Source organism: Shinella sp. NM-101 (genome assembly GCF_021401195.1).
Taxonomy (GTDB): Bacteria; Pseudomonadota; Alphaproteobacteria; order Rhizobiales; family Rhizobiaceae; genus Shinella.
Window position 1 is genome coordinate 1 of record NZ_JACBFT010000027.1, and the last position, 47,322, is coordinate 47,322.

Below are 47,322 nucleotides of genomic sequence, written 5' to 3' on the forward strand. Positions count from 1 at the left end.
CATCAGACAGCGCCGCTTGAACCATCACGCCAAAGCGGCTTAAATCAACCCGCAAACCGAGCCGGAAACTCCGCTCTTCCAAAGCCCGAAAAGTCTCAGTTCATTTGACGACGGACAGGCCCTGCGAGACGACAAGGGCCGCCGGCTTCAGGACACCGAATGGCACCGGATCACCTGCTTCAACGGCCTCGGCAAGACGGTCCAGCAGTATTGCGACACGGGCATGAAGGTTCTGGTTCGCGGTCGTATCCACTACACGAAGTGGAAGGACCAGCAGGGCAACGACCGCTACGGATGCGAAATCATCGCCGAGACGGTCGATTTCCTGAGCCGGGCCAGGCAGACCCAGAGCGAGAACGGCGACCGCTTCGAGGACGACGACATCCCGTTCTGAGCCAGGACCTCAGCCCCCGGCGGCTTCGGCCGCCGGGGGATTTTTCATGTCTGCGCGTTGCCTCCTTCCCATCCGACAGCATCCGCCGGCCGCACGCTTTGCGCATTAGTCCCGCCCGCGAGAGGGCCGGTCGTCGCAGGCGTTCGGATCGCGTCGCCCCAGAAGCAGGCAGCGGAGAGCGACAGGCGGCCTCTGCGGGAATGCCGTGACACTTTCGCAGAGGAGAGAGGCGAAGGCATAGGCGTCCGCAAGGTCGATCGGCTGTCAGACGGGGATGCCGACCCCGCTCTCAGGGCACAATTCCTTGGTTCCAATCCGGGCCTTCCACGATCAACCCGTAAAGGGTCGGCTACGCGAGCGTGCCGCCGCGTCGGGCTTTACCCGGCGCGGTGATCGCGGCCCTGACCGGAACGCATCGGGTGCCTGTCGAGCGGGGATCGTCCCCGCTCCGGAACAGGAGCCGATCATGTCCCTCACAGACGCCCACGCCTTCGCCTTCAGCCTTGCCGCGACCCTCATGGTCACAATCGTCATCTTCCGCGCCGGAGACGGAAGCCTCTCGGTCCTGCCCGCCGCCGATTATGACGGCAGCGACGCTGACCTTGTCGGCGAGATCGATCCGTTCGCCCCGTGAGGGGCGAAGCCGGCGCCTCCCCTTCGGAGACGCAGCCATGTTCATCGTCGTTACGCTGATCGCGCTCGCCGCGATCACCTTTCTCTGCTGGCTCCTGTTCACTCTCGCCAGCTATGTCCTGCCCTTCTATGTCGGGCTGACTATGACGGTCTGGGCATTCCACGGCGGGTCCGGTGTCATCGCCAGTCTCCTTGCCGGTATCCTCGCCGCCGGGCTGACGCTCGGGGTGGGGCAACTTCTTCTCGTTCTGCTGCCATGGGCCTGGGCTCGTCTGTCTGTCGCGGCGCTGTTGGTCGCGCCCGCCATCGTCGCCGGCTACTACGCCAGCCACGGCGTCGCAAAACACCTGATCCCTTCTGAGTTCTGGCAGATCGTGCTTTCGATCATGGGAGCGGTGGCAGTCGGTTTTGCTTCTTGGCTGCGCATCATCGCGAGCGCAGGGGCCGCCTTCGACAAGAGGTGAGGCAACCGAATCAGCGAGATGTCAGGATGCGCAACGGTGTGATAACTCTCGCTGTTTTGGCTGGAATTTTTGCGGAAGAACGACTATTATAGTCGTAGTTCTGGAATAACGTGCGCAGTGATGGGAGGTGGTCATGCATGATCACCGCCCGACAATCACGGGCTGCCCGCGCGTTGCTTGGATGGACACAGGAGACGCTCGCTGAGCAGGCTCGCATATCGCTGACCGCCATGAAGCGCCTCGAATCCGAGAACGGACTTGAGGTGTACGAGTCGACGCGCGATCTAGTTCGGCGGGCACTTCAGGCCAATGGGATCGTGCTTCTGAACACCGATCACGGCGAAGGCGTGCTGATCGTCAACAAGACGCGGTGAGCTGCTCCGGTTTGTGTGGTACGGGCAGTTGCTCCGCAGGGTGATGCACCATCGGTATAGCCCGATCCAGGACGCGGATCGCACATTCGCTCGTCTCAGGCGAGGCGAGGAGGGCTTATGTCGGAAGACTTTCTGGACAATGTCCCCGAAGGGGAGACGATCACCGAGTACGATCGCAGTCACATGAAGCTCTACATGCGCCTGTTCGATTCCAGCGCCAATGGCGCGGATTGGCGTGAGGCGGTCGAACTATCGTTTGAAATCGATCCATCCCTTCAAACCGAGCGCGCGCGGCGCGTCTATGACAACCATCTCGCGCGAGCGCGCTGGATGGTTTCCATCGGCTATCGACTGCTTGTCGATGGGCAGCCTTCGCCGGCATGATAGCTGTGCCGCATATCCCGCTGCCACCGGAAGGACTATGCCGCCCATAAGTCGAGCGTGATCCTGATTCGCAACCCTGTTGACGTGTAACGGGGTGTGCGGGGGGAATACGCCCATGAAGCCTGATCTGTCTCAGTGGCAATCGAACGCCGCTTATAGTTACGTCGATCACTTGGATGTCGCAGACGTTGCCTGGGAGTGGCTGCGCCGAAACCGGGAATACCAGCAGGACTTCGCGCTTTATCTTCGGACAAAAAATGACGAGGAGCGTTCGGTACGAGCTTCGGGCATGACCGAACGCTGGGGGTTGCGATTTCCCCGCCCGTCCAAGCCTCACGGCCCTGATCCAGTCTGTATTCTGGACGCCCGCAGCCGACGTCGGCATCCTTCTCCTTGCGAAATCGCCCGACTATCATAGTTCGCGTGAGCCTTATCGAGTCGATCCGCGAGTCGTCGTCCAGGCCGAGGAGGGGCGGTTCGCCAAGGTCGAGGTCAAAGGCCAGGTCGTCACGGTGTTGTTCATGCCGGGCGCCGACCTCGATCATCCGCTCGCCGCGCAGATCCCACTCGATCGCCATACGCTCGATCGGCTCGGTGCGCTGACCCGCTTTTGGCTGGCGCTGCGAGGGCGGCCCGTTCCTCGTGACGGAAGGCTCACGGCCCAGCAATGGCGCCGCATGAAGCTGATGCTTCAAGTTTCCGATGGTCGGTCGGACGGCGCGTCCTATCGCGATATTGCCGTCGCGATCTTCGGACATGCGCGGGTGGCGGCCGAAGCCTGGAAGACTTCCGCGCTGCGCGACATGGTGATCGACCTTGCCGCCGATGGCACGGCCATGATCGAGGGCGGCTATCGAAACATCCTGCGTCATCGCCGTCGATCGTAGGCGCGCGCGCCTGACGGGAGGGGTGGGAAATTTAGCCCCCTTAACTTCCCCATCCCACCACGCTGCCTTGCTCCGACACCATCGCCTCCGTTCGCCGCCCGTTTCCGGCGGCCACCGGTCAACCACGGAGGTCCGATCATGCCCGCGCCGCTTACCCATCTCCCCCCGAATTTTCTCCGAACGCCCGATGCCGGCCGCTATCTCGGCCTGTCGGGGCGCACCCTCGAAAAGCACCGCACCTACGGAACCGGGCCTGCCTATCGCAAGCTCGGCGTCGTCGTCGTCTATGCCGTCGGCGATCTCGACGCTTGGGCGGCGCTCGGATCTGTCAACTCGACGTCCGATCCGCGCGGCAGGGTGCAACCCGCCAAGCCCCAGACCGGCCGTTCGTTGGTGAACCAGCCGCGCTATGGTCGCTGAGGAGCGCGCCGATGAAACGTCGCCGCCTCATCGCCCCCAGCGAGCGCGCGCAGCTCGTGCCGTTCGTCATCGCTACCGGCGACGCTTCTCCCCGCGATCAGCGTGATCTCATGGAGCGTCCCTTCTTCTCACTCGCCAAGACCAGCCGCACCACGCCGATCCTGTACGAGGCCGGCGACGTCCGCGTCGAGGTGTTCGCCTCCGCCGAACACGGCATGGCGACCATTTGGGACGCCGATGTCCTGATTTGGGCCGGCAGCCAGATCGTCGAGGCGGAGACCCTTGGCCTCAAGACCTCGCGCTTCATCCGCTTCACGCCCTATCAGCTTCTGACCGCCATCGGCCGCCAGACCGGCCAGCGTGACTACAAGCTGCTCAAGGGCGCTCTCGCCCGCCTGCAATCGACCTCGATCCGCACCACCATCCGCCAGGGCGAACACTGGCGACGCCACCAGTTCTCGTGGATCAACGAATGGGAGGAATGCGCCACCCGCGATGGTCGGGTCGAGGGCATGGAATGCGTGCTCCCCGACTGGTTCTATCGAGGCGTCATCGACCGGTCGCTGGTGCTGACCATCGACCCGGCCTATTTCCGTCTGACTGGCGGGATCGAGCGCTGGCTCTATCGTGTCGCCCGCAAGCATGCGGGCCGCCAGCGCCATGGCTGGCTGTTCGACTTCCCCCATCTCCATGAAAAATCCGGCAGCCTCGTCCGCTTCTCGGACTTCGCGCTACAGCTCCGCCGCATCGTCGCCCGCCAGCCGATCCCCGGCTACCGCCTCGTTATCGAACGCGAGAGGCGTCTGGAGATGCTGCGCATCGTCCCCGTCGATCCACCTGTGGACAAGGGTGTGGATGCAATCGGGACTTCGCACGCATCCACCATCGGGATTTCGCACGCAGGCCGCTCGGGACTTCGCACGCACAAACCGCAGCTAAGCCTTTGGCCGGAAGAGGCGATTTCTGCCGCTAATATAGAGTCTAATAGAGATTCTAATTTTTCTTCTGCCCTGCCGCTTGTGGAGAAACGGCCGAAAGGCCAGCGCCAGGGCGCGGCTTTCGACGCCGGTGGCGACCCCGCATCTTCCTCCTTCCGGCCGATACGCCTGCCATCGCGAGGTGCGCGATGATCGTGGCGCTGCTTAACCAGAAGGGCGGAGCGGGAAAGACCACGCTCGCATTGCACCTCGCCGGTGCATGGGCGCGGCGCGGAAAGCGCGTGACGCTGATCGACGCCGACCCGCAGGGCTCGGCGCTGGACTGGTCGGAGCAGCGCGCGCGCGAATGCCTGCCGCGCCTCTTCGGCGTCGTCGGCCTTGCCCGCGACACGCTCCATCGCGAGGCCCCCGACATGGCGCGCGGCCTCGATCATCTCGTGATCGACGGGCCGCCGCGCATCGCCGGGCTCATGCGATCGGCGCTGCTATCCGCTGACCTGGTGCTGCTCCCCGTCCAGCCGTCGCCGCTCGACGGTTGGGCCGCGGCGGAAATGCTTCCGCTCGTCGCCGAGGCGCGCATCTATCGGCCCGATCTCATGGCGCGCTTCGTGCTCAACCGATGCGCAGCGCGCACCGTGCTCGCCCGCGAGACCGCCGAAACCCTCGCGGATCACGACCCGCCGGTGCTGTCTGCAACTATCGGCCAGCGCATTGCCTTCGCGGTCGCCGCACAGACCGGCCGCCTTGTCGATGAACTCGACGTCGACGCTCCCGCAGCACGCGAGATCGCCGCCTTCGCGATGGAAGTCGACGGTCTCGGCATCGGGGGCGTCGTGCCATGACGCTTCTCTCCGAAAAGATCATGGCCGGCGACTGTCGCGCGGTCATGCCGCAACGCGCCCCCTTCGACATGATCATCGCCGATCCGCCCTATGGCGACACGTCCCTCGTATGGGATCGCCGCGTCGTCGGCTGGCTTCCGCTCGCCTGTCGCGCGCTCCGCCCATCGGGCTCGCTCTGGCTGTTCGGCTCGTTGCGGTCGTTCATGGCCGTTGCCGCCGAGCTTCGCGAAGCCGGCCTTCGCTACGCCCAGGAAATCGTCTGGGAAAAGCAGAACGGTAGCGGTTTTCATGCCGATCGCTTCAAGCGGGTGCATGAGCTGGCTGTCCAGTTCTACCGCGCCGATACGCCGTGGAGCGCGGTCTACAATGATGTCCAGACGACGCCGGACGCGACCGCGCGCACTGTGCGCCGCAAACGCCGCCCGCCGCATACCGGGCATATCGAGGCCGGCCACTACGTCAGCGACGATGGCGGACCGCGCCTCATGCGTTCCGTCGTCTACCTGCGCAACGCGCATGGTCGCGCCATCCACCCCACCGAAAAGCCAGCACCGCTGCTTGAAATCCTCATCCGCACGAGCTGCCCGCAAGGTGGATTGGTCGGCGACTGGTTCGCCGGTTCGGGCGCGGCCGGAGAAGCCTGCCGGCTGACCGGCCGCCGCTATCTCGGCTGCGAGATCGATCCTGTCATGGCGGACAAGGCGCGCGCGCGCATCGCCGCCGTGCTGCCCCTCGGTGGAGGAGCGGCGTCATGACTGTGTCCGTCCCTCGCCGCGCTTTCGTCTCGCGCCCCGCCAGTCCCGAACGCTGGATCAAGACGTCCGAGACACCCAAGCCTGAAGCCAAGGCTGACATCTTCACGGCCCGGCTCACCATCGACGTCACCCCCGGCTTGCGCGGCCGCATCAAGATCGCGGCCTTCGCGCGCGGTATCACCATGTCGGACCTGCTGCGCGATCTGCTCGCCCGTGAGTTTCCCGAACGTGCCGGAGGCGAGCCATGACCCGCCTTCCGCCATTGCTCGCACAGCCCGCCGATGCGCTCACCCGCGTCGAGCTGATCCATGTCGAGAAGCAAACCGAATACTGGATCAGGTTCGGCGAAGCTGCGCGGCAGGACACTCTCGATCGCCGCCGCCGGCATTTGTTCTTCGCCCCGGACCACGTCTTCGCCTTCGTCCGCTGGGCAGCGAACGCGCATGGCACGATCATCTCACGTATCGACATCGTGCGTCCGGTCGCCTCCGGCGAACCGTTCCAGACGCTGCCGTTCGTCCGCCCCGGCGGCGACATCCTCCTCAAGATCGAAGGCTGGCCGAAGGTCGAGAAGGTGCTTCGTCACATCGACGCCATCGAAGCCGAAGGCATCGATCCCTGCGCCGTCTCCCCGGACCATTGGCGGCATGTCGCCAACCGTCTTCGCGCCGGTGACGCGCCGAGCCGCTACACGCTCGCCCGACATCGTGCCTGGCTTCGGCGTCGGGAGATCGCGCCATGAGCCGCCGCGCTATCCTCGCCGCGATGACGGGCGCAATCGCGACCATCGTCGCCACCACCGTCTTTTCCGTTCCGGCCCGGCTCGTCTGGAACGCATCGGCCAGCGTGCCGATCGGTCTCTACACGCTCGATCCGTCCCGCGCGCCGGCGCTCGGCGACCTCGTCGCCGTGCTGCCGGACCAGTCGCTCGCCCAGTTCCTGGTGCGCCGCGGCTATATCGGCGCCGGCGTGCCGCTGATCAAGCATGTCGCGGCGCTTCCCGGTCAACGTGTCTGCCGCGACGGCCTCTCCGTCTCGGTCGATGGCGTGCCACTCGGCGACGCGCTTGAGCGCGATCGCTTCGGCCGCCCGCTGCCAGCCTGGCGCGGCTGCATCGCCATCGCCGCCGGCCAGATCTTCCTCATGAACCCTGCCGTTCGAGACAGCCTCGACGGCCGTTACTTCGGGCCGATCCCGGCGCGCTTCATCTTCGGAGTCGTGACCGCGCTGCTCACAGATGAAGCGGGCACCGGCCGCTTCATCTGGCGGGCGCAGACAGCGCCCCCGCCGCCCAACAGCCTTTCCATTTCCAGCAGCCAACCCTCCAAACAGAAGGAATACGCCCATGCGCATCGGTGAATTCACCCGCTCGAAAGCCGGCTTTGTCGGACGCCTGCGCACGCTCTCGATCGACGCTAAACTCGCCATCGTCCCTTCGGACAATGCCGGCGTCGAAAACGCACCCGACTATCGTATTCATATCGGCGCGGTTGACGGTCCCGAGGCCGGTGCTGGCTGGAAACGAACCGGCGAACGCGCGGGCGAATACGTCTCGATCGCGCTCGACGACCCGCTGCTCTTGCAGCCTATCCGCGCAAACCTTTTCCGCGACGACGACGGCGGAGCCGTCTGGTCGCTGCATTGGAGCCGCTCGCCGAAACGCGACGGGAAGGAGTGACGCCGTGCGCCGCGTCGTTCTCCTTCTCCTTTCCGGCCTCGTCCTGGCCGTTGCGCCACCGCTTGCGGCCCTTGCCGAAAGTGCGCCGCTCGCGCGGCCCTCGGCTCGCGATCCACATGCCGTGTTCATCGCCGAGGCGTCCAAGCGTTTTCGCATCCCGGAACACTGGATACGCGCCGTCCGACAGGCCGAAAGCGGCGGTGAGCCGCGCGCCGTGTCGTCGGCGGGGGCGATGGGGCTGATGCAGATCATGCCCGACACATGGACGGAACTGCGCATCCGTTATCGTCTCGGGCGTGATCCGTTCGATCCGCGCGACAACATCCTGGCGGGGGCTGCCTATCTCGCCGAGCTGCACGCGCGCTACGGCTCGCCCGGCTTTCTCGCCGCCTATAATGCCGGCCCTGGGCGCTACGAGGAATATCTCTCCGGCCGTCCCCTTCCGGCCGAGACGCGCGCCTATCTCGACGCGCTTGCGCCGCAGATCGGCGGTCGCGGTCTCGCACCCGTCACACCAAAAAAAAACGCCGCAAATGACGCCGGTTCGAAGGACTCGCACGCTGCGCCGCTCTTCATATCGATTCCGGCGGACAATATCCCCGACACTTCGGGCGCGTCCGCCGTGCGCGACCTTTCCGCCATTGCGCCGCGGTCGGACGGCCTCTTCGTCGCGCGTGCGCGCAACGGAGACCGGCCATGAGCGGCCGCGTTTCAGATCGTGGCGCGGCGGGCTCCGGCGTCGGATCGGCGGGATTGCGGGGGTCGGCGCGAGCATCGACCGGGTCATGGCAGGATAAAAGGCCGCACATTGCGCGGCGTTCGGTCGGTTGTTTTTGCTGGCATTTTTGGGGCTTCGAGCACATTGCGACCACTTTGGGCAATGTGCGCTGTCAGCCTATCCTCTTCAAATATTTCGATTTTCGGCACATTGCGGGGATTGGCCATGGCCGATGACCGCGAATTCCGCATCCGTCCGGGCCGTATCCGCTCATCGCACGCGCAGCGCGCCAAGCCCTTCATCGCCCAGGCGCTCGCCGCCGCGAAGAAGGCCGGCGCCGGCGTCTCGCGTTCCGGCAGGATCACACCCGGCAACCGCTCCCGCTTCGGCAAGGGCCAGCGAGCCGCCATCCAGGCGAACCGTTTCATCACCGCACGCACGCGCGGCGCCGTGGTCAAGGCGCGCGTCGTGCGCCATTCGCCCCGCAGCGCGCCGCTGACCGCGCATCTCAGTTATCTCCGACGCGAGGGTGTGACCCGTGACGGGGAGAAGGCGAAGTTGTTCGGACCCGAGGGCGAGAATGCCGATCCCAAAGCCTTTGCCGAGCGCTGCAAGGACGACCGGCACCATTTCCGATTCATCGTCTCGCCCGACGACGCACTCGAAATGGCCGACCTGCGTTCCTTCGCCGGCGATCTCGTCGAGCAGATGCAAATGGATCTCGGCACGAAACTCGACTGGGTCGCCGTCGATCATTGGAACACCGAGCATCCACATGTTCATCTGATCGTGCGCGGCGTCCGCGACGACGGCCAGGACCTCGTCATCTCACGCGACTATATCAAGGAGGGCATGCGCGACCGGGCGCGCGATCTCATCACCCAGGAACTTGGGCTTCGCACCGATCACGACATTCGCCGCACGCTTGAGCGCCAGATCGAGGCGGAGCGCTGGACCGATCTCGACCGCCAGCTCATGCGTGACGGAGGCAGAACCGGCATCATCGACCTCGCGCCCGTCGCGGGACAACAGCCTGACGAGTTTCATGCGCTCAAGGTCGGGCGCTTGCGCACGCTCGAAAGACTGGGCTTCGCCGGCCAGATCGGCTTTGCCCGATGGTACATCAAGGAAGGCGCGGAATCCGGGCTGCGTGAACTCGGCGAGCGCGGCGACATCATCAAGCGCATGCACCACGCGCTCTCCGAACGCGGCATAGACCGCGGATCGGCCAGCTATGTGCTGGCCTCGGAGGATCTCGGCACGCCGATCGTCGGGCGGCTGGTCGAACGCGGTCTCGACGACGAGCTGAAGGGCTCGGCCTATGCCGTGGTCGATGGCGTCGACGGGCGCACCCATCATATCCGGCTCTCCGACCTGGATGCGGCCGGAGACAGCGCGCCGGGCTCGATCGTCGAACTCAGGCACTACGAGGATGCCAAAGGCCAACGCCGCGTCTCGCTCGCCGTCAGATCCGATCTCGACATCGCCAACCAGGTCACCGCATCAGGCGCGACCTGGCTCGACCGGCAGAACATCTCCCGTGAGTCGGTCGCGCTGTCCGATGGCGGATTCGGCGCCGAGGTCCACGCTGCTCGTGCCGCCCGCACCGAACATCTGATCGGCGAGGGACTGGCGGCGCGGCATGGCGATGGTGTCCGCTTCAGCCGCAATCTGATCGACACGCTGCGACGCCGCGAGCTGGAGGCGGTCGGCGAGAAACTCTCCGCCGGGACGGGCCAGCCCTTCAACCGCTCCGCCAGCGGCGAGTATGTCGCGGGCACCTATCGCGAACGCATCACGCTCGCCTCGGGCCGCTTCGCCATGATCGACGATGGCCTCGGCTTCCAGCTCGTCCCCTGGACGCCGTCCCTCGAAAAGCAAATCGGCAAGCATGTCTCCGGCGTCGCCCGCGACGACGGTGGCATCGACTGGAGCTTCGGCCGCAAGCGCGGCCTCGGCCTCTGACCGATCGGCAAAGTCCAATCACGAAAGGATCGCCATAATGACCGGCACGAAAATCCTCTGGGGCCAGATCGTCACCGTCTTTCTCATCGTGCTCGCCACGACCTGGGGCGCGACGGAGTGGGTAGCCTGGCGTCTCGCCTTCCAGCCGCAACTCGGTCCCGCCTGGTTCGTGCTGGTCGGTTTCCCGATCTATCCGCCGCCGTCCTTCTTCTGGTGGTGGTATTCCTACGACGCCTATGCGCCGGCGATCTTCGTCGAGGGCGCCTTCATCGCCGTCTCGGGCGGCTTCGCCTCCGTGGCGATCGCCATCCTCATGTCCGTCCGGCGAGCGGGGGAGGCGAAGAATGTCGTCACCTACGGCTCGGCGCGATGGGCCGAGAAGGAGGAGGTCAGGGCTGCGGGCCTGCTCGGCGCCGACGGCGTGGTGCTGGGGCGCCTGGACGGGAACTACCTGCGCCATGACGGACCGGAGCATGTGCTGTGCTTCGCGCCGACCCGATCGGGCAAGGGCGTCGGCCTCGTCGTGCCCTCGCTTTTGACCTGGCCCGGTTCGGCCATCGTCCACGACATCAAGGGAGAGAACTGGCACCTCACCGCCGGATTCCGCGCGCGGCACGGCCGCGTCCTGCTGTTCGATCCCACCAACGCAAAATCATCCGCCTATAATCCGCTGCTCGAGGTCCGGCGCGGCGAATGGGAAGTCCGCGACGTCCAGAACATCGCCGACATCCTGGTCGATCCGGAAGGTTCGCTGGAAAAACGCAACCATTGGGAAAAGACCAGCCACGCCCTGCTGGTCGGCGCGATCCTGCATGTCCTCTATGCCGGGACCGACAAGACGCTCGCCGGTGTCGCCGCCTTCCTTTCCGATCCGAAGCGGCCGATCGAATCGACGCTCGCCGCCATGATGAAGACAGCCCATCTCGGCAAACAGGGTGTCCATCCGGTCGTTGCTTCCGCCGCGCGAGAGCTCCTCAACAAGAGCGACAACGAGCGCTCGGGCGTGCTCTCGACCGCCATGTCGTTCCTCGGCCTCTACCGTGACCCCGTCGTCGCCGAGGTGACGCGCCGCTGCGACTGGCGCATCACCGACATCGTCGGCGACGAAAAGCCGACGACGCTCTATCTCGTCGTGCCGCCCAGCGACATCAACCGGACCAAGCCGCTGATCCGCCTGATCCTCAACCAGATCGGGCGGCGGCTGACCGAGGACCTTCAGGCCAAGGACGGCCGGCATCGCCTGCTCCTGATGCTGGACGAGTTTCCGGCTCTCGGAAGGCTCGACTTCTTTGAGTCGGCGCTGGCCTTCATGGCGGGCTATGGCCTGAAAAGCTTCCTGATCGCGCAGTCGTTGAATCAGATCGAGAAAGCCTACGGCCAGAACAATTCGATCCTCGACAACTGCCACGTTCGCGTCAGCTTCGCCACCAATGACGAGCGCACCGCCAAGCGCGTGTCGGATGCGTTGGGGACCGCCACCGAGCTGAAGGCCATGAAGAACTATGCCGGCCATCGCCTCTCGCCCTGGCTCGGCCATCTCATGGTCTCGCGCTCGGAAACGGCTCGGCCGCTGCTGACCCCCGGCGAGGTCATGCAGCTTCCGCCCGCCGACGAGATCGTCATGGTCGCGGGAACGCCGCCGATACGTGCGAAGAAGGCGCGCTATTACGAGGATGTCCGCTTCCGCGAGCGGGTCCTTCCACCCCCGGAATTGACGATGCCGAAGGATACCCGGCGCGACGACTGGACGTCGCTGCCATTGCCGCCCGCGCCGCAGATCCCGGCGTTGAAGTCGGGCGGGGCCGGAGACAAGGACGACCCTACCGAGTCCGAGCATCGACTCCAGCCCGAACTCAACCAGGCCAAGCCTGCCACCACGAGGAAGCGGATCGAAAACGAATTCGAGATCGACATCGACCGCGATGAGACCGATCAGCTCGTTGCCGATAGTCGCCGGTTGGCGCGGCTCGCGCAGGGCGTAGCGCGACAGGTCTCGCTCGATCCCGATGACGGCATGGATCTCTGATCGCCATGACGGACCGTGAACCCGCCGCCCGAAAAAAGAAGGCGCAGATTTCCGTCTATCTCGATCAGGATGTCATGGCGATGCTGGCCGAGCACGCCGCGCGCCGCCACCAGCCGCAGTCCTTGATCGTAGAGGCAGCGGTCGCCTCGTTCCTTTCGGCCGATGCGGCCGAGCGGCGAGAGGCGGTGACGGTGAAGCGTCTCGACCAGCTCGACCGGCGCATGACGCGGCTTGAGCGGGACATCGGCATCGCCGTTGAAAGCCTGGCCGTATTCATCAAGTTCTGGCTGGCGACCACGCCGACGCTTCCCGAACCGGCCGCCGAGGCCGCCCGCGCCAAGGCCGCGGAGCGCTATGATCAATTCGTCACCGCGCTCGGGCGGCGGCTGGCGAAGGGACCGAAGCTTCGCCAGGAGGTCCCGGAGGATGTAGGCGCGGCGGCGGACTTAGGCGCCAGCGGTGTGGTGCATTCCGGATTGGACTGACTGCCGGACATGGCCGGAACCGCTCCCGAATTTCGGGCTCAACGCGCCAGCGTCGCCATGCGATCGAGAGCGGCGCCGCAACGCGATCTATCGGCGATTTGGTCTTTCCGGCCGCAGTTTTGTTGGACCGAAGAATCGACGTTGCCGAGAAGAATTCGCGCGCCAAACGACCTGTTCGCCATGCCGCCTCCGGTCAACGTTTTCGCCTTCTGTTTCTACTTCTTCGACAGGCTTCTACTACGACCGAAACTTGTTGAACCCACCCAAAATCTGGCTCTCTTAATCATCCCCGCCGGGGAAAAACAGGTCTTGCCCCCGGAGGAACGGGGACAGGATGGCGGTTTCTCATCACGACAGGCAGGGGTTCGAGCGCGGCGCGAAGATGCTGCGCACGGCGCTCGGCCCCGCGATCGCCGAGCTGTTGCGGGACCCCTCAATCGTCGAGGTGATGCTGAACCCCGACGGGCGCATCTGGATCGACCGCCTCTCTGAAGGACTGTCCGAGACCGGCGAGCGACTGTCGCCCGCCGATGGCGAGCGCATCGTGCGCCTCGTCGCCCATCATGTCGGCGCCGAGGTCCATGCAGGCAGCCCGCGCGTCTCGGCGGAGCTGCCCGAGACGGGAGAGCGCTTCGAGGGATTGCTGCCGCCGGTGGTTGCGGCCCCCGTCTTCGCCATCCGCAAGCCCGCCGTCGCCGTGTTCACGCTCGATGACTATGTCGCGGCCGGGATCATGTCGGCCGCGCAGAGCGAGGCGCTGCGCACGGGCGTCGCCTCCCGCGCCAATATTCTCGTCGCCGGCGGCACCTCGACCGGCAAGACCACGCTGACCAACGCGCTGCTCGCCGAAGTCGCCAAGACATCCGATCGCGTTGTGCTCATCGAGGATACGCGCGAGCTGCAATGTGCGGCACCCAATCTCGTCGCCATGCGCACCAAGGATGGCGTCGCCACCTTGTCCGATCTCGTGCGCTCCAGCCTCCGCCTGCGCCCCGACCGCATTCCGGTCGGTGAGGTGCGCGGTGCCGAAGCATTGGAGCTGCTGAAAGCCTGGGGCACCGGCCATCCCGGCGGCATCGGCACCATCCATGCCGGCACGGCCATCGGTGCGATGCGCCGGATGGAGCAGCTCATCCAGGAAGCCGTCGTCACCGTACCGCGCGCCCTAATCGCCGAGACCATCGACCTTGTTGCTGTCCTCTCCGGCCGCGGCTCGGCCCGCCGGCTTTCCGAACTCGCCCGCGTCGAGGGCCTCGGCCCTGACGGGGACTATCGCATCGTCCCAGTCCTTCCAGCCTCATCAGGAGAATGCCCGTGATCCGCCGCCTTTCCGCGTGCCGGACGATCGGCTCGTTGCCGCTCGTCGCGCTCACCTTCCTCGCTACATCGCCCGCCTTCGCTTCCGGTTCCTCCATGCCCTGGGAGCAGCCGCTGGAAAAAATCCTCCAGTCGGTCGAAGGCCCCGTCACCAAGATCGTCGCGGTGATCATCATCATCGCCACCGGCCTGTCCGTGGCGTTCGGCGATATGTCCGGCGGCTTCCGCCGGTTGATCCAGATCGTCTTCGGCCTGTCAATCGCGTTTGCGGCCAGTTCGTTCTTCCTGTCGTTCTTCTCCTTCGGCGGCGGGGCGCTCGTCTGATGGCCGCCTTTGTCGAACAGGGGCAGGACGTGCCGGGCTTTGCCGTGCCGGTTCATCGGGCGCTGACCGAGCACATCCTGCTGGCCGGGGCGCCCCGTGCCATCGCCATCCTCAACGGTACGCTGGCCGGCGCGATCGGGCTCGGCCTTCGCCTCTGGCTGGTCGGCCTCGCGCTCTGGATCGTCGGGCACGCCGCGGCGGTCTGGGCCGCAAAGCGCGATCCGCTCTTCGTCGATGTGGTGCGCCGGCATCTGCGCATTCCCGCACATCTGACCGTGTGAGGGCATGAACATGATGAACCTTGCCGAATACCAAAACCGCAATCGCCGCCTTGCCGATTTCCTGCCCTGGGCAGCCCTCGTCGGCGAAGGCGTCATCCTCAACAAGGATGGCAGCCTCCAGCGCAGCGCATTGTTTCGCGGTCCCGATCTCGATTCCGCCGTGCCGGCCGAACTCATCGCCGTCGCAGGTCGCCTCAACAACGCCTTCCGCCGTCTCGGCTCGGGCTGGGCCGTCTTCGTCGAAGCTGTTCGGCTGCCGGCCGAACGCTATCCGGACGATGTATTTCCCGATGCAGCCTCCGCGCTGATCGACACCGAGCGCAAGGCCGATTTCGAGGAGGCCGGCGCGCATTTCGAATCCGGTTATTTCCTCACCTTTTGCTTCATGCCGCCAGCGGAGGAAGCTGCCCGCGCGGAAACCTGGCTCTATGAGGGCCGCGAACAGGCCGGCGTGGATGCACACGAGATCCTGCGCGGCTTTCTCGACCGCACCGACCGGCTCTTGCAGCTCCTCGAAGGCTTCATGCCCGAATGCCGCTGGCTCGATGATGCGGAGACCCTGACTTATCTCCACGGCTGCGTGTCGACCGTCGCCCATCGCGTCCGCGTCCCCGAGACGCCGATGTTTCTCGATGCGTTGCTTGCCGACCGGCCGCTGACCGGCGGGCTCGAACCCCGTCTCGGCGATCTGCACATCCGCGTGCTCACCATCACCGGCTTTCCGAGCGTGACCACGCCGGGCCTGCTCGATGAGTTGAACAGGCTCGCCTTTCCCTATCGGTGGTCGACCAGGGCCGTTCTCATGGACAAGACGGACGCGACCAAACTGCTGACCAAGATCAGGCGGCAATGGTTCGCCAAGCGCAAGTCGGTCGCCGCCATCCTCAAGGAGGTGCTGACCAACGAGCAATCCGTGCTGGTCGACACCGACGCCGCCAACAAGGCGAACGACGCAGACGCGGCGTTGCAGGAGCTCGGTGCGGACTATGCCGGCATGGCCTACATGACGGCCACCATCGTCGTATGGGACCTCGAAGCGCGCGCGGCCGACGAGAAGATAAGACACGTCGAGAAGGTCATCCAGGGCCGCAACTTCACCTCGATGATCGAAACCATCAATGCGGTGGATGCCTGGCTCGGCTCCTTGCCCGGCCATCTCTACGGCAATGTCCGGCAGCCGCCGGTATCCACGCTCAACCTTGCCCACATGATCCCCCTGAGCGCCGTGTGGGCAGGGCCGGAACGGGACGAGCACTTCGCAGCACCGCCTCTGCTGTTCGGCAAGACCGAGGGCTCGACCCCGTTCCGGCTTTCCCTTCATGTCGGCGATGTCGGCCATACGCTGATCGTCGGTCCGACCGGCGCGGGCAAGTCGGTGCTCCTGGCATTGATGGCCCTGCAATTCCGCCGCTATCCGAACGCGCAGGTCTTTGCCTTCGACTTCGGCGGCTCGATCCGGGCGGCCGCGCTCGCCATGGGCGGGGACTGGCACGACCTCGGCGGCGGTCTCACCGACGGGTCCGAAAGCTCCGTCTCGCTCCAGCCGCTGCGCTTCATCGACTATGTGCCCGAACGCGCCTGGGCGGCGGATTGGATCGTCTCGATCCTGACGCGCGAGAACGTCGAGATCACGCCCGACGTCAAAGAACACATCTGGACGGCCCTGACCTCGCTTGCCTCCGCGCCGATGGAGGAACGCACCATCACCGGCTTTTCGGTCCTCCTTCAGTCGAACGACCTGAAGCAGGCGCTGAAACCCTATTGCGTCGGCGGTCCCTGGGGCCGCCTGCTCGACGCAGAAACCGAGCATCTCGGCACAGCCACCGTCCAGGCATTCGAGACCGAGGGGCTGATCGGCGGCGATGCGGCGCCCGCCGCGCTGGCCTATCTCTTCCATCGCATCGAGGACCGGCTGGACGGCTCGCCGACGCTGCTCATCATCGACGAGGGCTGGCTGGCGCTGGACGATGAAGGCTTTGCTGGCCAGCTCCGGGAATGGCTGAAGACGCTGCGCAAGAAGAACGCCTCGGTCATCTTCGCCACGCAAAGCCTCTCGGACATCGGCGGCAGCGCGATCGCGCCCGCCATCATCGAAAGCTGCCATACGCGACTTCTCTTGCCGAATGAACGCGCGATCGAGCCGCAGATCACCGAGATCTATCGTCGTTTCGGCCTCAATGACCGACAGATCGAGATCCTCGCGCGAGCCGTACCGAAGCGCGACTATTACTGCCAATCCCGCCGCGGCAATCGTTTGTTCGAGCTTGGGCTGTCGGATGTGGCGCTCGCACTCTGCGCGGCGTCCTCAAGGACCGACCAGGCCGCCATCGCCCGCATCGTCGCCGAGCATGGGGCGGACGGGTTCCTCGACGCCTGGCTGCGCCATCGGGGCGTCGGCTGGGCGGCCGATCTTGTCGGCAATCTCACCAATGTCGCAGCCCTTCCAGCGCCCGACCCGGATGCGCCGGCGTCTTCCCATTCCGCTGTCATGCGTCCGGAGGTTCAGCCATGACCCGCTTGTCTCTACGCGCCTGCCGCCTCGCCATCGCCCTGATGGCGGCGCCGCTCGGCGTGATGTCCGTCCCCGTCATCCCCGCGGCGGCCTTCGACATCGTCTACGATCCGACCAACTATGCGCAGAACGTCCTTCAGGCCGCCCGCGCGCTGGAGCAGATCACCAATCAGATCACCTCGCTTCAGAACGAAGCGCAGATGCTGATCAACCAGGCGAAGAATCTGGCGAGCCTGCCGTTCTCCGCCCTCCAGAAATTGCAGCAGTCGGTCCAGAAGACGCAGCAGCTCCTCAGCCAGGCGCAGAACATCGCCTTCGACGTGCAGAAGATCGATCAGGCGTTCCAGCAGCAATATGCCAACGTCCCGACCTCGGCATCGGACAAGCAACTCATCGCCGGCGCCAAGACCCGCTGGCAGAACACCGTCGCCGGCCTGCAGGACGCGATGCGCGTTCAGGCCGGGGTCGTCGGGAATATTGACACCAACAAGGAGCAGATGAGCGAACTGGTCAACCGGAGCCAGTCCGCGACCGGCGCCTTGCAGGCGACACAGGCCGGCAACCAGCTTCTGGCGCTTCAGTCCCAACAGCTTTCGGATCTCGTCGCGGTGCTTTCGGCCAATGGACGCTCGCAGGCGCTGGTCGAGGCGGAGCGCGCTGCCGCGGCCGAGCAGGGGCGCGAACAGCGCCGCCGCTTCCTCACGCCGGGATCGGGCTACCAGCCCGGCAGCGCCAAGATGTTCTACGGCAATTGAGGCGCGCGCCATGGACACGAAAACACTCACCCGCGCGGCCGCGATTCTCTTCGTCGGCATTGCCGCGACCGTCACCGCCATCGGCATGACCGGCGACCCGGTCAAACAGGAAACCCAGGTCCGCATGCTGACCCGCGAGCGCGCGCCGTCTGACGATGTGCGCAAGGTCCTGCGCTATTGCCGGGACAAGGGTGAAATGGCGCTGCGCGATCCGATCTGCCTCAAGGTCTGGATCGAGAACCGAGACCGTTTCTTCGGCAAGGACAAAGCGCCGGGCGGCATGAAACCCGCTCCCGCCCCGCCATGCGCGGGCGAGCCTTGCGAGAAACAGAAGTCCAAGCCCGTGCCTCGCGGCGGGCAGGCCCCCGATCTGCCCGAGGATGGGATGCCCAAGGTCAAAGACAGGCCCGAAGCGCCCGATGAAACGGGATCGCCCGCCAACCCCGATCCGGTCGTGCCGACCGCTCACCCTGCGCCAGCCACCACGCCGCGCGCCGAAAAGGGCCTCTGATCATGCAGGGCACCGGCGTCATCGACAAATTCCTCGAAACCTTCACCCGTTATATCGACGGTGGCTTTGGCCTCCTTGGCGGAGAGGTCGCTTTCATCGCGACCACGCTGATCGTCATCGACATCGTCCTTGCGGCCCTGTTCTGGTCCTGGGGCGGAGATGAGGACGTCATCGCGCGTCTCGTGAAGAAGACGATCTTCGTCGGGGTCTTCGCCTATCTGATCTCCAACTGGAATAACCTGGCGAAGATCGTTTTCGAGAGCTTCGCCGGGCTCGGGCTCAAAGCCAGCGGGACTGGGTTTTCCATCAACGACATGATGCGTCCCGGCAAGGTCGCGCAAACCGGGCTCGATGCCGGACGGCCGCTGCTCGAATCCATCTCCGACATGATGGGCATCTGGTCCTTCTTTGAGAACTTCATCCAGATTGCCTGCCTGATGTTTGCTTGGGCGCTGATCATCGCCGCCTTCTTCGTCCTCGCCGTTCAGCTCTTCGTCACGCTGATCGAATTCAAGCTGACGACGCTCGCCGGCTTCGTGCTGATCCCCTTCGGCCTCTTCGGCAAGTCCGCCTTCATGGCCGAACGGGTGCTCGGCAATGTCGTCTCCTCCGGCATCAAGGTGCTGGTGCTCGCCGTCATCATCGGCATCGGCTCGACGCTGTTCTCCGAATTCACGCGCGGCTTTGGCGGCAACACACCGACCGTCGATGATGCCATGGCCATCGTGCTTGCGGCGCTCTCCCTTCTTGGGCTCGGCATATTCGGACCCGGCATCGCCAACGGCCTCGTTTCCGGCGGCCCGCAACTCGGAGCGGGGGCCGCTGTCGGAACCGGCCTCGCGGTCGGCGGCATGGCCGTCGCAGGGGGCGCCGCCGCTGGCGCCGCCGTTGCCGGGGTCGGTGCCGTCGGAGGAGGTGTCGCCGCCGCAGCTCGCGGCGGGGCCGCTGTCGCCGGTGGCGCCTCCTCGGCCTATAGCCTCGGGGCTGCCGGTCAGTCCGGAGCATCTGGTGTCGCCGCAGGTCTCGGCGGCGTCGCCAAGGCGGGCGCGCAGGCTGCCGCATCGCCCCTGAGGCGCGCCGCTTCCAAGGCTTCCGAGAGCATCAAGTCCAGCTTTCAGTCCGGCGCGCGCTCGGCTTTCGAGGCAACCGGCGGATCGTTCGCCGGCGGTGATGGCGAAGGCCCCGCCGAGGGTGCCGACACCACGGCCGCGTCGGCGACGGCGGCTTCCGCCTCTCCGTCCGCTCCTCCGAAATGGGCCAGGCGCATGCAGCGCTCGCAGAAAATGTCCCACGGCGTTCAGGCCGCTGCCCATGCCATCAAATCCGGTGATGGCGCCAGCGGCGGCGCTTCCGTCAACCTCTCCGAAAGCGAGTGATCATGAGCTTCTTCAAGCGCCCATCCCCCCATTACGGCAAATCCCCCGTTCCCGAAACGCCGTATCAGCGCGCCGCACAAGCATGGGACGACCGCATCGGCTCAGCCCGCGTCCAGGCGAAGAACTGGCGGCTGATGGCCTTCGGCTCGCTGCTTCTTTCCGCCGGTCTCTCCTCCGCGTTGTTCTGGCAGTCCCTCAACGGCTCCGTCGTGCCCTGGGTGGTGCAGGTCGACAAGCTCGGCCAGGCGCAGGCCATCGCTCCGGCAACCGCGGACTATCGCCCCGACGATCCGCAGATCGCCTTCCAGCTCGCCCGCTTCGTGGAAGAGGTTCGCTCCATTCCTTCCGATGCGGTGATCGTCCGCCAGAACTGGCTGCGCGCTTATGACTTCACCACACAGGGCGGCGCCATGGCGCTCAACGACTACGCCCGCGCCAACGACCCCTTCACCAAGGTCGGCAAGACGCAGGTCGCCGTCGATGTGTCCTCCGTCATCCGCGCCTCGCCCGACAGTTTCCGCGTCGCCTGGACCGAGCGCACCTATCAGGACGGCTCGCTGTCCGACACCGCCCGCTGGTCGGCCATCCTCACCATCGTCGTGCAGCCCCCGCGCGACGCCGAAAAACTCCGGGCCAATCCGCTCGGCATCTATGTCAACGCAATCAACTGGTCGAAGGAACTTGGACAATGACGCCAGTCTTCAGTGCAGCCGCTATCCTCAAGGGTGGAAGACCGGCTCTCATCAATCCCGCAACACCCGCGTTCCGAAGGACAGCGTTCGTCATCGTGGTGCTGTCCTCGACGCACCTTGCCGGCTGCGCCACCACGCAACCGCCGCCGGAAATCAGTTATGACGATCCGGTAGCCGCCGTTCAGCTTGCCGATCCGGTCGCGCCCGTGCGCGTCGTCGAACTTCCCAAACCCCTGCCACTCCCCGGCCAGTTGAAGCCGGTCGAAAGCGGCAAGCAGCAGCCCGAGGCGAGGGACCCGGCGGTGCGCGTCAACCAGGCCAACGAGCAGGCCCGCGTCCAGCCCGTGCGCAACGGCTTCATAAATTCCATGCAGGTCTATCCCTTCACGGCGGGAGCCCTCTATCAGGTCTACGCCGCCGTGGGGCAGATCACCGACATCGCGCTCCAGCCCGGCGAGCAGCTTGTCGGCTCCGGCCCGGTTGCGGCCGGCGATACGGTGCGCTGGATCATCGGCGATACCGAAAGCGGGTCTGGTGCGGCCAAACAGGTGCATATCCTGGTCAAGCCGACCCGCATCGAGCTGATGACCAATCTCGTCATCAATACCAATCTGCGCACCTACCACATGGAACTGCGCTCGACCGAGAAGACCTATATGGCTTCGGTCTCCTGGCAGTATCCGCAGGATCAGCTCATCGCATTGCGCCGGCAGAATGCCGATGCGATCGCCGCTCAGCCGGTCTCGACCGGCGTGGACCTGTCGAAGGTGAACTTCCGTTACGAGGTATCCGGGGATCGCGCGCCGTGGCGGCCGCTGCACGCCTTCGACGACGGCAAGCAGGTCTATATCGAATTCCCCAGAGGGATCGGGCAGGGCGAGATGCCACCCCTCTTCATCGTGGGGCCGGAGGGCAAGACGTCCGAACTCGTCAATTACCGTGTTCGCAGCAACTATATGATCGTCGATCGGCTCTTTGCCGCCGCAGAGCTGCGTTTCGGCGCCGACAGCCACCAGAAGCGCGTGCGGATCTCCCGCAGCGACGGAAGGCCGGCGTCATGAGCGACAGGCCCGACACGAGAAAGGGTGCATCCGCCGATCGGGATGCCATCCCGCTGACCGGCGAGCCGGCGGCCACGATGCGGCTGCGCCCGGAGCCGCCGCGCGTGACGCGGCTGTCACGCCGGGTTCTGGTAACGCTCGGCGCCGTCACGGCGGCGGGTCTCAGCGGTGCGTTGATCTACGCCCTCCAGCTCAACATGCGCGGCGGCGGGCAGGAACTCTACAACGTGGACAACCGCACGACCCCGGACGGGCTCGCCGGGCTGCCGAAGGACTATACCGGCGTTCCCAAGCTCGGCCCCGCGCTGCCGGGCGATCTCGGTCGTCCTATCCTTGAGGCGACGACGCCCGCGCCCATTCCCGAGGTCGATCCGGACGTGCAGCGGCGAAAACAGGAGATGGAGGCCGCGCGGCTCGCCAAACTCTTCGCGCCCACCGAAGCGAAGTCGCAGCCTGCCGCTACGGCGACGGCCGCGGGCGGTGCGGCGACGCCCACCGACCTGGCGAGCCTCGGCCTCGCGCCGCTCGCCTCAACGCCTTCAGCGCAGGACCGGCAAACGGCCTTCCTCAACCAGCCGCCCGACAAGCGAACCGTGGCCTCCGATCGCGTCGCTGCTCCGGTGTCGCAGAACGTGTTGCAGGCCGGCGCGGTGATTTCCGCCGCCCTGATCACCGGCATCAGGTCCGATCTGCCCGGCCAGATTACGGCGCAGGTCACGGAGAATATCTACGACAGCCCGACCGGCCGCATCCTGCTGATCCCGCAGGGCACGCGCGTCATCGGCCAGTATGACAACAGCGTCGGCTCCGGCCAGCGGCGCATTCTGCTGGTCTGGAACCGGCTCATCTTCCCGAATGGACACTCGATCGTGTTGGAACGCCAACCCGGTGCCGATGGCGAGGGCTATGCGGGACTTGAGGACGGCGTCGATTATCACTGGGGAGAACTCTTCAAGGCCGCGGCGCTCTCGACCTTGCTCGGCATCGGCACGCAGATGGGCTCGTCCAGCGGTGAGACCGAGATCGTAGGGGCACTTCGACAGGGGGCCGCCGACAGCGTCAACGATGTCGGACAGCAGGTGGTCAGCCGCCAGCTCAACATCGCGCCGACCCTCTCCATCCGGCCGGGTTTTCCGGTCCGCGTGATCGTCACCCGCGACCTTGTGCTCGAACCCTATGGAGATTGATATGGGAAAGCTGAAGATCGGCCCGATCGCCGATGAAAAGCCGGTTAAGGTCATGGTGGAGCTGCCGGCCAAACTCCACCGCGATCTTCGCGATTATGCCGAGATCCTCGGCCGAGAAGCCGATCAGCCCGTAGCGGATGCCGTCCGTCTCATCGTGCCGATGCTGGAGCGCTTCATCGCAACCGATCGGGCGTTCTTGAAGGCGCGCAGGCAAGATGCGACCGCCGGCCGCTCCACGCCATCACGGTTCAAATCTTGAGCGGCCGTGCAATGAGCCTCCTGTCAGCGAGATTGATCCCTGCTGCGTTCTGGCGCAGCAGGCGGCGGATCGTCTGAGAATGAACGTTGTAGCGTTCTGCGACGTCATCGACGCGCATGCCGTCCTCGCTGATCAGCCGTTTTGCTTCGTTGAATTCATCCTGGCTCAATGAGAACGGACGCCCGATGTGCTGTCCCCTGGCGCGTGCGGCGGCAATCCCCGCGCGTGTTCTCTCACTGATCAGGCTGCGCTCGAATTCAGCCAATACGGCCATCATGTGAAATACAAGCTTACCTCCAGCATAGCTGGTATCGATATTTTCCGTCAAAGAGCAGAATCGGATGTTCCTCCTGCCCAATTCATCGAGAAGATTGATCAGATTGATCAGGGAGCGACCTAATCTGTCGAGCCGCCAAACCACGAGTTTGCTCCCGACCCCGAGATGGCCCAAAGCATCGTCCAATCCCGGCCTGTGCGCATGGCAACCTGATACACCATGGTCTCTAAATATCTGAGTGCATCCGGCCTCTTCCAACGCTCTGATCTGCAGGTCCAGGTTCTGTTCGTCTGTTGAAACACGAGCATAGCCGATTTTTTCCATCGATCGTCTCCTTTTGGAGGAGACGCCGTTGACCGACCGCCACGGGACCAGGGGCGACTTGATGCCGTTATCCAATAGGATCGCTCCTCCGCTTATATTGACTATAAAAGGTCCTTTTTGCTCACTGTTCTTTGAGCCAGATCACTCTTTGAAATCGTTCAGAAATTTGTGCCCACGATTCGGTCACGTTCCTGTGTCATAGGCTTTTACACAAGGGACGACTTATGCAGCGCCCCTTGCACCAAGAACTCGGCCACGATGCCGATCAGCGAGATGGCCGGCCGGAGATCATTTTTCTCGCCTTGCCCTTTTTGATCTCAGGCGCTGTCGCTGGCTTCTTCCTTGCCGGTCACATCACGCTGAGTGCGGTCGCCTTCGGCGGCGTCGCCATCGGCTGCGTTCTAGGTTGGTGGGCTCGCGGACTGACCGGCAAGGGTGATGCCGGATGATTGCTCCCCTCGACGCCGGCCCAGATCGGAATACTGTTGCGATCGCTGCTGCTTCGTTGTCGCTCGGCGTCGGCAATTTTGCGGATGTTGCAACCGCCTACGGCGAGTGGTTTGCGGAAGGCTTTCTCGATTGCCTTTCCACGCGAGCGGCCATCTATCTTGGTCGAGACGAGGTGCCCGTTCTCGTTCGGGACGATCGTCGTTTCCTCTCCATCGGCGAACTCGCGCAAGGCGCAAATGCGGAGGCGTTGCTGGTCGCTCTCGGTAGCGAGCCTGTCGTCATCAATGGCATTCCGGTTCTGCCAGTGCTCACATTCGGCGACCCGGATGCCCTTCGGTTGGACGAAGCGCCTTCCTTGCAGCTCGGCAACGCGCATTATCGCCGGCTGATGACAGAGGCGGTCGCCGCATACAAGGCGCTGCGTGACCGGCGTCTGGCATTGGCGTTTCAATCCATTCGGTCTGCTGATGGTGATGGCCTTCTCTACAGGGAGGTTCTTGCTCGAATCGTGCCGGAGGATGGCGGGTCGGAACTGATTGGACCGGGTGCCTTCGTGCCGGCGCTTGAGCAACTCCGGCTTGCTCGCCTGTTCGACCGGGCGGTCGTAATGGATACTCTGGCCGCCTTGCGCATGGCGCCATCCTCCCGACTTGGCTGCAACATCTCCGCGCAAAGCGCGGCTGATGACGAATACTGGACGTCAATCTTCGCATTGCTCGCGGCCGAGCCTGACATCGCCGGCCGTCTGATCGTCGAGATCACGGAGACCGCAGGTTTCCCGGACCCCGACGCCGCACAATGGTTCGTTGCGCGGCTGAAGAGGCTAGGATGCGAGGTTGCGGTGGATGATTTCGGCGTCGGCTGCAACTCGATCAGCCTGACCGCGATGCTGCGTCCGAGCATCGTCAAGATCGATGGTTCCTTCCTGCGCGTAAACGCCGGCCAGATATTTGGCGGTGAATTCGTTCAAAGCCTGATCCGCCTGTCGTCCTGCCTTGCGGCACATGTCGTCGTCGAGGGCGTCGAGGACGAAATCTGCCTGCAACTCGCCATGCGCGCGGGTGCGCGCTGGCTGCAGGGCTACTACATCGACTTGCCTGCCATCGGTCTCGATCGCGCGGGGGGCGGGCGTCTGGAAAACGGCGAGGATGTCGAAGCGATCGCGCGGTTTTGCAAGCCGCAGTCCGGCTTGAACGAAGAGGCCGTGCGATGACCCGGTCCTCCTTGGAATGGTCCCTCGTTCAAGACGGCATGTCCGTCCGGCTCGGACAGTCGCTCCGGGATCTCGCTGCCTGTGCTGCCCTGACCGGTTTCGATGCGCTTCGCTCCAGGCTGTCCGCCATCGATCTGCTCGCAGTTCAGTCTCTCGACATCAGCAGGTGGTTCGGCGCTTGCGCGGAACATGCACGGGAGATTGCGGCGGCGCCAGAAGCCGGCCTCACGCTGGAGAGCATCAGCGCTGTCACATCGGTCTACCAAGCCGGACTGGTTGCGGGTTTTGACGGGGTTTTCTGCTTCCTTCCTGACCATATGTTCGGCGACCTCACTCGAGACGAGCTTGACGACATCCTCACCGTTGCCATCCGACATGGTGAGGTACTTCGGAGTGGCCTGGAAGCGCGGAGTGTGGCCTCAGCGCTCCGTTCCTGCGCCGACGAGGCCAGCGCGGGGCAGACTTCGCGTGATCGGGCACGTCTGAAAATCGTGGCATCGCGTGCCGAACGTCATCCCCCCGACATCGGCAAGCTTCTCCAGCGCCTTGTCGTCATTGAGCCGACGCAGTTGGTCGCCGAATATCCGGAGCTCCACATTCGCAGTTGTTTGCAACAGGCCGAGCGCATCGTCGGCGCGGTCGAAATCGCGCTCGACTGGGACCAGCAGAGGCTGGCTCTCGCCGCTTACGAAGCGGGGCTTCGTCAGGGCTATGAGGGGTCGGGCAAGCCGCAGCCTCTGGATAACGCGCACGGCTTGGACAGCAAGGTGATGGCGGCCGTCGCGGCTGCGGGATGGCGCCATGGCGATATGGTCGCGGCACGCTGGCGGACGCATCAGCAGTTGCTGGCAATAATTTCGGGGGAGGACCAGCTATGCTGATCGTCCGTGCCCGCATGCCGAAAAGCATCACCGTCGTCTTCTCACAATCGCAGTGGACGCCAGATTCCGGTCTCGGAGGTTCGCCTTTGGCCGAACGATCCCAGGTCGGGGTGGCGCTTGGGTCTTCGGCATCGGGGGCGCCTCGATGACGAACAGGCGCGTAACATTCGGACGCAGGATCGCCCCCGGACAGGCCGGTAAGAATGATGTCGTCGCCTCGGCGGCGGAGGTCACCCTGCCGTTCGGCAAGCGGCGATCCCCATCCGCCGCTGCGGGTCAAGGCCGCACCGCATTCGTTCCGTTCTCGACGCTCGCTAAGACGCGGCTTACCGGCATCTGCCGGGATCTCAACAATCTCTATAACGATCCCGCCTTTCCCGGCGAGGCGCCGCTCTTCGAGATACGTGACATCCCGAACCTGATGCTGACCATTGCTCGGCACGGCACGGTCCAAATCGACGAAGCCCGCGGTGTCTATGCGCTCAGAATCGATGGCCCCGAGCATGGCACCGTCGTGATCGAGACGGCCAGTGACGACGTGCTGCTCGATCACATCTTCTGCCAACTTGCCCGCGACCGGGATCGGTTCTTGTCGGCAACCGCGCACAATCTTGTTTCGGCGCTCGTCGGCTGCTCGCTCGCCGAAGTCGAGCGCAGCCTGATCCTGTCGACGCTGCGCCAGCATCACTTCAACCGAACGCGCGCGGCGGAAGTGCTCGGCATTTCCGTCCGCTGCATCCGAAACAAGATCAGATCCTACCGCGCCGAGGCAACTGCGGACAGTCGTGACGGCGATGTGTTCCGACCAAGACGGCCTCAGACGTCCACCTGAGGCTCCAATTCAAGAATTCAGACTAACGGGCGACCCGGATACCGGGGATGCTCAGCAATAGGAAAGAGGGAAATATGACTACCGAAACCCCGGCATGTTCGAATGTGCGCAGCGCAGCGGCGACCAAAGACACGCACCTCGTCACCGTCTCGAGATCGCGGCCACGTGCCTCGACCCGTTCAGCCGCGATTACCGCACTTCGCATTTCCACCGCGATTGCCACCGTCCTCGGAGGGGCTTTGGGTGCTCCGGCTGCATTCGCGCAGTCTGTGGTCGTAACGGGTAGCGTAAGCCCATCCGGGGTGACTTCACCGAATTGGAACGCGGGCAGCAGTCTGCTTGTCGGCGATAACGGCAACGGTACGATGGACGTTACCGGGGGCGGAACGGTCAGCGACATGTACGGGTATATCGCCTTCGAGGATGGGAGCACCGGCGCCGTGACCGTCACGGGGCCGGGTTCGGTCTGGGACAACAGAGCTGAGCTATACATCGGTTACAATGGTAGAGGCTCGCTTAACATCTCCGATGGCGGCGCGGTCTCGAATACATGGGGATTTATTGGCTCTACCCCAAATGGGATCGGCGATGTTTCGGTAGACGGATCCGGTTCCAATTGGACCAGCACCGATCTTCATGTCGGCCATTTTGGCTCCGGTGACCTCAAGGTCACCAATGGCGGTACGGTCAACAGCGACACCGGCTCGGTTGGCCATGCTTATTCCTCTAGAGGTTATGCGACCGTCGGCGGACCCGGTTCGACTTCGACATGGAACGTCGCCGGCGAACTGGTGGTCGGCTACTACGGCCGTGGCTCCCTGCGCATCGACGCTGGAGGCGTTGTCACCAGCGCTGACGGCTATATCGGGGCCTCCGCCACCGCGATTGGCCCCGCCAACGGGTACGTTGTCGTCTATGGCCGCTGGGACAATACGGGCGATCTAAATGTCGGGTATGGCGGCAACGGTTGGCTGACGATCTCCTCGGGCGGTCATGTCAGCGTCGGCAACGGCATCGTTGAAATTGCCGCTGACGTGGAAGCGATTGGTGTGCTGAATATCGGAGCTGACCCCGGCCTACCTGTAGGGGCGGGCACGCTCGCCGCGGGAGAGGTTCGTTTCGGCGATGGCGCCGGCACGATCAATTTCAATCACAACAACAGCGCCTATCTGTTCTCGCCCCTCATCAGCGGATACGGCTCGATCAACCAGAATAACGGTACGACCATCCTGACCGGCGACAGCGGCAACTTCTCGGGCCCGACCGCGGTGGAAAACGGCACATTGCGGGTGAACGGAACGCTCGGCAACAGCGCCAGCAGCGTTAACGTCCAAGGCGGTGTCCTGGGCGGTTCGGGCACGATCGGCGGATCGGTATTGGTCGGAGACGGCGGCACCCTGGCGCCGGGCAACAGCCCCGGCACCCTCACGATCAACGGCAATCTGGTGCTTTCGTCGCTGTCGATACTAGACTACGAACTCGGCGAAGCCGGAACGGTGGGCGGCGCCTATAACGACCTTATCAACGTCAATGGCAACCTGACGCTCGACGGCACGCTCAATGTCAGCCAGTCCCTGGGCGGCACCTATGGCGCAGGCATCTATCGGCTGTTCAATTATGGCGGCACACTGACCGACAACGGCATCGTGCTCGGATCCATGCCGGGCGGTTCCGCCAACTATATCCAGACCTCGGTCGCCGGGCAGGTCAATCTCGTCAATACGCAGGGGCTGAGCTTTCGATTTTGGGACGGCGCTGCCGGACCGAAGGACAACGGCATGATCGATGGCGGCTCGGGCACCTGGACCCTCGCCGCGAGCGGTGCGCAAAGCGACAATTGGACCACGGAAAGCACGCCGATCAATGGCGCTTTCACCAACGGCGCCTATGCCGTGTTCCAGGGGGCGCCGGGCACCGTGACCGTGGACAATCGTGACGGTCTGGTGGCGGTCTCCGGCATGCAGTTCGCTGTTGACGGCTATAGCGTCACCGGCGGCGGCATCGAATTGCTCGCCGGCAGCAACGATGTGCGCGTCGGCGACGGCACGGCCAGCAGCACGGTGATGACCGCCACCATCGAGAGCGGGCTGTGGGGCTCGGGCGGTCTCAACAAGACCGACCTGGGCACCCTCGTCCTGACCGCCAACAACACCTATAGCGGCGGCACAAGAATTACAGGGGGCGCGCTAATCGGCTCGGCGACGAGCTTCGGTTCGGGGGCGATCATCGATAATGCGGCTCTGGTGCTCGATCAGCCAACCGACGCCGCGCTTTCCAACGCGATCTCCGGCACTGGAACGGTGACGAAGACCGGTGCGGGCAACCTGACGCTGGCGGGCGTCAACACCTATGCCGGCGGCACCACAATCACAAGCGGTACCTTGACGGGCTCGGCTTTGAGCTTCGGCACGGGAGCAATCGAAAACAACGCCGCCCTGGTGCTCGACCAGACGACCGACGCGACGCTCGCCAATGCGATCTCCGGCACGGGAACGGTGACAAAGACCGGCGCGGGAAACCTGACGCTGGCGGGCGTCAACACCTATGCCGGTGGCACCACGATCTCGGCCGGGACCTTGACGGGCTCCGCCTTGAACTTCGGCACGGGCGCAATTGTCGATAATGCCGCACTGGTACTCGATCAGGCGACCGACGCGATGCTCGCCAACGCCATCTCCGGCACGGGAACGGTGACGAAGACCGGCGCGGGCAACCTGACGCTCGCGGGGGTCAACACCTATGCGGGAGGCACTACGATCACGGCCGGCACGCTGACGGGGACGGTCGACAGCTTCGGCGCGGGCGGTATCCTCTCCAATGCCGCGCTGGTGCTCGACCAGGCAACGGATGCGTCCTTCGCCAATGCGATCTCGGGCGCGGGCAGCTTCACCAAGGCCGGTGCGGGCATGCTGACCCTGACGGGTGACTCGTCCTCCTTTACCGGGGCGACCACGATCTCGATGGGCGGCCTCACCGTGAACGGCTCGCTGGTGGGCTCGATCGTCACGGCGCAAGGCGGCACCGTCCTGTCCGGTTCCGGCACGGTCGGCGGGGTCGTGGCACTGGGCGGATCGAGGATCAACCCCGGCAACGGTTTGGGCACGCTGACGGTGACGGGAGATTTCCTCCAGCATGCCGGATCAACCTACTCGGCCGAGGTTATACCGGGCGGCACGACCTCCGATCTCATCGCCGTCGCCGGCGTCGCCACCATCGAGAATGGCGCGGTCCTCTCGGTCTCCAGATATAGCGCCGGTGGCTTCTCCCTCACCGACCGCTACACTGTCCTGACCGCGACGGGTGGTGTGAGCGGCACCTATACCATTGCCGGCGACACCGCAATTTCGGCCTTCTACTCGTTCGGCACGGTCACCGAGTCCAATGCCGTCTACTTGGAGGCGCAACAGAACCGCTCCTTCAGCGACGCGGCGTGGACGCCGAACCAGATCGCGACGGCCGGCGGCCTGCAAAGCCTTGTCCCCGGCAACATTGTCCGCGATGCAATCGGCTATCTGCCGACCGACGCCGCGGCGCGGGATGCGTTCGACCAGCTCTCGGGCGAGATCCACGCCTCGGCCAAGGCCGCGCTTTTCGAAGACAGCCGATTCATCCGCATTGCCGTCAATGACCGGCTTCGCGGCGCATTCGACAGTGTGGGCGCATCGGGTACCGTGACCACCTACATAGACGGCAAGCCGGTCACGGTGAATGCCACCACAGATCGTCTCGCGGTTTGGGGCCAGGGCTTCGGCTCCTGGGGCCATACCGATGGAGACGGCAATGCGGCTACGCTGAACCGCAAGACGGGGGGCTTCTTCGTCGGCGCCGACGCGCCCGTGTTCGATACATTGCGCTTCGGCGCGGTCGCCGGCTATAGCCGCACCGACTTCGACGTGAAGAGCCGCCATTCGTCGGGGGCGAGCGATAACTACCACCTCGGCCTCTACGGCGGTACGGCGTGGGGCGATCTCGCCTTCCGGACCGGCGCTGCATATACTTGGAACGACATCTCGACGAGCCGCAACGTCGCGTTCGCCGGCTTCGGCGACAGTCTCAAGGGCGGTTACAACGCCGCCACCGCGCAGGTCTTCGGTGAGCTTGCTTATGGTTTCAGTGCCGGTGGCGCGCGCTTCGAGCCCTTCGCCAACCTCGCTTATGTGAACCTGCGCACCGACGGCTTCACCGAGCCGGGCGGGGCCGCGGCGCTGACCGGCGCATCGTCGAATGCCGGCGTCACCTTCACGACGCTCGGCCTTCGGGCCTCGACAACCTTCGCGGTCGGCGACTCTGCGCTGACGGCGAAGGGCATGGTCGGCTGGCGTCACTCCGCCGGCGACGTCGATACGATCTCGACGATGCGCTTTGCCGGCGGCGGCGATGCCTTCGCCATTGGCGGCGTTCCGATCACTCGCGACGCGGCAGTGGTCGAGGCCGGGATCGACTATGTCATCACGCCCAACGCCATGCTCGGCGTCACCTATGGCGGGCAGTTCGGCTCCGGCATGTCCGATCAGTCGTTCAGAGCAAACCTCAACATCAAGTTCTGACGGAAACGGTCCAAACGAGATCCGTCGCGCTCGCGCGACGGATCGGAATTCAGATCGCGGCGCATCGCGCCATTGAAAGCCATCAGGAAGATCATGACCACGGATTTGCAGTCCGAAACAGGCGCGTCATCACAGCCGCTCTTTTATAAGAACCCTGTCGTCCTTCGCTACGAAACGCACCGTAAAGCAGCTCTCAAGCGTACCGGCGATTTCGGGTTTTCAGCCGCCGCCAATGCAGTGCCTCTGCTGGTGAGCGAATTTGGCCGCGCCGTGCAGCACTACCCCATCGTCTTCACCGACACCGCAAGTCCCTATCCGCTTGCGATGCTCGGGCTGAGGGAGAACCAGAACCTGTTCATTGGCGGACCCGGGTCCTGGCGGGCCGGGACTTATGTCCCGGCCTACCTTCGGCGCTATCCATTCACCGTCGCCAATTTCGGGGATCAGGCCGGTCCGCTTCTCGCCATTGATACGGCATCGGAGCGCGTCACGGAGATCGGCCGCGGCGGTGATCTCGATCCCTTGTTCGAGGATGGCGGCGGTCCTTCGCCGGTGACGGCGCAGGCGATGGCCTTCTGCCATGCCTTCCACCAGGATCATCTGCGCGACGAAGGGTTCGGCAGGGCTTTGCTGGAGTTGGGTCTGCTTGTCCAGCGCCATGCCGTTATGCAGTTTCCCGACAACAGCCGCTACACGCTGAACGGCTTTTGCGTCGTGGACGCCGAAAAGTTCCGCGCTCTGTCCGATGCGGATCTCCTGATCGACTGGCATCGCCGGGGCTGGATCAGCGCGATCGACCTCCATCTCGCCTCGATGAACAACTGGGAGACCTTGCTTCTCCTCAATGCTGAAGCCAGCACGACAACCGGACAAGGAGTGGCATGAGCCTCATGGTCAAGATCGCAATCGGAACCTTCGCCGTCACGCTCGCAGCCGCGGCGGCAGCAGTATTCGTGTTCAACGTTCCCGAAGGACTGGCGAACGCCACGTCATCGGCGGATGCAGTCCAGACGACATTGCGCCCATCGACAGGCGGCACGACCCAGAGACTTGAAGTCGCCCAGGCCGCGGCACAGCCCGCGACGAACCAGACTTCGACGCTGCCCGGAGGAGCTTCGTCCCTTCAGGAAAACTATCAGGACTGGGGGGTGATGTGCGCGCAGCAGCCCGGCGCCAACGGCCAGCCATCCGTGAAGCGCTGTGCCATGACCCAGCAACAGGTCAACCAGCAGGGAGGTCAGCGCGTTCTCGCCGTCGAACTCAGGCCCGCCGGCGCCAACTTCGAGGCGACCCTGATCCTGCCTTTCGGCCTGGCGCTCGATAAGGGCGCTACCTTGCAGATCGACGATGGGCAGGCAACCCAGCCCTATCGCTTCCGCACCTGCCTGCCGGGCGGATGCCTGGTCCCGCTCACATTCGACCCTGCCTATATGACGGCGCTCCAGAAGGGCTCGGTGCTCAAGATCAAGGCGGTGGCCGATAGCGGCGCAGATACGCCCTTGTCGATCTCGCTCCGGGGATTCGGGGCCGCCGCAGCCCGGCTCACCGCGCTCTCGAAGTAGGAGGTGTTTGATGACGATGGCGCGGACGATGTCGAATGAACTGGCGACAAGGGTGGGAAACTACCCGGTCGCTGGTCCACATCATGATCTCTGCATTCGCAAGACGTCGGAGATCATCGTCGCATACGTCTCGTGGACCACCGTCCCGCAGAACGAGTTGCCCGGTCTTATCGATAAGGTCTACCGGGAGCTTTCGAAGATCGCCGTGGCGGAGGGCAATGTAGAAGCCGCCACGGTGTCCGCCCGTCCAGTGCCTCCCGTGCCGATCCGATTGTCGGTGACGCCGGATGTCATCATCTGCCTGGAGGACGGACTGCCGTTCAAATCCTTACGGCGGCACCTCAAGGCCCGCTTCAACATGACGCCGGATGAGTACCGCGAGAAATGGGGCCTGCCCGCCCACTATCCGATGGTTGCCCCGAACTACGCGATGCAGCGCTCGAAGCTTGCGAAGAAAATAGGGCTCGGGCGCGTCGCCAAGAGGGGACCCAAAAGCTAGGCCACGAGGGTTGAGCCCTTCAGGAGCCTTTCCAAAGTCTTCGAAATAATTCCGCACCCGACTGACCGGGCGGGCCGGGTGCGGGACATCTTTGCCACAAGCAGAGGAGGAAAAGTGGAAATCGAGATTCGGGATCTCAAATGGATCATCGCCGTTTCCGAGCATAGAAGCCTGCGGCAAGCTGCAACGGTCCTGAATATCCGCCAACCCGTCCTCAGCCGCCGCCTTCGCACCCTGGAGCTTCGGCTCGGTGTCACCCTGTTCGAACGCGATAATTGCGGCACACGTCCCACTCCCGAAGGTCTTGAGCTCCTCGTCACCGCTCGCCGTGTCCATGAGGAGGTCGATGATCTGCTGCGCAAGCTCAAGGGCCGCAGCTCCCGCCACCGCCACCGTCTCACCCTCGGCCTTCAGGCTTCGCCCTCGGCAGGCAACATGCCGACATTGCTTGGCGAGTTCACGCGCCGCTTTCCCGCAATCGATATTCGCCTTGTCGATGGAAGCTGTCAGCGTCTGCTCGACGGCGTGAGAGCAGGCACGGTCGACATCGCTATTGTGACGGGATCACGCTCGCATTGGTCCGAACACTCCCTCGATCTTTGGAGCGAGCGTGTGGTGGCCGCGCTTCCTGCCCATCACCCGCTGGCGCTGCGCCCGTTCATCCAATGGCGCGACCTCAACGCCACGCCCATCCTGCTGCCTGAGCATGGGCCAGGCGCCGATCTGCACCAACGCCTATCGGATCGCCTGACGGGCCATTCGCTCCCGCCAATCCTGCATCACGACGCGGCCCTCGACCGCATCCTGGCTCTTGTCCGTGGTGGCCTCGGCATTCTCCTCGTGATGGAAGGCGCTACCGGCTTGCATTATGAGGGCGTCGCCTATCGCGAGATCCGCGACGGCGAGCGGCCGGAACGACTGGAGTTCAGCGCCTGCTGGTCGCCGGCCAACCGCAAGACCGCGTTGATGCATTTCCTGGCGACTCTACGCGAGCGGCATCCCGATCTCGCGCCGCCCGATCTCACAAAATGAAACGACGTCCAGAAGGCCGCATGCATTCCCCAAGACAACGGGTTTCCGCCGTTCCTTACTTCTTCTTCGCTCCGCTTCTACGACGCTAAATACTTGTTGCAATAGGCGAATTCGGCCATCAAGTAATCAACCCCGAAGAACAAGCGGCGTAGTGCCGGTTCAAGGGGATAACGATCATGGTCGATAGTTCGCGTGCTGTCCGGACAATCCGGCGCAGCGCTATTTCACCCATTCTCATTCTGGCCGTGGGATTGGCAGGGCCTGCCCTCGCCAACAATTACGGCGAAAGCACCGCCTGGCAGTTCAAGACGTCCGCCGACCGCGCCAATCAGGGCTATGTTCTCGATCTGATGGAGAAGCGCCGCGGCGGCTATTATCAGGCGCCCACCTACAACACCACGATCGAGCGGCAATACAATTGCGGCGTCACCGCGACCGCCACCGGCAATGCCGATTCCCAGACCGCACTCGCCAACTCTCCCTCCGTTGCGGGCGCCACCTCGCTTGCGACCGGCAACGACACCAGTTCAGTGCTGAACGGCGGCGGCTCCGCAAAAACCGGCCAGAACAACAGTGGCAAGGTTTCCTCGGGCATTGTCGGCGGGACGTCCGCTTTCGTCGCCGGCCACGCCGATCAGGCGCTGAACTCGACGCAGAGAAATAGCGGCAACCAGACCGCAAGCGTCGCTAGCAGCAGCGGCTGCACTTTCGGAGGTGCACAATGATGTCACGTCGCCTCGCTCTGCGCGCTGCGACAGCGCTCCTCCTCACCACCAGCCTCACCGCCTGCGCCTCCATGCATGTCGAACGCATGGCGGACGGCGAGGCGCCCCAAGCCATCGGACCGGCTGCCCGCGATAACCGCACGCCCATGGATCCGGTCTTCGCTTGCTATCGGGATGGTCTGACCGGAAAGGGACGGGGGCCGGTGATCGGCGTCGGTGACGTCAAGGATTATACCGGCAAGTTCTCCAACGTCGAAGGCAACGCCATCACGCAGGGCGGCGCGCTGATGGTCTATTCGGCGCTCGGCAAGCTCGGCGGTCGCGTGCGCCTCGCCGAACGCTTCGACCCCACAATCGCCGAACGCGAACTTGTCTATACGGACAAGCGCCAGCTCGGTGACGGCGAGTCCCACAAATTGCCCGGCAAAAATGCCGATCCGGTAAAATGGGTGCCGTATTTCGGGGGCTCGATCATCGGCTCGGACTACTTCATCGTCGGCGGGATCACCGAACTCAACTACAATATCCACTCCGGCGGCGCCGAGATCGGCGTCAACAATGTCGGCCCCAAGCTTCGCACCTTCACCCAATCCGTCGCCGTCGACCTGCGCATCGTCGATACGCGCTCCCTGATCGTCCAGAAGACGGTCAGCCTCACCAAGCAATATGTCGGCCACGACACCGGCTTCGGAACCTTCCGCTTCTTCGGCTCGGATCTCTTCGACATCAATATCGGCGCCAAGGGCCAGGAGCCGCTCCAGCTCGGCATCCGCACCACGCTCGAGGAAGCGACGTTGCAGCTCGTCGGTACGGTGCTGCGCTCCGATCCCTCCTCCTGCCTCGCCAGCAAGCTGCCCGACCAACTCCGCTCCCCAGGGACGGCCATCGCCGAAATCAGTCCGGCACCGGCGGCCGCGCAGGCCGTCGCATACAACCGGCCGCGCTACTCGCCACCTTGATCCTGCCCCTCTTCGCAACCGGCCATGCGGCCACAATCCCCCAAGGAGCCTCACATGACGCGATCCCTATCCCGAAAGACGATACTGATGACCGGCACGGCCGCGCTTGCGGTCCTCGCTGCCGTGGCGACCGCCGCTCTTGCCGCGGACATCTCGGCGGGCGGACACCAGAACCTGATCAACGAACAGAAGATGACCGCGCCGGCCGTCGAAGCCGTGATCGGCAATACCGGCCCCGGAGCCTCGGTCGTCCAGGGCGGGTCCGTCCTGTCCTCACGGATCGGAATCTCCAGCAATAGCCAGAGCGCGGGCGCTATCGGCAATGCCGCCGCCCAGGCGATGACCGTGGATCGCACCGCCATCGAACTCGCCCAGGCGGTTCCCTATTCTACGGTCGAGCCCGTGGCCTATGTCGGCGGCGGCCTGGTCGTGTCCAACGGCGCCTTCAACGTCGTCAACGCCCAGAAGGTCGGCTACGGCTCCATCCTGGCCGAGGGCACCGGCACGGTCTCGACCGTCGGCGTGTCGGGCGATGTGGATGCTTCCACCGTCATCGTCGACGCCAACTCCATCGCGATCCGGGCGATCGGCAACGATGTCGGCAATATGCTTTCGCTCACTGCCCCCGCCATCGCCACCGTGGCGGGGATCAACAGTTTCCAGGCCAGCCGTGCCGGCATCGACTCCCGCCTCGGCACCGCCGCCGATCCCTACAAGGCCGCGATCACTGTCAACGGCGACGTCACGGGCAGCAGCCTGTCTGTTATCGACAACAGCTCTGACGTCATGACCCTGGCCAATCGCGCCATCAACGCCCTTACGGTCGAAACAGCCACCCTCCGTAGCGGTGGCTCGGCCTACGAGGCAGTCGCCGGTCACCTCGAAGATGGCATCGGTGCGGATGGCGCGCTCGTGGTCGCCAATCTGCAGCGCTTCAACATCGCCGGCAATGACGGTGTCGCTGGACCGGGTATGTCCGCCACGACCTATGGGCGCTACGCTATCGAAGCCGGCGGGGCGATCGACACCGCTTCGCTGGCTATCGATCGCAACAGCCAGTCCGCGCGTATCTTCGGCAATGTCGCCGGCAATTCGGTCACCGTATCTGCCGCGACTATCGAGAATGGCGGCGGCGAACTGCCTCCGGTCGGCGTGGCGATCTCATCGGCCCAGATCGGCAATGGCGACCTGTCGGCCCTGTCGCGGCTCGAGGCGCGGTTCCCGGCCTCGATGTCGCGGTCCTCGCTTTCCGTCGGCGGCAACGAGAACCTGGCGCTCGCCCGGATGAACGATGCCGACAATACTCTGACCATCAATGCCGCGACGATCGCCGGGTCTTCCGATGCCGGCGTCTGGGGCGCCGGCGCATACGGCCACCACGTCGTCTTCAATCGTCAGAGCGCCAGCGGCACGGTCACTTCGCTCGCCGAGAGTGTCCTCGGAACCTTGGGAGACGGCGGGGAGATCGATGGGTCCGCAATCACGGTCGAGGGCAATCTGACCGCCTCCGAGGCGACCGCCAACCGGGCAGCCAATACGCTTTCGGTCACGTCCGCGGCAGCGCTCAGCACCGGGGCAGCTCTGGGAAATCGGCAGACGAACGGAGCCGCCGTCAAATCCACCGCCAGGAGCGCTCTCAATGTTTCGACCGGCGCTGCCGCGACGTCGTCACTGATCGTCAACGACAACACCGCCACGGCGCTCGCACGCGGCAACGCGGTCGAAAATACCTTGACCCTCGTCTCCGGCAGCGGAGACGCCGCAGGCGGCCCGCTCGTTCCCATGCCGATGAGCGGCGGATATGCGCAGCCGGCCACCGCCATGCTGTCCAACAGCCAGAACAACCGGGGCTCTGTGAAAGCGCGCGTCATCGGCAGCGGTTCCCAGCTCGCCCTCAATTGCGATTGCGCGGATTCCAACACGCTCGGTGTCACCGCTAATACCGCAAAGGCAGCCGCCTATGGCAACAGCGCGCTAAATGCCGCCTTCGTAACCGGCGGCGCCGATCCGCATATCGCGCTCGTCGTGAACAGGGAGGTCAACAGCGGCGCCGTCACGGCCCGCGTCGTCAATGCCGTTCCCGGCGTCGTCACAACAGGTCTCTACGCCAGCGACCTCAAGATCGGGGGCAACGTCGTCTCGGCCACCGCGATCGGCAATCAAGCCGTGAATACGATCAGCACCCGCTGATCGACCGGATCGGTGGCGCTGCCTCGCTGCACCCCCCCCCGGCGCCATCCGATGAGGCCGCCATGCTCTCCCCCGGCATGGCGGCCTTCTCGTTTCGTCAGCGCAAGCTGCCATCCTTCCTGCGACGCGGAACGGTCCGATCCGTGAGGACAACCGCGCCTTCGGGAAGTGAATTCACCGCGTGCGGACGGCCGCGTGGGGGATCGGCCTTCACATAAATCGCAGCGATTCGCACCAGTTCGGCATTGAGGCTCGGATGAGCTTCCAAGGTTCGCACTGTCGGTATGCCGGCCGCGCTGGACTCGGCCACGTCATGCACCGGAATGCGCGTATTTCGGATGACGGGCGCTCCTCCTAGAATTTCAGGGACACCGTCACCATCTCGCGTGCGGATTCCAGATCAGCCAGGCGCTCGACCGTTCGCCGCATGAAGGGACCGGAAGGCACCGATGCTTCTCCTGCTCTGACGAAGGATCTTGCGCGGCCAAGCCGTCTGAAAGGTCTCTGGTGCGGGCGGTCGGACTCGAACCGACATATCCGTAAGGACGGCGGATTTTGAATCCGCTGCGTCTACCAATTCCGCCACGCCCGCACATTCCCGCCGATCTTGCTCTAGGTGTCGGCTCCTATCCTGCCCCTAGTGCCGATTCGGCAGTATTTCTAACCTTCACTCCCACACCGCCAGCCTATTGAAAACACGATGTTTTTACGGCATCGAGATTTCTTGTGGATTGGTAGACAAATCCCTTTTTGAGTCGAGCGCGTCTACCAGTTCCGCCAATGGGGCACGGCACTTGCAGCAATCGCGTTTACACCAAGCGCCTGCGGGCGGCAACCGGCAAATCGGCGGGCGGGGGCGATCACTTATGCGTGCGGTGCATTTACAAAGGCGGCCCACCTGATAGAACTCGGCGCCGTTTCGCCGGCATGTCCGCCGGTCTTTCTGGACGAGCCCGATGACCGCATCCCTTTCCCGCAAGACATCCGCAGGCCTCCTTTCGTTCGGCATGGCCGCGACCGTGGGCGGGGCGCTCGCCTTCGAGCATATCGGCGGCTACATTCCCTGCGCGCTCTGCCTTCTGCAGCGCGATCCCTATTACTACGGCATTCCGGTGGCCATCGCCGCCCTGCTTTCCGCGCTTTTCGGCGGTCCGGCCTGGCTGACGCGGCTGCTGCTTACCGTCGCGGGCATCATGATGCTCGTCGGTGCCGGCATGGGCGTCTATCATGCGGGCGTGGAATGGGGCTTCTGGGAGGGACCTGCGACCTGCGCCACTTCCGCGCAGGGTGTCACGCAGAATGCCGGCGACCTTCTCTCCGACCTCAATGCCAAGCACGGCCCGTCCTGCACGGAGGCGTCCTTCCGGCTGCTCGGCCTGTCGTTCGCCGGCTGGAACGTGATCGCAAGCCTGATCCTTGCCGCGATCGCCTTTTCGGGCGCGCGGTCGGCGAAAGCTTGATGCCCGCAACCTGATCTCGGATGCATGCCGCAGGTGCGCGAAAGCGCTCCCGCGCGGCAGGCCTCAGGGTTGCAGTTCGACGTCCCAGTAGAGATAGTCCATCCAGCTTTCATGCAGATAGTTGGGTGGAAACAGTCGCCCGTTGTTGTGCAGATCCTGAACCGTCGGCTGGTAGGGCTTCTGATGCGGGTGCATGCCCGCCTGCTTCGGCAGCTTGCTGCCTTTTCTCAAATTGCACGGGGAGCAGGCCGCGACCACGTTGTGCCACGTCGTCTCGCCGCCATGGGCGCGGGGGATGACATGGTCGAAGGTCAGGTCGTCCGGCGACCCGCAGTACTGGCATTCGAACTTGTCGCGCAGGAACACGTTGAACCGGGTGAAGGCCGGATGGCGTGACGGCTGCACGTAGGTTTTCAGGCACACGACGCTCGGCAGGCGCATCGTGAAGCTGGGAGAGGACACCGAATGTTCGTATTCGGCGATGATGTTTACGCGGTCAAGAAACACGGCCTTGATCGCGTCCTGCCAGGACCACAGCGACAAGGGATAATAACTCAGCGGCCTGTAGTCAGCATTCAATACAAGGGCTGGCAGGGCCTGTGGTGAAACAGAAATCGTCAAGGGCTTCTCCTGATCGATTCGGCATCTGCCTTTCTATATTAGGCCTGTTGTTACAGCATTGTGAAGCAAGAAAGAAAAAGCGAAAACAAGGTATTTTGAGGGCTCAGCCCTCCAGCACCGGCGCCACTTCGCGGCGCATTTCCCGCGCGTAATAGGCCCAGAAAAGCCGGGCCGAGACGCCGCGCCAGGGTGACCAGCTTTCCGCGATCCGGTCGAGTTCCTGCGGGCTCGGCCGGACGGCAAGGCCGAGCGCATGGGCGACGGCGTTCTGGAGGGCGATGTCGCCCGAGGGGAAGATGTCCGGATGCCCGCCGCAGAAGAGCAGGTAGACATCCGCCGTCCAGCGGCCGATGCCCTTGATGGCGGTGAGCTTGCGTGTCGCGGCCACCGCCTCCATGGCGCAGACGGCGTCGAGATCGAGGTCGCCGCGGTCGACGGCCTCGGCCGCCCGGCGCAGGGTGTCCGCCTTGGCGCGCGACAGGCCGACGGCGCGGCACTCCTCGTCGGAAAGGCCGAGCATGTGGTGGGGCGTGATGTCGCCGGCCGTCTCTTCCAGTCGCCGCCAGATCGCATCGGCGCTCGCCCGCGAGACCATCTGCGCCACGATAATGCCGGCAAGGCCGCGGTAGCCGGGCGCAAGCCGGCGCAGCGGCACCGGGCCGGCCTTGTCGATGACGGTGAAGAGGCGCGCGTCGAGCAGCGCGAGGTCGACGAGCCCCGCGGCGACATCCGCCTCCGTTCTGATCATGTGCAGTTGCATGGTTCCAAGCGGTCCTTGCGCGGTGGTGGCGCGACACGCCTCTTCATGCCAGAAGACCTCATGCAAAGCCCTTTGTCAAAAAATCGCGTCTTCCGTTTCGCGCCGAGCCCCAACGGCCTGCTGCATCTCGGCCACGCATTGTCGGCGATCCTCAACCATGACCTCGCCGCGGCCTGCGGCGGGCGCTTCCTGCTGCGCATCGAGGACATCGATCCGGCGCGCTCGCGGCCCGAATTCGAGGCGGCGATCTATCGCGACCTCGCCTGGCTCGGGCTCGACTGGGAAAGGCCGGTGCGGCGCCAGTCGGAGCATCTCGCCTTCTATGCCGAGGCGCTGGAGCGGCTGAAGGAGATGGGCGTGCTCTATCCCGGCTTCCTCAGCCGGGGCGAGGTGAAAGCGCGCGTCGAGGCGCATGAGGCGGCGGGCGGCGTCTGGCCGCGCGATCCGGACGGCGCGCCGCTCTATCCGACGGAGGAGCGCGGGCTCGACCGGGCGCAGGCGCTCGCCCTCATCGCGGAAGGCCGGCAGCACGCGTGGCGGCTCGACATGGAGAAGGCCCGGGCGCTCGCGCCGACGGCGCTGGACTGGTCGGAGAGCGGCGAGGGGCCGGAAGGCGAGACGGGAACGGTTACGGCCCGGCCGGAGCGCTGGGGCGACGTCATCCTCTCGCGGCCGGATGCACCTGCGAGCTACCATCTTGCCGTCGCGCTGGACGACGCGGCGCAGGGCATCACCGATGTGGTGCGCGGGCAGGATCTCTTCCATGCGACGGCCGTCCACCGGCTGCTGCAATGCCTGCTCGGCCTGCCCGCGCCGCACTATACCCATCACGGGCTGGTGCTAGGCCCGGACGGGCGAAAACTCTCCAAGAGCAATCAGGATACGGGGATCGCGGCCTATCGCGGAAAGGGCGTCTCACCGGCCGGCATTCGCGCCCTGCTCGCGGGCTATGGCCTCGTCTTCCATTGATTCCTCATCGGCCTGCGGCTGCTTCCTGACGCCGCGGATGCGGTCGAGGATCAGGTGCTTGACGCGGTATTTCAGCAGCGCGGCGTTGATCTCGGCGCCCATGATGAAGATCGCCCCGATCATGTAGAGGAAGACCAGCGCGATCATGATCGAGGCGAGGCCCGCATAGGTCGATACATAGTTGGCGAAGGCGGTGAGATAGGAGGCGAAGGCATAGGCGCCGACCGCCCAGAAGAGCAGGGTCAGCAGGATGCCGGGCAGCACGTCGGCGATCTTGCGCCGGCCGGCGGGAAGCCAGAGATGGGCGATCAGCAGGCCGATCAGCAACACCAGCACGGTGCCGACGAGCCCCCAGCTTTCCACCCAGGAATAGACATAGGAAAGCCAGGGCAGCCAGTCACCGGTGGCGCGCACCGCAAGCGGGGCGGCGACGAGCACGATGCTGATGACGGCAAGCGCCAGCACGCCCGCGATGACGAAGCCGAGGCTGGCGAGGCGCGTCATGTACCAGTAGCGCGTTTCGGCCACGCGGTAGGCGCGGTTGAGCGAAATGCGCAACGCCTCCACGCCGTTGGAGGCGAAATAGGCGGCGGCGAGCACGGAGACGGTCAGCAGCCCGCCGCGCGGGATGGTCAGCACCGCGACCACCTCGCGGGAGATCGGCGCGGCGATCGATTCCGGCCAGGTATCGAAGATGAGGTGGACGGCGGTCTCGGCGAACTGGTCGGCGCCGAGGAAGGAGCCGAGCGCGGTGCCGAAGATCAGGAAGGGAAAGACGGCGAGCAGGGTGGAAAGCGCTACATGGCTCGCCATGGCCCAGCCGTCGTCTTCGGAAAAATGCCAGATCGCATCGAAAATGACCTTGTAGGCGCAACGGATGGCGGTCGGCATCGGCGTATCCCAGTCCCTTGCGGCCGGACGGCCGCCTCTTTCATTGTCTCTCCGGTCATAACCCCTTACATCGGCTTTTGTTTAAAGGTTACGCGCGGATTTGCGATTCGAAGGCCGCCTTGCGTTGCGCAAGCAACGCGGGGCCTGGCGGTGAATATGGGAAACCGGCGCGGATTTGTACAGGAAACCGCCATGTCTTCTCAGAATGCGTCCGTGCCGCCGAGCATCATCGTGACGGGCTGCTCCTCCGGCATCGGCGCCCATTGCGCCCGCGCGCTGAAGGCCGAGGGCTGGCGCGTCTTCGCGACGGTGCGGCGGGAGGAGGACCTTGCGGGGCTTGCGGCGAACGGCATCGAGGCGCTGCCGATGGACTATACCAGGCCCGAGACCATCGCCGCCCTGGTGGAGACCGTGCTGGAGCGCACCGGCGGCCGGCTCGACGCGCTCTTCAACAACGGGGCCTATGGCCAGGCCGGCGCGGTGGAGGACCTCCCGGTCGAGGCGCTGCGCGCGCAGTTCGAGACGAATGTCTTCGGCTGGCACGACCTGACGCGGCGGGTGATCCCGGTGATGCGCCGGCAGGGGCACGGGCGCATCGTGCAATGCTCGTCGATCCTCGGCATCGTGCCCTATCGCTGGCGCGGCGCCTACAATGCCTCGAAATTCGCGCTGGAGGGCCTGTCGCTGACGCTGCGCATGGAGCTTGCCGGCTCGGGCATCCATGTCAGCCTCATCGAGCCGGGGCCCATCGCCTCGCGCTTCACCGCCAATGCGCTGGTACAGATCGAGAAGAACATCGACCTTGAGAATTCGGTGCATGCGGAGGAATATCGCCGGCAGTTGCGGCGGCTGCGCGGCGAGGCGAAGCCGGCGCGCGGCAAGCTTGGGCCCGAAGCGGTGCATGCGGTGCTGCGCCATGCGCTGACGGCAAGGTCGCCCCGCCCGCACTATGTCGTGACCGCGCCGGCGCGGCAGGGCGTTCTTCTCAAGAAGCTGCTGCCGGCGGCGCTCTTCTACCGTATCATCGGGCGGCTCGGCTGACGCGGCGCGGCGTCGCAGGCATCACGCCGCAAAATGCGTGCACTTTGCGCGAAATGCCCTATTTGAATAGGGCTGACAGAAATCAAACCGGATCGTTGGCATGTCTTCCTTCCTCACCTTCCTGACCATGCTCGTCATGGGCCTCGTCGCCATCGTGCTCGTGCGCGGTCTCGTCAACATGGCCAAGGGCGGCAGCGGCAGCACCTCGAACAAGCTGATGCAGGCGCGCGTGCTGCTGCAGGCCATCGCCATCATCCTCATCATGCTGACCTTGTGGGTCACCGGCGGCGGGCGCGGCTGATGGTCAAGCTCAACAAGATCTATACCCGCACGGGCGACAATGGCACGACGGGCCTCGTCGCCGGTCCGCGCCGCAAGAAGCACGACCTGCGCGTGGAGTCCTACGGCGAGGTGGACGAGGCCAATTCCGCCATCGGCCTCGCCCGCCAGCATCTTGCCGATTTCCCGGCGCTCGACCGGATGCTGATGCGCGTCCAGAACGACCTCTTCGATCTCGGCGCGGACCTTGCGACGCCCGAGACCGGCAGGAAGCTCGACTACGAACCGCTGCGCATCGCGCAGGCGCAGGTGGACCGGCTGGAAAGGGAGATCGATGCGCTCAACGCCGATCTCGAGCCGCTGCGTTCCTTCGTGCTGCCGGGCGGCACGCCCGCGGCGGCGGCGCTGCATCTTGCGCGCACCGTCGCGCGCCGGGCCGAGCGGCGCATCGTCGCGCTGCAGGACAGCGAAGGCGAGACGGTGTCGGCGGCGGCGGTCGCCTATATCAATCGGCTTTCCGATTTCCTCTTCGTCGCGGCGCGCTGGGTGAACGACAAGGGGCGCGCGGACATATTGTGGGTGCCGGGGCAGAACAGGTAAGCTCCTAGGCAAGGTTCCGCGAGCGCATCGAAAATCGCGCAAGGGGCCGCGGGCCGGAAGGGATCCATGTTCATACCGCTGCATGACGCGAACGCCCTGAAATACATCAAGGTGCAATATGTCACGATCGGCCTGATCGTGGCGAATGTCGCCGTCTGGCTGGTGACGGGCCTTGCCTCCACGCAGGCCTTTTCCGATGCCGCGGTGGTGGGGCTCGGCTATATTCCCGCGGTCGTCTTCGATTTCGCCGATCTGGAGCCGGGCCTCGTCCTGGTGCCGGAGGACGCGACCTACATCACCTATGCCTTCCTGCATGGCGACTTCATGCATCTCGCCTCGAACATGCTGTTCCTCTGGGTGTTCGGCGACAATGTCGAGGATGCGCTGGGGCATTTCCGCTTCCTCATCTTCTACCTCCTCTGCGCGGCGGCGGGCGCCCTGGTGCACGGGCTGGTGCAGCCGGATTCGGAGGCACCGCTGATCGGCGCGTCCGGGGCGATCTCCGGCGTGGTCGCGGCCTATTTCCTGCTGCATCCGAAGGTGCGGGTCTGGGTTCTGGTGTTCTTCCGCATACCGCTGCCGCTGCCGGCGGTCATCCCGCTCGCCTTCTGGATCGTCCAGCAGTTCTACATGCTGCTGGCCGACGGCGACAGCGGGGTCTCCTGGGGCGCGCATGTCGGCGGCATCCTGGCGGGGGCGGTCCTCGTGCTCGTCCTGCGCCGGCGCGGCGTGCCGCTGTTCGACCGGACCATCGTGACGCCCAAGGCCGTTCGGCATGTGGAGGCGGGGCCGGTTCCCGCCGAGGAAGCGCCGGCCTCCACCCCGGCGCCGCCGCGCCATTGGGGTCGATGATCGCGGTGCGCAAGGAAAATTGACGTGAACGTAAAGGTAATTTATAAGCCTTCCGTTTTCACCCGGGGAGGGCCGATGATGCATTGTAATTGGGGAAAAAACGCGTATCGATGTCGCCAACCGACAATCAGGTCGCCCCTGAAAGGCGCATTTTCCCTCGCGGGCATTTGAAGGAAGGAAGCCATGAAGATCCTTGTCCCAGTCAAGCGTGTCGTCGACTACAACGTTAAGATCCGTGTGAAGTCTGACGGCTCGGGTGTCGAGCTTGCGAATGTGAAGATGTCGATGAACCCGTTCGACGAGATTTCGGTGGAAGAGGCGCTGCGGCTGAAGGAAGCCGGCAAGGCGGAGGAAGTGGTGGTGGTGTCGATCGGTCCGGCGAAGGCCGAGGAGACGCTGCGCACGGCGCTCGCCATGGGCGCCGACCGGGCCGTGCTGGTGGAGACGGACGACGCCGTCGAGCCGCTCGCCGTCGCCAAGATCCTCAAGGGCGTGACGGAAGCCGAACAGCCCGGCCTCGTCATCGTTGGCAAGCAGGCGATCGACGACGATTCGAACCAGACCGGCCAGATGCTCTCGGCCCTGCTCGGCTGGGCGCAGGCCACCTTCGCCTCCAAGGTCGAGATCGGTGAGGGTTCTGCCCAGGTCACCCGCGAGGTCGACGGCGGCCTGCAGACCATCGAGGTGAAGCTTCCGGCGGTGGTGACCACCGACCTTCGTCTCAACGAGCCGCGCTACGCTTCGCTGCCGAACATCATGAAGGCGAAGAAGAAGCCGCTCGACAAGAAGACGCCTGCCGACTTCGGCGTCGACACGAGCCCGCGCCTGAAGGTGCTGAAGACCGAGGAGCCGTCCGGCCGCAAGGCGGGCGTCAAGGTCAAGTCGGTCGCCGAGCTCGTCGAGAAGCTCAAGACCGAAGCCGGCGTGCTTTGATCGGCGAGATTTGAGGAGATTACGATAATGGCCATTCTTCTTCTGGCAGACCACGACAACGCTCATCTTTCCGACCAGACGGCCAAGGCGCTGACGGCGGCAAGCAAGATCGGCTCGGACGTGCATGTGCTCGTCGCCGGCAGCAATGCCAAGGCTGCGGCCGATGCCGCAGCAAAACTCTCGGGTG

55 protein-coding genes, 1 tRNA gene and 1 pseudogene are annotated in these 47,322 nt (G+C 64.7%); 50 read left to right on the forward strand and 7 right to left on the reverse strand.

The annotated features are described in order from the left end of the window. Positions 1-43: 43 nt before the first annotated feature. The 16 genes from L0976_RS27020 to L0976_RS27095 all read left to right on the forward strand — a co-directional run bounded on the left by L0976_RS27020 (position 44) and on the right by L0976_RS27095 (position 8,469). Positions 44-394 (forward strand): single-stranded DNA-binding protein, encoded by a 351-nt coding sequence (locus L0976_RS27020; RefSeq protein WP_370643877.1) that lies wholly within the window; start codon positions 44-46, stop codon positions 392-394. A gap of 466 nt (positions 395-860) precedes the next feature. Next, positions 861-1,028: a hypothetical protein gene (locus L0976_RS27025; protein ID WP_234190122.1), complete on the forward strand. Its 168-nt coding sequence runs from the start codon at positions 861-863 to the stop codon at positions 1,026-1,028. A gap of 37 nt (positions 1,029-1,065) precedes the next feature. Beyond that, complete coding sequence (locus L0976_RS27030; RefSeq protein WP_234190131.1) at positions 1,066-1,491, forward strand: hypothetical protein; 426 nt, start codon at positions 1,066-1,068, stop codon at positions 1,489-1,491. Positions 1,492-1,628: 137 nt separating this feature from the next. After that, positions 1,629-1,865: a hypothetical protein gene (locus L0976_RS27035; protein ID WP_234190140.1), complete on the forward strand. Its 237-nt coding sequence runs from the start codon at positions 1,629-1,631 to the stop codon at positions 1,863-1,865. Between the two features lie 117 nt (positions 1,866-1,982). Then, positions 1,983-2,249, forward strand: a complete 267-nt coding sequence (locus L0976_RS27040) for a DUF2285 domain-containing protein (RefSeq protein ID WP_234190148.1) — start codon at positions 1,983-1,985, stop codon at positions 2,247-2,249. Between the two features lie 115 nt (positions 2,250-2,364). Next, positions 2,365-2,667, forward strand: a complete 303-nt coding sequence (locus tag L0976_RS27045) for a transcriptional regulator domain-containing protein (RefSeq protein ID WP_234190150.1) — start codon at positions 2,365-2,367, stop codon at positions 2,665-2,667. A gap of 103 nt (positions 2,668-2,770) precedes the next feature. Further along, entirely contained in the window at positions 2,771-3,136 is a 366-nt protein-coding gene (locus tag L0976_RS27050; RefSeq protein ID WP_234190152.1) for a DUF2285 domain-containing protein, read from the forward strand. A 138-nt stretch (positions 3,137-3,274) separates the two neighbouring features. Then, a complete protein-coding gene (locus L0976_RS27055; RefSeq protein WP_234190160.1) occupies positions 3,275-3,556 on the forward strand; it encodes an AlpA family transcriptional regulator in 282 nt (93 codons plus the stop codon). 11 nt (positions 3,557-3,567) lie between these two features. Next, positions 3,568-4,686, forward strand: coding sequence for a replication initiator protein A (locus L0976_RS27060; protein WP_234190162.1), 1,119 nt, complete (start codon positions 3,568-3,570; stop codon positions 4,684-4,686). Beyond that, positions 4,683-5,336, forward strand: a complete 654-nt coding sequence (gene parA, locus L0976_RS27065; protein WP_234190164.1) for a ParA family partition ATPase — start codon at positions 4,683-4,685, stop codon at positions 5,334-5,336. Before L0976_RS27060 ends, parA begins: the two co-directional genes overlap by 4 nt. After that, entirely contained in the window at positions 5,333-6,091 is a 759-nt protein-coding gene (locus L0976_RS27070) for a site-specific DNA-methyltransferase (RefSeq protein WP_234190166.1), read from the forward strand. Before parA ends, L0976_RS27070 begins: the two co-directional genes overlap by 4 nt. Continuing rightward, entirely contained in the window at positions 6,088-6,339 is a 252-nt protein-coding gene (locus tag L0976_RS27075; RefSeq protein ID WP_234190168.1) for a hypothetical protein, read from the forward strand. Before L0976_RS27070 ends, L0976_RS27075 begins: the two co-directional genes overlap by 4 nt. After that, entirely contained in the window at positions 6,336-6,833 is a 498-nt protein-coding gene (locus L0976_RS27080; protein ID WP_234190170.1) for a DUF2840 domain-containing protein, read from the forward strand. Before L0976_RS27075 ends, L0976_RS27080 begins: the two co-directional genes overlap by 4 nt. Then, positions 6,830-7,450: a S26 family signal peptidase gene (locus L0976_RS27085; protein WP_234190172.1), complete on the forward strand. Its 621-nt coding sequence runs from the start codon at positions 6,830-6,832 to the stop codon at positions 7,448-7,450. The genes L0976_RS27080 and L0976_RS27085 overlap by 4 nt, the downstream gene beginning before the upstream one ends. Continuing rightward, entirely contained in the window at positions 7,437-7,769 is a 333-nt protein-coding gene (locus tag L0976_RS27090) for a DUF736 domain-containing protein (RefSeq protein ID WP_234190174.1), read from the forward strand. The genes L0976_RS27085 and L0976_RS27090 overlap by 14 nt, the downstream gene beginning before the upstream one ends. A gap of 4 nt (positions 7,770-7,773) precedes the next feature. After that, a complete protein-coding gene (locus tag L0976_RS27095; RefSeq protein ID WP_370643874.1) occupies positions 7,774-8,469 on the forward strand; it encodes a lytic transglycosylase domain-containing protein in 696 nt (231 codons plus the stop codon). Between the two features lie 83 nt (positions 8,470-8,552). Here the strand turns inward: L0976_RS27095 and L0976_RS27100 are convergent, their stop codons facing one another. Further along, positions 8,553-8,714 (reverse strand): hypothetical protein, encoded by a 162-nt coding sequence (locus tag L0976_RS27100; protein ID WP_234190176.1) that lies wholly within the window; start codon positions 8,712-8,714, stop codon positions 8,553-8,555. Between L0976_RS27100 and L0976_RS27105 the strand changes: the two genes are divergently transcribed. The 14 genes from L0976_RS27105 (at position 8,713) to L0976_RS27170 (ending at position 23,238) form a co-directional block, all read left to right on the forward strand. Further along, on the forward strand, positions 8,713-10,452 hold the full coding sequence (locus L0976_RS27105) for a VirD2 family relaxase/mobilization nuclease (protein WP_234190184.1): 1,740 nt from the start codon (positions 8,713-8,715) through the stop codon (positions 10,450-10,452). The two genes, L0976_RS27100 and L0976_RS27105, sit on opposite strands and share 2 nt — an antisense overlap. Before the next feature lie 37 nt (positions 10,453-10,489). Continuing rightward, a complete protein-coding gene (locus L0976_RS27110) occupies positions 10,490-12,478 on the forward strand; it encodes a conjugal transfer protein TraG (protein ID WP_234190187.1) in 1,989 nt (662 codons plus the stop codon). Between the two features lie 5 nt (positions 12,479-12,483). After that, a complete protein-coding gene (locus L0976_RS27115) occupies positions 12,484-12,963 on the forward strand; it encodes a ribbon-helix-helix protein, CopG family (protein WP_234190194.1) in 480 nt (159 codons plus the stop codon). Between the two features lie 334 nt (positions 12,964-13,297). Continuing rightward, positions 13,298-14,281, forward strand: coding sequence for a P-type conjugative transfer ATPase TrbB (gene trbB / locus L0976_RS27120; protein ID WP_234190208.1), 984 nt, complete (start codon positions 13,298-13,300; stop codon positions 14,279-14,281). Next, entirely contained in the window at positions 14,272-14,604 is a 333-nt protein-coding gene (locus L0976_RS27125; protein WP_234190210.1) for a TrbC/VirB2 family protein, read from the forward strand. The genes trbB and L0976_RS27125 overlap by 10 nt, the downstream gene beginning before the upstream one ends. Further along, positions 14,604-14,885, forward strand: a complete 282-nt coding sequence (locus tag L0976_RS27130) for a VirB3 family type IV secretion system protein (protein ID WP_234190217.1) — start codon at positions 14,604-14,606, stop codon at positions 14,883-14,885. The genes L0976_RS27125 and L0976_RS27130 overlap by 1 nt, the downstream gene beginning before the upstream one ends. Before the next feature lie 10 nt (positions 14,886-14,895). Beyond that, the gene (gene trbE, locus L0976_RS27135) at positions 14,896-17,397 is read left to right on the forward strand and encodes a conjugal transfer protein TrbE (RefSeq protein WP_234190219.1); all 2,502 of its coding nucleotides are present in this window, start codon (positions 14,896-14,898) and stop codon (positions 17,395-17,397) included. Next, a complete protein-coding gene (gene trbJ / locus L0976_RS27140; RefSeq protein ID WP_234190235.1) occupies positions 17,394-18,152 on the forward strand; it encodes a P-type conjugative transfer protein TrbJ in 759 nt (252 codons plus the stop codon). The genes trbE and trbJ overlap by 4 nt, the downstream gene beginning before the upstream one ends. 10 nt (positions 18,153-18,162) lie before the next feature. Next, positions 18,163-18,663: a putative entry exclusion protein TrbK-alt gene (gene trbK-alt / locus L0976_RS27145; protein WP_234190237.1), complete on the forward strand. Its 501-nt coding sequence runs from the start codon at positions 18,163-18,165 to the stop codon at positions 18,661-18,663. 2 nt (positions 18,664-18,665) lie between these two features. Continuing rightward, entirely contained in the window at positions 18,666-20,039 is a 1,374-nt protein-coding gene (trbL, locus tag L0976_RS27150; protein WP_234190239.1) for a P-type conjugative transfer protein TrbL, read from the forward strand. A gap of 2 nt (positions 20,040-20,041) precedes the next feature. Continuing rightward, positions 20,042-20,731, forward strand: coding sequence for a conjugal transfer protein TrbF (gene trbF / locus L0976_RS27155; protein ID WP_234190241.1), 690 nt, complete (start codon positions 20,042-20,044; stop codon positions 20,729-20,731). Continuing rightward, complete coding sequence (gene trbG, locus L0976_RS27160) at positions 20,728-21,792, forward strand: P-type conjugative transfer protein TrbG (protein WP_234190284.1); 1,065 nt, start codon at positions 20,728-20,730, stop codon at positions 21,790-21,792. The genes trbF and trbG overlap by 4 nt, the downstream gene beginning before the upstream one ends. Beyond that, positions 21,789-22,979, forward strand: a complete 1,191-nt coding sequence (locus L0976_RS27165; protein WP_234190285.1) for a TrbI/VirB10 family protein — start codon at positions 21,789-21,791, stop codon at positions 22,977-22,979. Before trbG ends, L0976_RS27165 begins: the two co-directional genes overlap by 4 nt. Position 22,980: 1 nt before the next feature. After that, positions 22,981-23,238, forward strand: a complete 258-nt coding sequence (locus tag L0976_RS27170; protein ID WP_234190286.1) for a DUF2274 domain-containing protein — start codon at positions 22,981-22,983, stop codon at positions 23,236-23,238. Here the strand turns inward: L0976_RS27170 and L0976_RS27175 are convergent. Next, positions 23,228-23,839: a recombinase family protein gene (locus tag L0976_RS27175; RefSeq protein WP_234190287.1), complete on the reverse strand. Its 612-nt coding sequence runs from the start codon at positions 23,837-23,839 to the stop codon at positions 23,228-23,230. The genes L0976_RS27170 and L0976_RS27175 overlap by 11 nt on opposite strands. A 224-nt stretch (positions 23,840-24,063) precedes the next feature. On the opposite strand from L0976_RS27175, the gene L0976_RS27180 reads away from it, so the two are divergent. The 12 genes from L0976_RS27180 (at position 24,064) to L0976_RS27235 (ending at position 38,729) form a co-directional block, all read left to right on the forward strand. Beyond that, positions 24,064-24,288 carry a hypothetical protein gene (locus tag L0976_RS27180; RefSeq protein WP_234190288.1) on the forward strand — a complete coding sequence of 75 codons (225 nt, stop codon included), beginning with the start codon at positions 24,064-24,066 and terminating at the stop codon, positions 24,286-24,288. Continuing rightward, positions 24,285-25,502: an EAL domain-containing protein gene (locus L0976_RS27185; RefSeq protein ID WP_234190289.1), complete on the forward strand. Its 1,218-nt coding sequence runs from the start codon at positions 24,285-24,287 to the stop codon at positions 25,500-25,502. The genes L0976_RS27180 and L0976_RS27185 overlap by 4 nt, the downstream gene beginning before the upstream one ends. Beyond that, positions 25,499-26,383, forward strand: coding sequence for a hypothetical protein (locus L0976_RS27190; RefSeq protein WP_234190290.1), 885 nt, complete (start codon positions 25,499-25,501; stop codon positions 26,381-26,383). Before L0976_RS27185 ends, L0976_RS27190 begins: the two co-directional genes overlap by 4 nt. A gap of 145 nt (positions 26,384-26,528) precedes the next feature. Continuing rightward, positions 26,529-27,215, forward strand: coding sequence for a helix-turn-helix domain-containing protein (locus L0976_RS28825; RefSeq protein WP_370643875.1), 687 nt, complete (start codon positions 26,529-26,531; stop codon positions 27,213-27,215). Between the two features lie 74 nt (positions 27,216-27,289). After that, complete coding sequence (locus L0976_RS27200) at positions 27,290-31,762, forward strand: autotransporter domain-containing protein (protein WP_234190310.1); 4,473 nt, start codon at positions 27,290-27,292, stop codon at positions 31,760-31,762. A 93-nt stretch (positions 31,763-31,855) separates the two neighbouring features. Beyond that, positions 31,856-32,647: a SapC family protein gene (locus tag L0976_RS27205; RefSeq protein ID WP_234190312.1), complete on the forward strand. Its 792-nt coding sequence runs from the start codon at positions 31,856-31,858 to the stop codon at positions 32,645-32,647. Then, complete coding sequence (locus L0976_RS27210) at positions 32,644-33,324, forward strand: invasion associated locus B family protein (protein WP_234190314.1); 681 nt, start codon at positions 32,644-32,646, stop codon at positions 33,322-33,324. Before L0976_RS27205 ends, L0976_RS27210 begins: the two co-directional genes overlap by 4 nt. A 10-nt stretch (positions 33,325-33,334) precedes the next feature. Then, complete coding sequence (locus L0976_RS27215) at positions 33,335-33,823, forward strand: MucR family transcriptional regulator (protein WP_304951723.1); 489 nt, start codon at positions 33,335-33,337, stop codon at positions 33,821-33,823. A gap of 114 nt (positions 33,824-33,937) precedes the next feature. Continuing rightward, positions 33,938-34,855, forward strand: a complete 918-nt coding sequence (locus L0976_RS27220; protein WP_234190315.1) for a LysR family transcriptional regulator — start codon at positions 33,938-33,940, stop codon at positions 34,853-34,855. Positions 34,856-35,031: 176 nt separating this feature from the next. Further along, positions 35,032-35,580: a hypothetical protein gene (locus L0976_RS27225; RefSeq protein ID WP_234190317.1), complete on the forward strand. Its 549-nt coding sequence runs from the start codon at positions 35,032-35,034 to the stop codon at positions 35,578-35,580. Next, positions 35,577-36,539 (forward strand): CsgG/HfaB family protein, encoded by a 963-nt coding sequence (locus L0976_RS27230; protein WP_234190326.1) that lies wholly within the window; start codon positions 35,577-35,579, stop codon positions 36,537-36,539. The genes L0976_RS27225 and L0976_RS27230 overlap by 4 nt, the downstream gene beginning before the upstream one ends. Positions 36,540-36,593: 54 nt before the next feature. After that, positions 36,594-38,729, forward strand: coding sequence for a hypothetical protein (locus L0976_RS27235; protein ID WP_234190328.1), 2,136 nt, complete (start codon positions 36,594-36,596; stop codon positions 38,727-38,729). Between the two features lie 97 nt (positions 38,730-38,826). Here L0976_RS27235 and L0976_RS27240 read toward each other — a convergent pair whose 3' ends face one another. Both L0976_RS27240 and L0976_RS27245 read right to left on the reverse strand, forming a co-directional pair. Continuing rightward, positions 38,827-39,048: a hypothetical protein gene (locus L0976_RS27240; protein WP_370643876.1), complete on the reverse strand. Its 222-nt coding sequence runs from the start codon at positions 39,046-39,048 to the stop codon at positions 38,827-38,829. 186 nt (positions 39,049-39,234) lie between these two features. Continuing rightward, a tRNA-Leu gene (locus tag L0976_RS27245) sits at positions 39,235-39,321 on the reverse strand. Positions 39,322-39,685: 364 nt separating this feature from the next. Between L0976_RS27245 and L0976_RS27250 the strand changes: the two genes are divergently transcribed. Next, a complete protein-coding gene (locus L0976_RS27250) occupies positions 39,686-40,189 on the forward strand; it encodes a disulfide bond formation protein B (RefSeq protein WP_234190332.1) in 504 nt (167 codons plus the stop codon). A 63-nt stretch (positions 40,190-40,252) separates the two neighbouring features. Here L0976_RS27250 and L0976_RS27255 read toward each other — a convergent pair whose 3' ends face one another. Both L0976_RS27255 and L0976_RS27260 read right to left on the reverse strand, forming a co-directional pair. Next, positions 40,253-40,810, reverse strand: a complete 558-nt coding sequence (locus L0976_RS27255; protein ID WP_203316658.1) for an HNH endonuclease — start codon at positions 40,808-40,810, stop codon at positions 40,253-40,255. Between the two features lie 103 nt (positions 40,811-40,913). After that, positions 40,914-41,564, reverse strand: a complete 651-nt coding sequence (locus L0976_RS27260) for a DNA-3-methyladenine glycosylase (protein WP_234190362.1) — start codon at positions 41,562-41,564, stop codon at positions 40,914-40,916. A 66-nt stretch (positions 41,565-41,630) separates the two neighbouring features. Here L0976_RS27260 and gluQRS point away from each other — a divergent pair, with 66 nt between their 5' ends. Then, on the forward strand, positions 41,631-42,539 hold the full coding sequence (gene gluQRS / locus L0976_RS27265; RefSeq protein WP_234190334.1) for a tRNA glutamyl-Q(34) synthetase GluQRS: 909 nt from the start codon (positions 41,631-41,633) through the stop codon (positions 42,537-42,539). Here the strand turns inward: gluQRS and L0976_RS27270 are convergent. Continuing rightward, on the reverse strand, positions 42,486-43,430 hold the full coding sequence (locus tag L0976_RS27270) for a YihY/virulence factor BrkB family protein (protein ID WP_234190336.1): 945 nt from the start codon (positions 43,428-43,430) through the stop codon (positions 42,486-42,488). The genes gluQRS and L0976_RS27270 overlap by 54 nt on opposite strands. Before the next feature lie 192 nt (positions 43,431-43,622). Between L0976_RS27270 and L0976_RS27275 the strand changes: the two genes are divergently transcribed. From L0976_RS27275 to L0976_RS27300, 6 genes and pseudogenes are all read left to right on the forward strand, one after another. Beyond that, positions 43,623-44,471 (forward strand): SDR family oxidoreductase, encoded by an 849-nt coding sequence (locus L0976_RS27275; RefSeq protein WP_234190338.1) that lies wholly within the window; start codon positions 43,623-43,625, stop codon positions 44,469-44,471. Positions 44,472-44,571: 100 nt separating this feature from the next. Further along, positions 44,572-44,772, forward strand: coding sequence for a twin transmembrane helix small protein (locus L0976_RS27280; RefSeq protein WP_234190340.1), 201 nt, complete (start codon positions 44,572-44,574; stop codon positions 44,770-44,772). Next, the gene (locus tag L0976_RS27285) at positions 44,772-45,350 is read left to right on the forward strand and encodes a cob(I)yrinic acid a,c-diamide adenosyltransferase (RefSeq protein ID WP_234190349.1); all 579 of its coding nucleotides are present in this window, start codon (positions 44,772-44,774) and stop codon (positions 45,348-45,350) included. The genes L0976_RS27280 and L0976_RS27285 overlap by 1 nt, the downstream gene beginning before the upstream one ends. 66 nt (positions 45,351-45,416) lie before the next feature. Continuing rightward, on the forward strand, positions 45,417-46,202 hold the full coding sequence (locus L0976_RS27290; RefSeq protein WP_234190351.1) for a rhomboid family intramembrane serine protease: 786 nt from the start codon (positions 45,417-45,419) through the stop codon (positions 46,200-46,202). 183 nt (positions 46,203-46,385) lie between these two features. Next, positions 46,386-47,135, forward strand: coding sequence for an electron transfer flavoprotein subunit beta/FixA family protein (locus L0976_RS27295; RefSeq protein WP_234190353.1), 750 nt, complete (start codon positions 46,386-46,388; stop codon positions 47,133-47,135). A 27-nt stretch (positions 47,136-47,162) separates the two neighbouring features. Continuing rightward, positions 47,163-47,322, forward strand: a pseudogene (locus L0976_RS27300) (electron transfer flavoprotein subunit alpha/FixB family protein); the annotation flags it as partial.

Coding starts and splice junctions, on each gene's coding strand:
- L0976_RS27280 (WP_234190340.1), top strand. CDS start 44,572: ATGTCTTCCTTCCTCACCTTCCTGACCATGCTCGTCATGGGCCTCGTC.
- trbB (WP_234190208.1), top strand. CDS start 13,298: ATGGCGGTTTCTCATCACGACAGGCAGGGGTTCGAGCGCGGCGCGAAG.
- L0976_RS27230 (WP_234190326.1), top strand. CDS start 35,577: ATGATGTCACGTCGCCTCGCTCTGCGCGCTGCGACAGCGCTCCTCCTC.
- L0976_RS27225 (WP_234190317.1), top strand. CDS start 35,032: ATGGTCGATAGTTCGCGTGCTGTCCGGACAATCCGGCGCAGCGCTATT.
- L0976_RS27050 (WP_234190152.1), top strand. CDS start 2,771: ATGCCGGGCGCCGACCTCGATCATCCGCTCGCCGCGCAGATCCCACTC.
- L0976_RS27045 (WP_234190150.1), top strand. CDS start 2,365: ATGAAGCCTGATCTGTCTCAGTGGCAATCGAACGCCGCTTATAGTTAC.
- L0976_RS27080 (WP_234190170.1), top strand. CDS start 6,336: ATGACCCGCCTTCCGCCATTGCTCGCACAGCCCGCCGATGCGCTCACC.
- L0976_RS27210 (WP_234190314.1), top strand. CDS start 32,644: ATGAGCCTCATGGTCAAGATCGCAATCGGAACCTTCGCCGTCACGCTC.
- L0976_RS27165 (WP_234190285.1), top strand. CDS start 21,789: ATGAGCGACAGGCCCGACACGAGAAAGGGTGCATCCGCCGATCGGGAT.
- L0976_RS27090 (WP_234190174.1), top strand. CDS start 7,437: ATGCGCATCGGTGAATTCACCCGCTCGAAAGCCGGCTTTGTCGGACGC.
- L0976_RS27105 (WP_234190184.1), top strand. CDS start 8,713: ATGGCCGATGACCGCGAATTCCGCATCCGTCCGGGCCGTATCCGCTCA.
- L0976_RS27085 (WP_234190172.1), top strand. CDS start 6,830: ATGAGCCGCCGCGCTATCCTCGCCGCGATGACGGGCGCAATCGCGACC.
- L0976_RS27185 (WP_234190289.1), top strand. CDS start 24,285: ATGATTGCTCCCCTCGACGCCGGCCCAGATCGGAATACTGTTGCGATC.
- L0976_RS27040 (WP_234190148.1), top strand. CDS start 1,983: ATGTCGGAAGACTTTCTGGACAATGTCCCCGAAGGGGAGACGATCACC.
- trbE (WP_234190219.1), top strand. CDS start 14,896: ATGATGAACCTTGCCGAATACCAAAACCGCAATCGCCGCCTTGCCGAT.
- L0976_RS27295 (WP_234190353.1), top strand. CDS start 46,386: ATGAAGATCCTTGTCCCAGTCAAGCGTGTCGTCGACTACAACGTTAAG.
- L0976_RS27060 (WP_234190162.1), top strand. CDS start 3,568: ATGAAACGTCGCCGCCTCATCGCCCCCAGCGAGCGCGCGCAGCTCGTG.
- L0976_RS27110 (WP_234190187.1), top strand. CDS start 10,490: ATGACCGGCACGAAAATCCTCTGGGGCCAGATCGTCACCGTCTTTCTC.
- L0976_RS27030 (WP_234190131.1), top strand. CDS start 1,066: ATGTTCATCGTCGTTACGCTGATCGCGCTCGCCGCGATCACCTTTCTC.
- gluQRS (WP_234190334.1), top strand. CDS start 41,631: ATGCAAAGCCCTTTGTCAAAAAATCGCGTCTTCCGTTTCGCGCCGAGC.
- L0976_RS27205 (WP_234190312.1), top strand. CDS start 31,856: ATGACCACGGATTTGCAGTCCGAAACAGGCGCGTCATCACAGCCGCTC.
- trbL (WP_234190239.1), top strand. CDS start 18,666: ATGCAGGGCACCGGCGTCATCGACAAATTCCTCGAAACCTTCACCCGT.
- L0976_RS27215 (WP_304951723.1), top strand. CDS start 33,335: ATGACGATGGCGCGGACGATGTCGAATGAACTGGCGACAAGGGTGGGA.
- trbJ (WP_234190235.1), top strand. CDS start 17,394: ATGACCCGCTTGTCTCTACGCGCCTGCCGCCTCGCCATCGCCCTGATG.
- L0976_RS27190 (WP_234190290.1), top strand. CDS start 25,499: ATGACCCGGTCCTCCTTGGAATGGTCCCTCGTTCAAGACGGCATGTCC.
- L0976_RS27025 (WP_234190122.1), top strand. CDS start 861: ATGTCCCTCACAGACGCCCACGCCTTCGCCTTCAGCCTTGCCGCGACC.
- L0976_RS27055 (WP_234190160.1), top strand. CDS start 3,275: ATGCCCGCGCCGCTTACCCATCTCCCCCCGAATTTTCTCCGAACGCCC.
- L0976_RS27270 (WP_234190336.1), bottom strand. CDS start 43,430: ATGCCGACCGCCATCCGTTGCGCCTACAAGGTCATTTTCGATGCGATC.
- L0976_RS27075 (WP_234190168.1), top strand. CDS start 6,088: ATGACTGTGTCCGTCCCTCGCCGCGCTTTCGTCTCGCGCCCCGCCAGT.
- L0976_RS27275 (WP_234190338.1), top strand. CDS start 43,623: ATGTCTTCTCAGAATGCGTCCGTGCCGCCGAGCATCATCGTGACGGGC.
- parA (WP_234190164.1), top strand. CDS start 4,683: ATGATCGTGGCGCTGCTTAACCAGAAGGGCGGAGCGGGAAAGACCACG.
- L0976_RS28825 (WP_370643875.1), top strand. CDS start 26,529: ATGACGAACAGGCGCGTAACATTCGGACGCAGGATCGCCCCCGGACAG.
- L0976_RS27100 (WP_234190176.1), bottom strand. CDS start 8,714: ATGGCCAATCCCCGCAATGTGCCGAAAATCGAAATATTTGAAGAGGAT.
- L0976_RS27285 (WP_234190349.1), top strand. CDS start 44,772: ATGGTCAAGCTCAACAAGATCTATACCCGCACGGGCGACAATGGCACG.
- trbG (WP_234190284.1), top strand. CDS start 20,728: ATGACGCCAGTCTTCAGTGCAGCCGCTATCCTCAAGGGTGGAAGACCG.
- L0976_RS27070 (WP_234190166.1), top strand. CDS start 5,333: ATGACGCTTCTCTCCGAAAAGATCATGGCCGGCGACTGTCGCGCGGTC.
- L0976_RS27035 (WP_234190140.1), top strand. CDS start 1,629: ATGATCACCGCCCGACAATCACGGGCTGCCCGCGCGTTGCTTGGATGG.
- L0976_RS27290 (WP_234190351.1), top strand. CDS start 45,417: ATGTTCATACCGCTGCATGACGCGAACGCCCTGAAATACATCAAGGTG.
- L0976_RS27130 (WP_234190217.1), top strand. CDS start 14,604: ATGGCCGCCTTTGTCGAACAGGGGCAGGACGTGCCGGGCTTTGCCGTG.
- L0976_RS27125 (WP_234190210.1), top strand. CDS start 14,272: ATGCCCGTGATCCGCCGCCTTTCCGCGTGCCGGACGATCGGCTCGTTG.
- trbK-alt (WP_234190237.1), top strand. CDS start 18,163: ATGGACACGAAAACACTCACCCGCGCGGCCGCGATTCTCTTCGTCGGC.
- L0976_RS27200 (WP_234190310.1), top strand. CDS start 27,290: ATGACTACCGAAACCCCGGCATGTTCGAATGTGCGCAGCGCAGCGGCG.
- trbF (WP_234190241.1), top strand. CDS start 20,042: ATGAGCTTCTTCAAGCGCCCATCCCCCCATTACGGCAAATCCCCCGTT.
- L0976_RS27170 (WP_234190286.1), top strand. CDS start 22,981: ATGGGAAAGCTGAAGATCGGCCCGATCGCCGATGAAAAGCCGGTTAAG.
- L0976_RS27235 (WP_234190328.1), top strand. CDS start 36,594: ATGACGCGATCCCTATCCCGAAAGACGATACTGATGACCGGCACGGCC.
- L0976_RS27250 (WP_234190332.1), top strand. CDS start 39,686: ATGACCGCATCCCTTTCCCGCAAGACATCCGCAGGCCTCCTTTCGTTC.
- L0976_RS27175 (WP_234190287.1), bottom strand. CDS start 23,839: ATGGAAAAAATCGGCTATGCTCGTGTTTCAACAGACGAACAGAACCTG.
- L0976_RS27115 (WP_234190194.1), top strand. CDS start 12,484: ATGACGGACCGTGAACCCGCCGCCCGAAAAAAGAAGGCGCAGATTTCC.
- L0976_RS27180 (WP_234190288.1), top strand. CDS start 24,064: ATGCAGCGCCCCTTGCACCAAGAACTCGGCCACGATGCCGATCAGCGA.